Origin of the sequence: Nocardia cerradoensis NBRC 101014, from assembly GCF_000308535.1 — a bacterium.
In the GTDB taxonomy this organism is placed as follows: Bacteria; Actinomycetota; Actinomycetes; order Mycobacteriales; family Mycobacteriaceae; genus Nocardia; species Nocardia cerradoensis.
On the sequence record NZ_BAFW01000098.1, the window covers coordinates 1 to 48,039 of the forward strand.

Consider the following 48,039-nt stretch of genomic DNA (forward strand, 5'->3'; position numbering starts at 1 on the left):
CGCTCAGGCGATGAGTGAATTCGGTTTGGAGGCACGGCATCTGCGGGCGTTCAAGCTGGCAGCGGACCGGGAGGCGGCGATGATCGCTCAGATCGCCGCGCCGATAGCCAAGAGTCGCGACGCCGATGCCCGGGCCCGCGCGGAGGAGACGGTACGCGAGTTGGCGGCGTTGTCGCTGACGCTGCATACCAGCTTGGTGAAGACGTCGGTGCGGGCTTCCCTCGGCGGCTGAATTCTTCGCCTAGACTCGGTGATACGGCCTGCCCAGCTGGGCTCGTGCGGGCGGCCGGCGAGTATGGGAGGCCAGTGCGATGAGTGAAATGCGTGTGATCGGCATCCGGGTCGAGCAGCCCCAGAACCAGCCCGTGTTGCTGCTGCGTGAAGAGTCGGGCGACCGTTATCTGCCCATTTGGATCGGTCAGGCCGAGGCGACCGCCATCGTGCTCGAGCAGGAGGGGGTGACCCCGATCCGGCCCCTGACCCACGACCTGATCAAGATCTTGATCCACGACCTCGGCCACACCTTGAAAGAGGTGCGAATCGTGGATTTGCAGGAGGGAACCTTCTACGCCGACCTCGTCTTCGACAACGACGTGCGGATCTCCGCACGCCCGTCGGATTCGATAGCTATCGCCTTGCGGGTCGGTTGCCCGATCTACGCGGAGGAACCGGTCCTCGAGGAAGCCGGGCTGGTGATGCCCGACGAACGCGAGGACGAGGTGGAGAAGTTCAAGGAGTTCCTCGAGTCGGTGTCACCGGACGATTTCAAGGCCACCGACAGCTGAGCTGTTCGGACGTCTGGCTTGATCATCGGCCACCGCGCGCGCGGCGGTGAGATGATCTTGGACTGTGCTCTATACCTCACGTAGAGGGTGAGAAACACGCCGCACGCGGAGTTTGGCTCCATGCCCGTGCTGCCGAGACAATCGACAGAGTAGCCTCGACAGTTAGGCCGTTGTTCTTCTTCGGCGATGCAGTGAGGGAGTAGCAGTGGGAGACCGACCGCAGCAACCAGCACCCGACCCGCGGCCCACCGCGGTCGTGCAGCCAGGGCTGTTCCCTGACGACACGGTGCCCGACGAGCTGGTCGGTTACCGCGTTCCCAGCGCATGCCAGGTGGCCGGTATCACCTACCGGCAGCTCGACTACTGGGCCCGCACCGGGCTCGTCGTCCCCTCGATCCGCAGCGCCACCGGTTCCGGCAGCCAGCGTCTGTACTCCTTCAAGGACATCCTGGTCCTCAAGATCGTGAAGCGGCTGCTCGACGCCGGTATCTCACTGCAGAACATCCGCATCGCCGTCGATCATCTGCGCAGCCGCGGGGTCGAGGATCTGGCCGGGATCACGCTGTTCTCCGACGGCACCACCGTCTACGAATGTTCCTCGCCGGAAGAGGTCGTCGATTTACTGCAGGGCGGGCAGGGCGTGTTCGGCATCGCGGTCAGCGGAGCCATGCGCGAGCTGACCGGCGCGATCGCCAACTTCCCGGCCGAACGCGCCGAAACCCACGAGGCGAGTGACCGGCCCGAGGACGAACTGGCCTACCGCCGCAAGGCCCGCGAGAACCGCAAGACCGGATAATCGTCCCGCGCCGGATGTGACGGAGCCGACTGGGCGCTGAGCTGGGTCGGCAACATGGCGTTTACCGCGCACCGCTTAGACTGAGGGTGCGTCGCCGCCGTGCGGGAGAGTTCCGGGTTCGTCCCGGACGCCGAAGGAGCAGCACCTCCCCGTCAATCTCTCAGGCATCAGGGACCGTACGGAGTTCGACGCCTCTGGAAAGCGGCGGCCGCACACAATGCGGGCCGCCCGCCCATGGGGAAAGGGATCGCGCGCGACCCCGAATCTCTCAGGCGCCACGACAGAGGGGGAGGGCCGACGACCCGCCCGAGCCTTGGAGCTGCCGTGACCCGTAGTTTCGCCGACCGCCACATCGGACCCGACACCAACGAACTCGATCGGATCCTCGACACCGTCGGCGTCGGGTCGATGGACGAACTCGCCGCACGTGCCGTTCCCGCGAGCATTCTGGATGCCGTCGGCGAGACCGGGCTGGACGTCCTACCGCCCGCGGTCTCCGAACACGACGCTCTGACCGAGCTTGCGGCGCTGGCACATTCGAACACCGTCGCCACGTCGATGATCGGCCTCGGTTACTACGACACCCTGACCCCGCCGGTGCTGGTCCGCAACCTGCTGGAAAACCCTGCCTGGTACACCGCCTACACGCCGTATCAGCCCGAGATCAGCCAGGGCCGGCTCGAGGCACTGCTGAACTTCCAGACCATGGTCTCCGATCTGACCGGGATGGAGGTGGCCAACGCCTCCATGCTGGACGAGGCGACCGCCGCCGCCGAGGCGATGACGCTGCTGCAGCGCGCCAACCGCAAGAGCACCTCCCAGCGACTGCTCGTCGACACCGACCTGTTCCCGCAGACCCGCACCGTGCTGACCACCCGGGCCGAACCGCTCGGCATCACGCTGGTCGAGGCGGATCTGAGTTCCGGCGAGCTGCCCGAGGGCGACTTCTTCGGCGTCGTGCTGCAGACGCCGGGCGCCTCCGGGCGCATCGCGGACCCGGCCGCCGTGATCGCCGCGGCGCACGATCGGGGTGCGCTGGTCGCGGTCGGCGCCGATCTGCTGGCGCTGACGCTGATCACCCCGCCCGGGGACCTGGGCGCCGACGTCTGCTTCGGAACCACGCAGCGATTCGGTGTCCCACTCGGCTTCGGCGGTCCGCACGCCGGCTACCTCGCGGTGCGCACAGCGCATGCGCGGCAACTGCCCGGCCGCCTGGTCGGTGTCTCGGTGGACGCCGACGGCGACCGCGCCTACCGGCTGGCCCTGCAGACTCGCGAACAGCACATTCGCCGTGAGAAGGCGACCTCGAACATCTGCACCGCACAGGTGCTGCTGGCGATAGTGGCCGCGATGTACGCCTCCTATCACGGCGCCGACGGGCTGCGCGCGATCGCGCGGCGGGTGCACGGTCATGCCGAGCGGCTCGCCGGCGGACTCGGCGACGCAGTCGTGCACGAACGCTTCTTCGACACCGTGCTGGTGTCGGTGCCCGGCGGCGCCGAGGCCGTGGTCGCCAAGGCGAAGGGACGCGGAATCAATCTGCGCCTGGTCGACGCCGATCACGTCTCGGTGGCCTGCGACGAGGCGACCACCGAGGCCCAGGTGGCGATCGTGCTGGAGTGCTTCGGCGCCGACGGGATGCCGGAGACGGCCGCGCTGCCCTCGATCGAGACCCGGACCTCGGCCTATCTGACCCATCCGGCGTTCACCCGTTATCACACCGAAACCGCGATGTTGCGGTATCTGCGGCAGCTGTCGGACAAGGATATCGCCTTGGACCGCAGCATGATTCCGCTCGGTTCGTGCACCATGAAGCTCAACGCCACCGCGGAGATGGAGCCCATCACCTGGCCCGGTTTCGCGCGGCTGCATCCGTACGCGCCGGTGGAGGACACGCCCGGCATGCTGCGCGTGATCGAGGATCTGGAGCACTGGCTGGCCGCGGTGACCGGTTACGACCGGGTGAGTCTGCAGCCCAATGCCGGCAGCCAGGGTGAGTACGCGGGATTGCTCGCGATCCGCCGTTATCACCTCGACCGTGGCGACACCCACCGCGACACCTGCCTGATCCCCTCCAGCGCGCACGGCACCAACGCCGCCTCGGCGGCCATGGCCGGCCTGCGGGTGGAGGTCGTGAAATGCCGGGACAATGGTGATGTCGATCTGGACGATCTGCGAGCCAAGATCGCCGATCACGCCGACCGGCTGGCCTGCATCATGATCACCTATCCCTCCACCCACGGTGTCTACGAGCACGAGGTGGCCGAGTTGTGCGCGCTCGTGCACGATGCGGGCGGGCAGGTGTACGTCGATGGGGCGAATCTGAATGCCCTTGTGGGACTTGCCCGTCCGGGACGCTTCGGCGGTGACGTCTCGCACCTGAACCTGCACAAGACCTTCTGCATTCCGCACGGCGGCGGCGGTCCCGGTGTCGGTCCGGTCGCGGTGCGCGATCATCTGGCGCCGTACCTGCCGGGCGATCCGCTGCAGCCGGATTCGCACGCGGTGTCCGCGGCGCGGTACGGGTCGGCCTCGATCCTCCCGATCACGTGGGCCTACATTCGGATGATGGGCGCCGACGGCCTGCGCCGGGCCACCCTGACCGCGATCGCCTCGGCCAATTACCTTGCGCGACGGCTGGATCCGCACTTCCCGGTGCTCTACACCGGCGAGAACGGCATGGTCGCCCACGAGTGCATCCTGGATCTGCGCGAGATCACCAAGCGCACCGGCGTGACCGTCGACGATGTGGCGAAACGCTTGGCCGACTACGGATTCCACGCCCCGACCATGAGCTTCCCGGTCGCCGGCACGCTGATGGTCGAGCCCACCGAGAGCGAAAACCTCGAGGAGCTCGACGCTTTCGCCGACGCGATGATCGCGATCAAGGGCGAGATCGACGAGGTTGCCGCCGGAACCTGGCCGGTCGAGCAGAGCCCGCTGCGCGGCGCCCCGCACACCGCCGCCGCCCTCGTCGGCGACTGGAACTACCCGTACAGCCGGGAAACCGCCGTCTACCCGCTGGGTGTGCACTCCGGGCGGGCCAAGGTGTGGCCCGCGGTCCGGCGCATCGACGGAGCCTTCGGTGACCGCAATCTGGTGTGCTCGTGCCCGCCGCTCGAGGCGTACACCGACTGAGGACCGGCCGCGCGCGGGCGGTCACTCTCCGGCGGCGACCGCCTGCGCGTAGGCCTCGGCGAGGCGTTGGGTGGCGCTCGGCCGGCCGGTGTCCGGGCGTGCGATGCCGAGATGGCGTTCGCGCAGTTCGTCCATGAATTCCGCCCACAGCTGCGGGCCGCCCGCCTCGAGCAGTTCGGCGCGGACCCGCAATTCGTGGGTTGTCGGACGGTGTCGCAGCCCCCAGGAGCCCAGGGCGACCAGTACGGGAACGAGCTGGATGGCGGGTTCGGTGAGGCTGTAGGTGGCGCGCTGGCCGCGGCGGACCTCGTCGCGGGTCAGCAGTCCGGCGTCGACGAGGTTTTTGAGCCGGTCGGCGAGGATGTTGGAGGCGATGCCCTCTTCCGACTGTGCTTGCAGCTGCCGGAAATGGCGGCGGTCGCCGAACATGATGTCGCGCAGGACCAGCATCGTCCAGCGATCGCCGACCACCTCGATGGCGGCGTTGATCGGGCAACCCGACCGCTGTTCCGCCGGCAGCCGTTCCCCCGACCGCTGTTCCTCCGACACCGCACCTCCTTCGTCAACTGCTTGCATCCTACTAGCACTAGCGGCTGTCGCCCCACAGTGCTAGTGAATGGCAAGCACTCGAGGTGCTGGAGCGCTACGGCGTGGTCAGCGCGTGGTTGACGGCGGTGCCGAAGGTCATGTCGTCGGAGGTGCTGACCTTGGTGTAGGTGCCGCCGGTCTTCTGGGCCAGATTCTGCAGGGTCTGCGCGCCCTGGCCGCCGATGACGATCACATCCACCCGCACCGGATGCGCGGTGTCGGTGGCGGCGGTGATATCGGCGATCAGCTGATCCCCGGTCACCGAGGACTTGTCGTTGGGGCCGCCGGTGATGAGCAGAACCGAGTTCGTCTTACCCGAGGAGTAGTTCTTCACCGCGCTGCGATAGGCGGCCTCGAGCGAGGGGTAGGTGCGGTCGGTACTCGAACCGGCGAGCGTGACATTGCCCAGGGCCGTGGACAATTCGCTGCGATGCTGCGGGGTGAGAGCCTGGGTGGGCGCGACCATGCGATAGGGATTGCCGTCGGTCAATTGGTTGGCGTAGATCCAGGCGCCGGCGCCGAAATCCGGCGGCATGGTGTCCAGGGTCGACTGCACCGCGGCGAGCGCGTTGTTCAATCGCGACATCGAACCGTCGTTGGCGGCCATCGACGCCGAGGTGTCGATGAGAATCGTGGCCTGCACGCCCAGCACCGGATGGGCGAGGACCGACTGCACGCGGTCGAGAACCGATTTCGCCGGCACCGCGACGGGTGTGGCGGCCGCGGCGCCGAAACCGTTGTCGGTGAACAGCTTCTGTTGGTCGGGGGCGCGCAGGAAGTCGGCGAATACGCCGGCGACGAGGTTCTGGGTCTTGTCCACCCAGCTTCCGGTGAGCATCGCCGCGGGGTGATCGGCGACCGGCGCGGCGCCGGTCGGATGGAACAGTGCGACATTCGGCCGAGTCTTGGCTTGCTGCTCGGTAACTGCTACGGCGTGGATGGGGGAGTTGGGGCCCTGTGCGGAATCGGCGACCGCGGCCAGCGCGGAGGCGGTGTCGCCGGATTCCGGTGCGTCGGCGGCCAATCCGGAGATGGCGGCGACGACCTGACCCGACGCGGCGGCCTCATCGGTCAGCGGATCGGAGCCGGAGACGGCCGACCCGACCGCCACCGCGGCGGCCAGCGAATCGTCACCCGGGGGCATCGCCATCCGCAGCGGTCCCCAGCTGCCGAGGCCGATATCGCCGAGCGATCCGCGCTGCAGACGCGCCAGATCCGACCAGCTGAGGTTGGCCTTCTCCATCGCCTGGGCCAGCGGGCCGGGGGCGGCCACCGCGATCGGGCTGACGGCGATCGATGCCGGCGTGCCCTGGACCAGTCCCGGCACCCGCATCTGCTCGACCGCGCGCGAAGAACTCGGAATCCAGAGACCGGGTTGCGGGCCCAGCTTGGCGTCCCAGTTCGGTGCGGTGAGCCCGGTCACCATCGCGGCGCTGGTGCGTTCGGTGACCGAGACCTTCGCGCAGTGGTCGCGCACCTGGGGGTGCGTGGCGTTGTAGCGGTCGGCGGCGGCGCGCACCGGAGCGGCGATATCGGGATCGACGGTGACGGCGAGGGTGACCGGACCCTCGATGCACTGACCGGCGGCGCTGCGGTTCTCCGATGCCGAGCGATTGCTGAGCCAGAACCAACCGGCGACCGCCGCGATCAGCAGCAGGACCGCCACCACGGTGATAACCAAACCTTTGCTGACGCCCCGTGATCCGTCCGCGCTGCGATGTGTGCCCACGATTTTCCAGTGTATGGTCACGCGAAAACCGGCGCTCGACCAGGATCGGTCGGGCGCCGGCTCGCGGATCGGGCGAGTGGCGTGGGCCACTCGCGCGGTGTCGGTGTCAGTCGCGGATCAGCTTGCCGCGGTCGAATTCGTGACCGCCCCACACGCCGGACTGGCCGGTGGTGGCCGCGAATTCCGCGCACTGGCGGCGAATCGGGCAGCCGGCGCAGATTCCGCGCGCGTAGTCGAAGTCCTGCGACGGGTACGGGAACCACGCATCGTGGTTCGGGTCACCCTTGCAGGCTGCCTGCTCCCAGCTCTGCGTATCCGAGACCGGGAGCAGATCCACCAGTGTGAGTGCCGGAGTCGTAGTTGTCATATCGGATCCCTCCTTTCTCGGGATTCGGGGGTGTTCACTGTGCGGCTGTTCGCTGTGCGCCGGTGGCTGTTCGTTGTGCGCCGCCGGCGATGAGGTCCTTCCAGATCCGTCGCTGCCGGCGCTGCATGTCGGTGGGCGCCTTGGGTTCCCACAGCAACCGCATCCCGGCCTCGTCCGGGGTGCGATCGGCCTTGCGGGTGTTGCACGGTCCGCACGCCGCGATCAGGTTGTTCCACGTGTTGGGCCCGCCCCGGCTGCGCGGGCGGATGTGGTCGACGGTGCGTGCCCAGCCGGCGCAGTATCCGCACCGGTGGTCGTCGCGCCGCAGGACGCCCGCGAGGGTGGCGCGGCTCTCGTCGTGCTCGAGCACGCTGTGCTCGAGATAGACGTAGCGCAGCAGCCGAATCGTCTGCGGCAGAGCGATTTCCAGATGCTTGGAACGAATCGGGAAATGAGGTTGCCGCTCGGCCACGGTCTCGGCGGTCCCGCTGATCACCAGCACCACCGCGCGGTCGGCGCCGATGTCGGTCAGCGCCTCGTAGGATGCGTTGAGGACCAGCACCTGGGCGTGTATCCAATTGTCGGGAGTGAGGGGTCTTTCGGCGTGACGAGACAGCATGGGAGTCACCATGTTTCGTGAAAGGCGGAACGAGAAGGAAGGCGGGAGCCGGTCAGGCGTGCCGGAAGAGGGGGCCGGATTCCCGGTCGGCGCGCCGCAGCATGTGCTGCGACCGCTCGACGCCGGTCGAAAGTCGCTGCCCGGCAGGACTGTTCATCTCGTCGCGCGAACTCTTCGGATACATCGGCCGCCTCCTCCTTCCCGTTACTCGTCGAGTGGTCCCGCCGCGCCGGCGGGACCGGTTGATCATCGTTGTCATGGTGACACAGCGTTACCGCCGTTGTCGGGTCATTTTTTCGCCGCCGCCGCCGATCCGAGCGGCGCGTCAACCCCCTGGTGCGGTGATTACAGCACCGGCGGTATGCGAACTATTCCCGGCCGCGCGCACGGCGAGTGTGCGCTCAGCCACGTCGGCGACCGAATCAGCCGGCGCGATGCAGCCCGAACCCGGTCGTGTGGTGGCCCAGACCGTCACGCAGTCGCAGGCTGCGGTCGTAGTCGCCGCCGGCCTGGGTGCGGTAGGGAATCGGTTCGATCGTGTCGATCCGGCTCAGCCGTTCGCGCAGGTCGGCGGCGATATCCGCGAAGCGGTCGGAGTCGACCCGGATGCTGCCGTGGACCAGGAACGGCGGCAGCACATCCATGCCGGGGTAGTAGAGGATGCCGTGGTGGATGGGAAAGAGCAGGTCGTCGATGTGGCCGTTGATGCCGCGCTCGGAATAGGCCGGCTCGCGTCCGCCGATGGATACCACCAGCATGGCTCGACGCCCGCTCAACGCGCCCGCGCCGTATCGGGGCAGCGCCGTGCTGCCCGAACCGTAGGCGAAGCCGTTGGTGAACACCCGGTCCACCCAGCCCTTGAGGATGGCCGGCATCGAGTACCACCACAGCGGAAAGTGCATCAGCACCACCTCTGCCCAGCGCAGTTTGTCCTGCTCGGCCGTGATATCGGCGGTCAGCGTGCCGTTGCTGTACGCCTCGCCGGAGGCCTGCATGAAGGTGCCCGCACCTGTCTCGCCGAAATCGGCGGCGTCGGCCTGCGCCTTCCACCCCATCGCATACAGATCACTGACCACCACGTCGTGACCGCTCTCGCGGAGATGGTGCACCGCAACATCTTTGAGAGCTCCGGTGAGCGAATCGGGTTCGGGATGCGCGTACACGATCAGAATTCGCATATGTGCCGACAACGGCTCGATACAGCCACACATTCCCGAGCCGGAGCGCTCGGCGGCGAGGACCGGCCTCGACACGTCGCGATCCCGGAGACGGCGCAACCCCGGTCGCCGACGACGACCGGGGTTGCGATGCCGGGCGAGTTAGCCGCGACAGAGTCGCGGCGAGTCTCGGATCAGCCCTTCGCGGCGAGCGCCTTCGCCTCACGGCGGCGGCGGTGCAGGATCGGCTCGGTGTAGCCGTTGGGCTGGCGGGTGCCTTCGAGGATCAGTTCCTTGGCGGCCTGGAAGGCGATGCTGCCGGAGAAGTCGGGAGCCATCGGCTTGTAGGCCGGGTCGCCGGCGTTCTGCCGGTCGACGACGGGCGCCATCCGCTCCAGGCTCTCGACGATCTGCTGCTCGGTGACGATGCCGTGGCGCAGCCAGTTCGCCATCAGCTGGCTCGAAATACGCAGGGTCGCACGGTCTTCCATCAGCGCGACATCGTTGATGTCGGGCACCTTGGAGCAGCCGACGCCGTGGTCGATCCAGCGGACCACGTAGCCCAGGATGGACTGCGAGTTGTTGTCCAGCTCGTTGCGGATCTCCTCGGCCGACCAGTTGGTGTCGGTGGCGAGGGGGATCTCCAGGATCTGGTCGACGGTGGCGCGGGGGCCGCCCTTGGCGATCTCGGCCTGCCGCTTGAACACGTCCACCAGGTGGTAGTGGGTGGCGTGCAGGGTGGCGGCGGTCGGGGAGGGCACCCACGCGGTGGTGGCGCCGGCGCGCGGGTGGCCGATCTTCTGCTCGAGCATGTCGTGCATCAGATCCGGCATGGCCCACATGCCCTTACCGATCTGCGCCTTGTGCGGCAGTCCGTCGGCCAGGCCGTTGTCGACGTTCCAGTCCTCGTAGGCGAGGATCCACTGCTGCTTCTTCATCTCGGCCTTGCGGATCATCGCGCCGGCCTCCATGGAGGTGTGGATCTCGTCGCCGGTGCGGTCCAGGAAGCCGGTGTTGATGAAGACCACGCGGTCCTTCGCGGCCGCGATGCAGGCCGCGAGGTTGACCGTGGTGCGGCGCTCCTCGTCCATGATGCCGACCTTGAGGGTGTTGCGGGCCAGGCCCAGCACATCCTCGACACGGCTGAACAGCTCGTTGGCGAAGGCGACCTCGTCGGGGCCGTGCATCTTCGGCTTCACGATGTAGACCGAGCCGGTGCGCGAGTTGCTGACCCTGGCGTTGCCGTTGAGCGAGTGCACCGCGATCAGCGAGGTGATCAGGCCGTCGAGGATGCCCTCGGGCACCTCGTTGCCCTCGGCGTCGAGGATCGCGTCGGAGGTCATCAGGTGGCCCACGTTGCGCACGAACAGCAGCGAACGGCCGTGCAGCGTCACGTCGTTGCCGTCGAGGCCGGTGTAGACGCGGTCCGGGTTCATGGTGCGGGTGAAGGTCTTGCCGCCCTTGCTGACCTCTTCGGCCAGATCACCCTTCATCAGGCCCAGCCAGTTGTGGTAGCAGAGCACCTTGTCCTCGGCGTCGACCGCGGCGACCGAGTCCTCGAAGTCCATGATGGTGGTGACCGCGGACTCGAGGACGACGTCCTTGACGCCGGCGTCGTCGGTCTTGCCGATCGGCGATTCCGGGTCGATCTGGATGTCGATGTGCAAACCGTTGTGGCGCAGCAGGATCGAGCTCGGCGCGGACGGATCGCCCAGGTAGCCCACCAGAGCCGAGGAATCGGCCAAGCCGATGTCGGTGCCGTCCTCGAGGGTGACCTCGAGTTCACCGTCGACGATCTTGTAGGCCTTGGAGCCGACGTGCGAACCGGTGATCAGCGGGACGGCGTCATCGAGGAAGTTGCGCGCCCACTCGATGACCTTGTCACCGCGGACCTTGTTGTAGCCGGTGCCCTTCTCCGCGCCGTTGGCCTCGGAGATGGCGTCGGTGCCGTAGAGCGCGTCGTAGAGCGAGCCCCAGCGCGCGTTGGCGGCGTTGATGGCGAAACGCGCGTTGCTCACGGGCACGACCAGCTGCGGGCCGGCGGTGGTGGCGATCTCGTCGTCGACGTTCTGGGTGTCGATCGTGAAGGGGGCGGGCTGCTCGCGCAGGTAGCCGATCTCGGTGAGGAACCGCTTGTATGCGGCCTTGTCGTAGCCGGCGCCGGGGTTCTCGGCGTGCCAGGCGTCCAACTTGCCCTGGATCTCGTCGCGTTCGGCCAGCAGGGCGCGGTTGCGGGGAGCGAGATCGTTGATGACACTCTCCGCACCGGTCCAGAACGCGGCGGAATCTACGCCGGAGCCGGGGAGCGCCTCGTTCTCCACGAAGTCGTGAAGAACCTTGGCCACCTGGAGCCCGCCGACCTGAATCCGCTCTGTCATCTACTGCCTCATTTCGAGAAAGCCGGATGGAAAAAGTACGCCTGTCATGTTACCCATGGGTAGTTGCGCGGTCGCGGTCGGCATCGATTGAGCAGGGCCGATTGTATCGTGGGCCACAACTGCGGTCGGATGCCCCGGGTCGTCTCCGGCCCGGAAGTTCGGCAGTGCCGCGAGGCGTCGACGACCGGCGATCCGGGATGTCGGCAGCTGTGCAGCGGGTTCGTCACACTGCGGGGAGCGTCCAGACCAGCGCCATGCTGAACGGATGTCCGAGCAGATCCTTCCATTTCGGCTTGGCCGCGAGCCAGGCCTCCTCGACCAACGCCTCGGCGGCCTCCTCCAGCCGCCAGCCCGCGTCGTTCCCGGCGGTGACATGCTCGCTGAACATGTGCAGGTGGGTTTCGATCGCCAGCGGTTCACCCGACTCGCCGGTGTAGTGGGTGGGCATTCCGGTCACCATGAGGAACTGAGGGTGGTAGCTGACCAGGACGAAGGCGCCGCCGGGCGCTGCCAGCCGCCGGGCTTCGGCGTAGAGCGGGGTGAGGTCGGGGAGGTGCTCATCGATGAGGGAGCAGATCACCAGATCGTAAGTGCCGCCGGGCAATCCGCTGTCACGCACGTCGGCATGGGTGAGTGTGGTGTGTGCCCCGCGGTCGCGTGCCACGCTGAGCATCCCCTCGCTCAGATCCACCCCATCGATGTGCGCGACTCCCCGCCCACGCAACCAGTGGCCGGTGCGGCCGCTACCGCAGCCCAGGTCGGCCGCGCGGCGCACGCGCTCCCAGTTCGGTCGGCGCAGCCGGTTCAGCAGTGCCAGATCCATGTCGTCCATGACGGTCTGGTCATAGGTCGGGGCCCATCCGTCGTATCCGGTGGCGACGTCGACGGTGCGGTAGTGACGGCGATCGAAATCCGCGAAGGTCGGCATAACGCCAGTATTGTCCCTGCCGCAAACGCTTTTTCGGCCTGGTTCCCGCCCCGCCATTGGGCCTGACGCTGAGTTGGGCCGAGCGCTTGGAGAGAAGGTGTCTTGTGCCCTCTGACGTAGTGCGGCTGAGCGCGTCATGCTCTCGCCCGCGGGGGCCGGTGATCGCCCCGCTCCGGGCACGACTCGAGAAAGCCGCCGGACTTCCCAGGTCGGACGCCGGTCATCGAAGCCAGGTGACGTGCAACGTCCGGCTCGCGGTACCGACCGACGGCTCTGACATGCCGTCTGCTCACTGACAATTCCGTGCGGCCTCGCATTCCGGAGCAGTGCGCGAAGCGACGCACAAGAAACCGATGCCAACCGGCCGGTTCGCGAGTGCGGGGCGATCACGCCGTCGGGGCGAGCTGCGTGGGTGCGGCGTCGTGCGCCTGCTCGGGAAGGTGGCGGGTGCGCCGGGGCAGAGTCGCCAGCAATAGTCCACCCACAGTCCAGCAGCTCAGCACCGCAAGCGCAGCTGCCGAGCCGGAGCCGCCGAAATAGGCGGTCGAGCGTAGCGCGGTGGCCGCCGCACCGGGTGGGAGCAGGGTCCCGAGAGTGCCCCAGCCGGTCGGCAGCAGTTCCGGCGCGGACATGGCGCCGGAGAGTGGAATGCCCAGTGCGACAAAGGTTGCCGCACCCACCCCGATTCCGGCGAGGCCGATCGCGGCACGCAGGCCGAGTAGTGTCAGGGCGGTCGCGCCGATCGCCAGGGCCACCACTCCCGCGTTGGCGAGGTAGTTCCCGGTCAGCACGTCGAGCCAGGTTTGCAGGACGGCGGTGACCGCGAATCCGGCGATGAGTGCGACGGCGACGGCCGCGCCGATCCGGGTGGCGCGGCCCAATGTCAGCAGTGAAAGGGCGGCGCCGGTCAGCAGGCCGCCGATGACCATCGGAACCAGGGTGAGGCCGAAGACCGCGCCGTGTGGGTCGGCGGCCGGTGTTGGGACCACGTCGGTGATTACCGGCGTCGGCGAAAGCTGTTGCGGCGTAGGGGTGGTGGGGGCGGGTTGGCCCGCGGCAGGACTGCTGGACTGTGGTGACTGCCCGGAAATCGTCTGCGGCGCAGGAGGTTGCATCCGTTGGCTCATGCTCCGGGCCGCCTCGCTCAGAGCCTGCGCGACGGCCGGACCCGCCGCGGAGGCGGTCAGCACCTCCGGCCCGTTCGCACCGACCACGATGGCGCCGTAGATATCGCGATCCTCGATGGCCCGGACGGCGGCGGAGCGATCGGGATACGTCGTGGTGTCGATCGCGGACTCGCCGAGGGCGCCGAGCCCCTGGCGTACCTGTTCGACGGCAGGGGCCGGGCCGGCCACGCCGACCGGAAGGTGGCGTGGGGCGAGGTTGCTGGTCGGCCAGGCGAACGCCGTGACCAGCACGGTGATCAGGGCGGACAGGGCCAGAACCGGTCCGAGAACGGTGGCGGGCGACGGTCGCATCGCAACTCCAAAGAGAAGGAACGTTCTTTTTGTGGTTCGAGCATGCGCCCGCCGCGGCGAGATTGTCAAGAACGAACGTTCTTTTTATGATGCGGTGATGCCGCGACTGACCGAAGAGCGTCGTAACGCCCGGCGCGACCAGCTCATCGCCGCCGCCGTGCGGTGTGTGGCCCGAGAGGGATTCCACAAGACGACGATGTCCGCGGTCATCGCGGAATCGGGGATGTCGGCGGGGGCGGTCTACGGCTACTTCGCGTCCAAGAACGACATCATCCGCGCTATCGCCGATTCCGTGCTCGGCCGGATGACCGCCAATCTGGCGCGGCTCACCGAGGGGGAAGTGCCGGCGGCGCCGATCGACGCACTGGAGTCGGTTCTCGGGCAGATTGCGGATCTCGCCCGCGACGGCGATATTCCGCGCGTCGCGGTGCAGGCGTGGGCGGAGGCGGGGCGGGACGAGGCGGTCGCCGCAATCGTCCGCGAACGGCTGACGCAAGTCCGGGCCGCTTGGCGGGAGCTGCTGCTGCGCGCCCGCGAGGCCGGATTGCTCTCCGCGACAAGCGATATCGATGCGCTGGCCCAAGTCATGCTAGGCGCGATGATGGGGTTCCTGCAGCAGTACCTGCTCATGGGCGATGTCCGCCCGGATTCCTACGCTGCCGCCTACCGGAGTCTGGCAGGCGCTCGGGAGTAGGCGAACAATCGCGGGATTCGGCGCGGAAACGGCGCCGCGAGCTCGCGGCACGCCATCGACGAGATGTGGGATGCGCTGTGCCGCATCCTGACCGGGGTGCGAGAACCCTATCGCCGAGGCTCGATCCACAATGCTTCGGCCAGCACGCGCAGATCGCCCTTCGGCGTGGAAATGGCCACGCCGACAGTGTGTTTGCGCCCCGATGCGGCGATCGGCCAGGACCATACGAGGTACTTCTCCCCGGCACGGACCGGCCCGATGCGACGGGTGGTGAGGGCGGCCGTGAGGCCCCCGGGCGACATTCCGGACAGTTCGATGGCTGCCCAGCCGCCGGGGCAGTCCACGGCCGACCAGATGTTCTCGGTGGTGAGATGTCCGCCGGGCCCGGCCAATTCGGCATCGGGAACCCAGGCGGCCGCGACGAGGTCCTGGTCGCGCAGTCGCCACGGATACAGCCGCAAGCCCCGGCCCGGCGCATTCGTGGTGCCGCAGCCGTAGCAGTCGGGAATGGCACGGCCCGCGGCGAACGAATCCTGTGACGCGTCGACCGCTTCCTCCCATGTCGGTGGCGGCGTCACGGCCAATTCCACCGAACCCGGACTCGCCTCGGCGAGGACCGTGCTGTCGGAATCGGTGAGCACACTGCCCGATTCGGTATCGGTGATCTGCACCGGCGTCCGCACCGGAACACCGCGCCGGAAGTCGACGCGCACCTCACCGCCGACACGATCGGCGAGCATGCCCGCCACGTAGCCGCCGAACGCCAGATCCGGATAACCGTGGATATGCGTGGGAATGGTGATCGCCGTACCGACAGTCATTCGCGTCCGAACCTCTCGATTGTGTGCCGACCCACGGACCATAGCGGCACCCACCGACAGACATGTATCGGCCGGGTGATTCGCGCCGCCGGTGTGAATCGTGAGCCAGTCCGCACGGTCAGGCCCTCGAATTCGCGCCGACGTCGGACCGGGCCCACGCCGTCACGGACACCGGTTCCGTCCGTCCGGCAGCATCCTCCGACGAGCCGACCCACCCCGATCACGACGTGGGGCCGGAGAACTACTGCAGTGGTTGTGCCCCGCGCTGATTCAGCATCAGCGCGATCAATCCGGTCTCCTGACTCTGGGCGACGAGCATGGCCCGGGCCTGCTCCTTCACCGGACCGGAGGCGATCTGTTGATCGGCGGCGCGAGCCATCGCGATTCCGCCCTGGTGGTGGCGGTACATCAATTGCAGGAACAGGATTTCCGCATCGCGCCCGCGAGCGGCGGAGAGACGATCCAGTTCGGCCATGGTCGCCATTCCCGGCATGCCGGGCGAGGCGGCAGTAGGCGTCGTGCTCATCGAATGATGATGAGCCGCAGTGGTATCCGGAGTCATCCAGGCCATCGGCCGGTCCGAGGTCGGAGCGGCGTTCGCCAGGCGCAGCCACCCGAGCATCGTACCGATCTCCACCCGCTGTGACTGGTCGATCTGCTGCGCGAGCCGCGATACCTGCGGATCGACCCCGGGATCCAGACGCTGCACCATCTGGATCGCCTGCTGGTGATGAGCCGTCATATCCTGGGCGAAACCGATTTCGGTGGCGTCGAGAACCGGTGCGGCCGTGTGCTTCTCGGACAGGACGACCGGGCGCAGCGCGGCGCCGATCACCAGCAGGATCAACGCCGCCGCCGCATACGACCCCCAGCGTAGCCACCGCGACATCTAGGACCCCACGATCGACTGCTGGTCGACGGGTGGTGAATACACGTCGTTGTCCAGCTGCAACACCATGAACCCGTTGTCGTTGCAGGAGGTCCACAGCTGGCTGCCGTGCCATTCCGGGGGCGCGAAGCACCAGTCGGAGGACACGTCGCCGAAGGCCAGCATCCCGGTGCGCGGCGACAAGGCCTGGGCCGGATCGAATTTGCCGTCCAGGATGGCGCGCGCCACCGAAAAGCCTTCCAGCGCGGGCGGTCCGATCAGGGAACCCAGCGCGTGCGGGGAGTTCCACAATTGCAGATTCTGTCCGGTGCGGGCCGGGGGATTGAAGTAGGCGATCTCGTGCACCCGGAACGGATCGCGCACATCGAACACCCGGATGCCGGACGATTCCCATCCGCAGGCCAGCGCCGTCGGATTCTCCGGACGGTCGGCCGCGCAGTAGTGCGGATCGTAGGAGAACACCGACCCGCCCATCGCGGAGGCGAGCATGCTGTCCTGGTTCTCCGGCAGATCGATCCGCAACTTGATCTTCGCGGCGACCTTCGGGTTGTTCTCGTCGGAGACGTCGACCAGTTTCACCCCGCCGGCTCCCGCCTCGTCGACGGTGAACAGATACGGTGTGCCGTCGTAGCTGACCGGCACACTGTGCTGGGTCGCCCAGCCGTCGGTCCAGAACACCCGGCCGATGTGGTTGACCTGCGGATTCGGATCGCGACGCTGCACCGCGCTGATATCGAGCACGGTGAATCCGCCCAGTGCCGACAGATACATGCGGTTGCCGTCGGGGCTGATGCCGAAGCCGTGTGCCTCGATGCCGGTGAGTCCCTGCCAGATCACGTGGGGGTTCGCCGGATCGGTGAGGTCGACCGCGCTGACGAATCCGGGCGCGATGCCGGAGGCCCAGTAGGTGCGGCCGTCGGGGGAGAAGCCGCCCTCGTGGGTGGTGATGGGCAGGGGCATGGTCAGGTTGGTGCCGGGTCCAGGGTTGAGCAGGCGTGGATGCGCACAGTCGGAGATGTCGTAGACCGACAGGTAGCCCGTGCCCTCCAGGAACGGAACTCCGGTGCCCACCAGCAGTTTCCGTGCGGTGTTGACCTTCAGGCTTTCCCAGGTGCCGGCCATCATCGCCGGTTCGGTGAGGGTGGTGCTCAACACCGGGTGCGCCGGGTCGGAGGCATCGATCACCTGCACGCCCTGCGCGGGACCGAGCAGATCGCCGGGGAAGAACGAGCCGGTGTAGGAGCAGTGATCGTAGGTGGTCGAGGTGATACCGGCGCCGTGCCCGGCATATCCGCCGACGAACGACATATTGCAGCTATAGCCCTGCGTGCTGCGACCGGAAGCGCGGTCGGCGGCCGGAACATCGCCCTGCATACCGGTTTCCGGCCGCGACCCCGGACCGCAGTCGGCCGGGGGCACCGCGACCTTGCCGATATCGAGGAACTCCTGCACCTGGGTGGCGATATCGGATTGCAGATCCGCCGACGCGCCGCCGATCGGCAGGATCGCGGCCGCGAGTACGGCGGCGACCGCGGCGACGAGTGTTCTGGGCGTGCGTCTGCCAGAGCTCCGCGCCATTGCGGGACCCCCACTTTCCACAGTGAAACGGGCTGGGCGTCACCACCGCCGAGATAGTCGGTACCACCGGTTGCGGGCAACGCATCGAAACGGTAGCTCAGCCACCTTCTCATCGGGTCGGTTTTCGGAGAAAGCGGTCCGGCTGCTCCGAGCTGTTGCGCGGCAGCAACACGTGAGACAAACTCTGCGCATGGGAATGAAACACGTTGCAGTCATATCGGGTGCGGTGGCTGCCGCGTTGAACGCCGGAGTGGGAATGGCTGCGGCAGCACCGAATCCGGCCGATACGCCCCGGCAGGCCGTCGCCCGCGCCTATATCGACGCGCTGGTTTCACACGATGCGAGTGCCGTGCCGTTCGCGCCGGACGCCACCCGTGTCGAAGCCGGGCTGAAAACCGGCTATTCGGGGCCGCAGCTGACTCAGGAACTGAATCACGGCATTCAGTATTCGGTAATTCAGGATATTCGCGATCTGCGGATGACCGAATGCGGTGATGTGGTGACCGCACGGTATCTGCTCGACTCCGGTGTCGCCGGAGTGCGGCTGATGACCGTCGACATCACCGAAACCTTCGTCATTCCCGACGGCACCATCCACACCATCAACGCCACCATCGACCCGGTGGTGTGACCGCGCGCGGCGCGGGATCGGAAAGCACCGGAACACAACCGGAGAGCGAGGAAAAGGTATGTCCGACAACGATGAACCGCGGGCGGTAGTGCTGGGGCTGTGGGCGGCGCTGGCCCGGCGCGACTGGGACGCGGTGGCCGCATCGCTCACCGAGGACTGTATCTACCTCGACGTGCCGACCGGTCCCACGCTGGCGGCGAAGGGACCCGCCGACACGGTCAAGCGCCTGCGCATCGGGCTGGCGGGGCTGGCCGAATACACCAATCACGACGGTCTGCTGGTCGCCGAGGGGCCGGACGTGATCTACGAGCACTCCGAAACCTGGGTGTGGCCGACCGGCGAGCGCGCCGAACTGCCCTTCGTCTCGGTCCACCGCGTGCGCGACGGGCGCGTCTCGCTGTGGAAGGACTACTGGAACTTCGAGACGCTCACCTCGGCCGCGCCGTCGACCTGGCTGGCGGATTTCGCGGCGGCGGATATGTCGTGGATCTACGACGCCACGGCGGAATTGAGTATCCGGCGAGCGAGCTGAACCGCTGGGCGCGCGGTCAGGACGACGCGAGCAGTGCCCGGCAGCGGCCGAGCAGTTCGGTGCGCAGCGGCTCGGCCCGCCGGGCCAGCTCGGATTGCGCGCGGACGTATTCCGCACGGCCGCCGGGGGTTTCGATGGCGATCGGCCGATAGCCGTAGTCGGTGAGGTCGTAGGGGCTGGCGCGCATATCGATTTCGCGGGCGGCGCAGGCGAGGGCGAAACAGTCCAGCAGGAGATCCGAATCGATCAGCGGCACCAGTTTGAACGCCCACTTGTACAGATCCATGCCCGCGTGCAGGCAGCCGGGCTGTTCCCGGCGGACCTGGTCCTCGCGCGTGAGCTGTTCGGTATTGCGTGGCGCGGCCTCGGGGGTGAAGAAGCGGAAGGCGTCGAAGTGCGTGCAGCGCAACGACATCGAATCGACCACGGCGTCGGTTCCGGCACGTCCCAGGCGCAGCGGGACCTGCCGGTGGCGCACGTCGTCGCTGCGGTAGACCATCGCCCATTCGTGTAATCCGAAGCAGGACAGGTGCGCCGGCCGGTCCGCGGTCGCCGACAGCAGGGCCGCGACGAAGTCCACGGTGTCGCGGCGGCGGTCGAGGAAGGCCGGGTCGGCGGTATGGACCGGTCCGCCGGGCGTCTCGACCCGGTGGTAGCCGCGGCGCTGCGCGTACTCCTCGGCGTCGGCCAGCGCCACGCCGAAGCCCGGATGCCAGCGGCGCAGCTGGGCCGGTTTGTGGCCGTAGTAGGTGAACAGGAAATCGATCACCGGATGTTTACCGCCGTGGGCGCGTTGGCGCAGGTACGGGCCGACCATATCGTCGACCCGTTCCCGATGCGCCTGCGCGCGGGCCCGCCACTGGTCCGGCGGCAGGACCCGAAGTCCTTGCGCCGCAGCCGGTGTCGCGTCCACGGTCATTCCGCCACCCGGTGGGTGGCATCGCGCACGGTGCCCACGAACTCTTCCACCAGATCCTCGAGCGCGACGATGCCCACGGTATTGCCGCGGGTGTCGATGACCCGACCGAGATGGCTGTTGGTGCGGCGCAACCGGGCCAGCGCCTCGTAGAGGGTGGTGCCCATGCTCAGCGTCGGCAGCGGCCGGATATCGGTACGCGGGATCGGTGTCGAGGGTCCGGCCGAATCGTCGGCCACCTTGTCCAGCACGTCCTTGACATGCAGATAGCCCACCAGCGAGCCGTCGGTGGCGCGCACCGGATAGCGGGAGAAGCCGGTCTCGGCGACCGCGGATTCGATGTCGCCGAGGGTGGTGCCGTCACCGCGCAGCGGCACACACCGCGTCTTGGCCAGCGGGACCATCACATCGGCGACGATGCGGTCGGTGGTGCCCAGCGCCTGGGTGAGGCGGCGATGCTCCTCCTCGTCGATGAGACCTTCGGAGCGGGATTCGCCGATCATCTCCGCCAGCTCCACCGACGACACCGTCGCGTCGAGCTCGTCCTTCGGCTCGATGCGCAGCGCGCGCAGGGTGAGATTGGCGGCCAGGTTGTACAGGCCGATCAGCGGGCGGGCCAGGCGCAACCACCACAGCATGATCGGGACCAGCAGCAACGCCACCCGCTCCGGGCCGGCCAGGGCGATGTTCTTCGGGATCATCTCGCCCATCAACATGTGCAGGATCACCACGAGGCCCAGGGCCAATGCGAATCCCACCGGATGCAGCAGTTGATCCGGCACGCCGACCAGATCGAACGGGCGCTCGAGCAGATGCGCGATCGCCGGTTCGCCGATGCGGCCCAGCAGCAGCGAGCAGATGGTGATGCCCAGCTGGGCGGCGGCCAGCATCATCGACAGATGCTCGGCCGCGCCGATCACGGTGCCGGCACCCCGCTTGCCTTGGGCGGCAAGGGTTTCCAGCCGGTCGCGACGGGCGGAGATGAGCGCGAACTCGGCCCCGACGAAGAAGGCGTTGGCGCCGAGCAGGACGACGGTCAGCAACAGTCCGAACAGATCACCCATGGCTGAGCTCCCACGTCGTCACCGCATCGGCGTCCACCGGCTGCATCAGCACCCGGTCGATGCGTCGTCCGTCCATTCGTTCCACCCGGGCCAGCCAGCCGCCGTGAGTGTGCGGTTGCATCGCGTGCCCGTTGGTCGGGCTGGGGGTGGGCAGCAGCACCTCGTCGCCGGCCACCGGAATCCGGCCCAGGGTGGTCAGGACCAGTCCGCCGAGGGTGTCGTATTCACCCTCGGGCGCGTCGTAGCCGGTGGCCCGCGACACCTCGTCGATGCGCAACAGGCCGGAACAGTTCCAGCCCAGGGCGGTGCGGCGCACGTCGAGTTCCTCCTCGTCGTGCTCGTCGCGGACGTCGCCGAGGATCTCCTCGATGATGTCCTCCATGGTCACCAGGCCCGCGGTGCCGCCGTATTCGTCGACGACCAGGGCGAGCTGCATCCCGTCGGCGCGCACCCGTTCGAGCACGGTGTCACCGTCGAGGCTGGCGGGCACGATCGGCACCGGCCGCGCGATCGAGGACAGCGCGATCGTGCCGCGCTGCCCGCCCGGATACAGGAACGCCTGTTTGACGTGCACGATGCCGAGGGTGTTGTCCAGATCGCCGTCGATGACCGGAAAACGCGACAGTCCGGTGCGGCCGGCGGCGGCGATGAGCTCGGTGATGGTGTCGTTCTGATCCAGCGTTTCGATCTTCACCCGCGGCGTCATGAGGTCTTCGGCGCTGCGCTCACCGAACAGCAGTGAGCGGTCCACGACGAGGGCGGTGCGCTGATCGAGCGAGCCGCGCATGGCGGAGGTGCGCACCAGTGAACCCAATTCCTGTGGCGAGCGTGCCGACCGCAATTCCTCGGCCGGTTCGATGCCCAGCCGGCGGACCGCCCAGTTCGCGGCGCCGTTGAGCAGTTTGATCAGCCAGGAGAAGACCGTGGTGAACACGATCATCGGGCCGGCCGTCCACCGCGCGGTGGTCAGCGGTTTGGCGATCGCGATGTTCTTGGGGACGAGCTCGCCGTAGGTCATCGACAGCGAGGTCGCCAGTACCAGGGCGATCACCAGCGAAATGCCCTGTGCGGTGCCGGGGCCGGCGCCGAGTGCGGTGCAGATCGGCTCGATGAGCCGGGCCAGCACCGGTTCGGCGATATAACCGGTGACCAGGGTGGTGATGGTGATGCCGAGCTGCGAGCCCGACAGCTGGAACGACAAGGTGCGATGCGCGTGGCGAACCTGGCGGGCGCGACGGTCACCCTCGCGGGCGTGCGCCTCGACGGTGCTGCGCTCGAGTGCGGTGAGCGAGAATTCGGCAGCGACGAAGATCGCCGTGCCCGCGGTGAGCGCGATGAACCCCAGCAGGCTGACGATGGTGAGCACTACGGACACGATCGGCACCGCCCACCGGGTAACGGAGGATCTGCGGAGACGGAGGCGCCGGGTTGGTCACCCGGCTCGGTAGAGGAGCCCTCCTGTGTGGCGCCCTCGGACGCGGGTGACAACTGGTTCCTTTCGCAAGTGGACGAGCCGAACAACAACGCAATGCCGGTCGGCGGAGGTCCGCCGGTCGGCACAGCCTATGTTACCGGGATCCTCGCGGCGACCGAGCGGCACGGCGTGCCGCCGCCACGATCGCGCCGGGGCGCCTGCGGTGCGGCGGGTGAAATTTTCCGATGCCGCAGGTGGTGGAACAGTCCTGGACCGCTCGCGCCGGCCGAGCGTGTGCAGGGTCACCGATCCGGACGGCACGTGTTCACACCCCATGGGCGGGAGTCGCCGACCGGCGTCACCAACCTGAGGAAGGCGAAACCAGCCCGTGGGTAGGGATCACCAGCCCGAGGGCAGTGGCCGTCCTTCCGCGAAACCGGCGGCCGACTGCACGCCGAGCACGGCCTTCTCGTGCAGTTCGGCGAGCGTGCGGGCCCCGGCGTAGGTGCAGGCGCTGCGTACGCCCGAGCAGATGTGGTCGATGAGGTCCTCGACGCCGGGGCGTTCGGGATCCAGCCGCATCCGCGAGGAGGAGATGCCCTCTTCGAACAGCGCCTTGCGCGCGCGATCGAATCCGCTGTCGGCGGCGGTGCGGGCGGCCACGGCGCGCTTGGAGGCCATGCCGAAGCTCTCCTTGTAGGCGTTGCCGTCGCGGTCGACGCGCAGATCGCCGGGCGATTCGTAGGTTCCGGCGAACCAGGAGCCGATCATCACGTTCGACGCGCCCGCGGCCAGTGCCAGCGCCACGTCGCGGGGATGGCGGACCCCGCCGTCGGCCCAGATGTGCACGCCGAGATCCTTTGCCGCCGCGGCACATTCGGCGACCGCGGAGAACTGCGGGCGGCCGACGCCGGTCATCATGCGGGTGGTGCACATGGCGCCCGGGCCCACGCCGACCTTGACGATGTCGGCCCCCGCCTCGGCCAGGTCACGGGTTCCGGCGGCGGACACCACATTGCCGGCCACCAGCGGCACACCCAGTTTCAGATCGGCGACCGCGCGCAGCGCCTCGAGCATCTTCTCCTGATGTCCGTGGGCGGTGTCGATGACCAGGACGTCGGCGCCGGCGTCGACCAGAGCCTTCGCCTTCCCCGGAATATCGCCGTTCACCCCGACCGCGGCCGCGATCCGCAGTGTGCCGTGACGGTCCACGGCGGGGGTGTAGATCCCGTCGCGGACGGCGCCGGTGCGGGTCACGACACCGGCGAGGGTGCCGTCGTCGTGGACCAGCACCGCGAGACCGGCATGGGCGGCCTCGAGCCGGTCGAAGATCTCGCGCGGCGAGGCCGTGGCGGCCGCGCTGACGAAATCGGCGTCGGCGACGGTGCGCAGCCGCGCGAACCGGTCCACATCGGCGCAGGCCGCTTCGGTGACGACACCGACCGGCTTGTCGTTCTCGACGATCACCACGGCGCGGTGGGCGCGCTTGTGGATCAGCGCCAGCGCGTCCGAGACCGAATGATCCGGCCCGAGCGTGACGGGCGTGTCGGCGGTGAGCGAACGGCTCTTCACGAAGGAGATGGTGTCGGCGGCCGCGGTGATCGGCAGATCCTGCGGCAGCACCACGATGCCGCCGCGGCGCGCGACCGTTTCGGCCATGCGGCGCCCGGCGACCGCGGTCATGTTCGCGACCACGATCGGGATGGTGGTGCCGGTTCCGTCGCTGGTGGACAGGTCCACATCGAACCGCGACGACACATCGGTGCGATTGGGTACGAGAAACAGATCGTCGTAGGTGAGGTCGTACGGCGGCGTGTGTCCTGGGAGAAACTGCACTCCGGCCATTGTAGGGGAATCGATCATGGCAGGGTGGGTGCGAGAGGACCGTCGAGAAAGGATCGCCCATGCCACGGATCGCGACCGCCACCGAGGTCGACCGGACCGAACTGCTCGACTTCGCCCGCGCGCGCCATCGCGGCGTCCTGGTGACCACGCGCGCCGACGGCGCCCCGCAGATGTCACCGGTGACCTGCGGCGTCGACGACGCGGGCCGGATCGTGATCTCCACCTATCCCGGACGGGCCAAGACCCGCAACATCCGGCGCGACCCGCAGGTGTCGATCTGTGTGCTGTCCGACGACTGGGACGGTCCCTACGTCCAGATCGACGGGCGCGCCGAGGTGCTCGACATGCCCGAAGCGCTGGACGGACTGGTGGACTACTACCGCTGCATCGCGGGTGAGCATCCGGATTGGGACGACTATCGCGCGGCGATGGCGCGGCAGAACAAATCCTTGATCCGGATCGAGGTACAGCGGTGGGGGCCGGTCGCCACCGGCGGATTCCCGCCTTCGCAGGATCAGCCTTCGCAGGATTAGGCGGCGCCGGGGCGGTCGCGGCGGAGCAGTCGGCGCCACCACGGCGGGCGGCTGTCCCGAACCCGCGTGGAAGTGGTTGCGGGAGAGGGTTTTCCGCTCCCGGAGATCGGCCGTTGCCGGATGCGCCGGTCGGCGCGCCAGCGCGCGACGACCTCGTCGGCTCGCGCGGGGGCGAGGCGGACGTGCGGTCCGTGCGGCATCCGGATCCATTCCACGATGCGCATGTTGAGCTCGGAGACGTAGGCGCGGACCTCGGCCTCGGAGCCCATCTCCGCGACCCGCTCGGGTAACCGCTCCAGATCGCGGCGCAGCGTCAGCGAGGTCGGCAGCAGCGCCTCACCGCCGACCCCCTCCCGGCGCAGGTAGTTGTGCAGCCACCAGTTCTCGTCGTACGGCTCGCCCATGCCGGGCAGGGGTTTGCCGGTGCCGGCCAGATTGTCGAATTCGCCGCGCTCGGTCGCCTCGCGGATCTGCTTGTCGATCCAGGATTCGAATCCCATGCCCGCCGGTTTGCGTTCGGTCATGCGCGCCTCCCCGTGGTGTCGGAGTGCTTACCCGATCGTAACGTGTTGGGACATAACGGACATCGCAGGGTGCGGGCGCGGCGGTACGCTGGCAGCCACCACCGGCGGTGAGGGTGGACAGGACGCGCGTATCCGGAGGAGACCCGATGACGCGGTATCAGCAGACCCTCCACGGCCGGACCTACGCCTTCGACGGGCTGGTCGACCTGCTGGCGAAGGCGACACCGCTGCGCAGCGGCGACGAACTGGCCGGGTGCGCGGCGAGTTCGGACGCGGAGCGGGCCGCGGCGCAATGGGCGCTGGCCGAGGTGCCGCTGCGCGAATTCCTGAACGATCCGGTGGTGCCGTACGAGACCGACGAGATCACCCGGTTGATTCTCGACAACCATGATCGTGACGCCTTCGCGACGATCGCGCACCTGTCCGTCGGCGGGCTGCGGGACTGGCTGCTCGCGGTGGCCGCCGGATCGGAGCCGGAACCGCCGGCAGCGGTATTGCGTTCCGTGGCAGCGGGTTTGACACCGGAGATGGTGGCGGCGGTGAGCAAACTGATGCGCAATCAGGATCTGATCGCGGTCGCGCGGGCCGCCGAGGTGCGCTCCGGTTTCCGCACCACCATCGGACTGCCGGGGCGGCTGGCCACCCGGTTGCAGCCGAATCACCCCACCGACGATCCGCGCGGAATCGCCGCGGCGGTACTCGACGGATTGCTGCTCGGCTGTGGGGATGCGGTGATCGGCGTGAATCCGGCGACCGACTCGCCGCGAGCCGCCGCCGAGCTGCTGACGCTGCTCGACGACGTGCGGACCCGATTCGACATCCCGGTCCAGTCCTGCGTGCTCGCCCATGTGACCACCACACTGGGGCTGATCGAGGCCGGGGCGCCCGTGGATCTGGTCTTTCAGTCGGTCGCGGGGACCGAGGCGGCGAATGCGAGTTTCGGGGTGAATCTGTCGCTGCTGCGCGAGGCGAACGCCGCCGGACGGTCGCTGGGTCGCGGAACCGTCGGCGACAATGTGATGTATCTGGAAACCGGGCAGGGTTCGGCGCTGTCGGCGGGCGCGCATCTCGGTACCGGCGGCAGGCCCGTCGATCAGCAGACGCTCGAGGCGCGGGCATACGCGGTCGCGCGGGAACTGGAGCCGTTACTGGTCAACACGGTCGTCGGGTTCATCGGCCCGGAATATCTGTACGACGGCAAACAGATCGTGCGGGCCGGGCTCGAAGATCACTTCTGCGGCAAACTGCTCGGCCTGCCGATGGGCGTCGACGTCTGCTACACCAACCACGCCGAGGCCGACCAAGACGATATGGACACCCTGCTGACGCTGCTCGGCGCGGCCGGCGTCGCGTTCGTGATCGCCGTGCCCGGCGCCGACGACGTGATGCTCGGCTACCAGAGCCTGAGCTTCCACGACGCGCTGTACGTGCGCCGGCTGCTGGGACTCGCCCCCGCGCCCGAGTTCGAGCAGTGGCTGGCGGGGCTGGGCATGCTGGACGCGGCGGGCGGTATCGCCGCGGTGGAACCGCTGAGCTCGCCGCTGCGGGAACTGGCGGGTCCCCGATGAGCGCGGAGCATCGGGGTGGGGGCCGGGCACGTGCGGCGGGATCGATTGTGGGCGGGACGAGAGCGGCCGATGCCGGGGCGGCGACAGGGCGTGCGCATAGCGTCGGCGCCGACGGCGTGAGTGCGGCCGATGCGGAGAAGGGGGGCGCGGGGCGTGCGAGTGCGGGCCCGGCGAGTGCGGACCGGGCGAACGCCGAAAACGGGTATGCGCCCGGTGGATGTGTGGTGGGGGAGGGTGCCACAACAATGGAGGCGGGGGCGATGAGCGCCGGCGATGAGGGCCGCGCGGGAGCCGGGCGGGCGCGCGATGCCGGTCGAGCAAGTGCGGACAGCGAGCCGTTCTGGCGGGAATTGCGTGGGGTGACGCAGGCACGCATCGGACTGGGGCGGACCGGTGACGCGCTGCCCACCGCGCGGGTGCTGGAGTTCCGGGCGGCGCATTCGGTGGCGCGCGATGCCGTGCACATGTCCGTGGACGTGAACGCGTTGTGCGAACGTGTCACCGCGGTGGGCATCGGGATGCCGATCCGGGTGCGCAGCCGGGCGCGTGACCGCGCGGAATATCTACGCCGGCCCGATCTCGGGCGAGAACCCGAGGACTCCTCAGCGATACGAAACACCGTGTCGCCCAGCGCCTTCGACGTGGGATTCGTGCTGGCCGACGGTTTGTCGCCGCGTGCGCTCGCCACACACGGCCCGGATCTGCTCGCCGCCCTCGTCGACGAACTCGCTCCGCACTACGCGCTGGCCCCACCGGTGATCGCGACCCAGGCGCGGGTGGCGATCGGCGATCATCTCGGTGCCGCTCTCGGCGCGCGTACCGTGCTGGTGCTGATCGGCGAACGTCCCGGCCTGTCGGTGGCCGACAGTCTCGGCATCTACCTCACCCACCACCCCCGCCCGGGCCGCACCGATGCCGAACGCAACTGTGTGTCGAATATCCACCCGCCCGAGGGCCTGGGGTATCGGCAGGCCGCGGCGGTGGTCGCGGGTCTGGTCGCGGGTGCGCGTGCGCTGGGACGATCCGGCGTGGACCTGAAGGACGGGTCGGGCGCCGATGCGGTGAAATCCGCTGTGGTGGAAGGTATTTCGAAGGGCTGACGACGCAGTGACGCTGCACGGTCGAAAGCCGTTCTCTGCAAGTCGTAGTCGGAAACCGGGACCGACGTCGGTGGTTGGCACGCTGCCGCGTCGATAGGTGGGGTTGTCCCGGTAGGTGATTCAGTTGGCGCGGCGGTTGCGGGAGTGTGGCGGCCGGGTATTTCGCCGGGGCCTTGCGCGTGTGTCGGCTTCTTGCGTGTCGGCCGCCTGAGAGGGGGCGGCGGCCGGATCCGGGACGGGGCGTCCGGTCGGCGGGCGGGCCCCGGCCACGTCGGTGAGCCGGGAGTCGCCCGACCGCACGCGCAGCTCCTCGAATGGCACCGCGGCGTCGCGGAGCACGGTTTCGGTGCCCGCATCGGTGCTGATCGTGATGATTGTTCCGGTTGCGCCGGCGCGGCCCGTGCGGCCGGAGCGATGCAGATAGTCCTTGGCGTCGGCGGCGGGGTCGACATGGACCACCAGCGTGACGTCGTCGACGTGGATACCGCGCGCGGCCACATCGGTGGCGACCAGCACCGGTGCCGCTCCGGAGGAGAAGGCCGCCAGGGTGCGGGTGCGTTGCGCCTGACTCAGCCCGCCGTGCAGCGCGACGGCTCCGACGCCCACCTCCCGCAGCCGCCGCGCGAGTTTGTCCGCGCCGTACTTGGTGCGCACGAACAGCAGGGTGCGCCCGTCCCGTGCGGCGATCTCCGTGACCACGGCGCGCTTGTCGGATGCTCGCACCTGTACGAGGTAGTGGGCGACCTCGGCTGTGCCGGAAGGGGAGTACCCACCGAACTCGTTGCCGGTGCGCGGGCTACCGGCGCTGTCGGCCGGAGGGCGGTCGGCGGTCCACCTCGTCGGCAAGCTCGGCGATCCTGTCCGGTCTTTCCGGCCGGCGCCGACCGTGAGGTGCGGCGAATTCTCGTGTGGTTCAGGGGCTTCGCGGGCCGAGTACACCGTGTCCGCACCGGCAGTCGGAGCGTCGGCCGTCTCGGGCGCAGCCGCCGAATCGCTTGCCTCGGAGTGGAATTCGGGCCGAGATGCTCGTCCGCCTCGTCCTTGTGCCGATCCGGCCGGCCGCCCGGACGTCCCGGAATCCGTGCCGGTTTCGGGCGCGCCCGGCGCGAGCGCCGCGTCCCCGGTGGCGCGCCGTGCCGCGGTCGTCGTCACGTCGTGGCGGACGGGGTCGTTCAGATAAGTGTCGACCAGCGTGTCGACGGCGGCGTCCAGGGTTGCCGAGAAGAGCAGGTGCTGGGTGTCGGTGGACAGGCGGTCGAGGATCGCGCGGATCTGGTCGATGAAGCCCAGTTCGGCCATGTGGTCGGCCTCGTCGACCGCGACCACACGGACCGCGTCCAGGCCGACAGTGCCCTGGTCGATGAGGTCGGTGAGCCGGCCGGGGGTCGCGACCAGCAGGTCCACGCCGCGGGCGAGGCGATCGGCTTGCCGTTTGATCGGTACGCCACCGACGGCGGTCGCCACTCGCAGGCCCAGCGACAGCGCCGGCTCGTCGAGGGCTGCCTCGATCTGCGCGGCCAGCTCGCGGGTCGGCGCGAGTACGAGTGCCCGAGGACGACGTGGTGCCGACGCTCCGCGCCGCAGCCGGACCAGCATCGGCAGGCCGAAGGCCAGGGTCTTGCCGGAACCGGTGGCCGCGCGTCCCAGCACATCGCGACCGGCGAGCACATCCGGAATCGCCGCGGCCTGAATGGGAAAGGCGGTCTGGAGACGGCTGCGGCGCAATGCCTGGACCAGTTCGACCGGCAGGCCGAGTTCCGCGAATCCGGGACCTGCGAACTCGGCCGGACCGCGAGAAGCGTGGCTGCCGGGAGATGAGGTCGACAGTTCGGTATCGCGACCGTCCTTCGGCGCCCGGTCTCCGGTGCCCGGCGTGCGGTCCGATCGTTCCTTGCGCTCGCCGGTCGGACGACCGCCCGCGGTCCGCCCGGAACCGTCCGAGGATCGCGCGCCCCGAGGGCCGCCGCGTCCGAAGGGCTTGTCCCCGCGGTTGTTCGACTGCCGGCCGCGAGCTTCCGGTGAACGCCGTCGCTCAGGCACGCAGCAACCGGTTCAATTCGACCAGCCACGGAATCGCTACCGCGAGGGTCGGGACCACCAGGATCGCCGCGGCCGTCGCATAGGCCGCGGTCGCGATGCGCAGATCGCCGAGCGGACCGGTCAGGCGTTGGATCCGGATGAGCGTCGTCGGCCCGCCGGCGGCCATGGCTCCCTGCGGGGCGGTGGAATTCGAGCAGGTCACCAGGGCGCGAGCCAGCGGTGTCGGGCCGGTGACCTTGACGGCGGAATCGTCGGCGAGCAGTTCGATCAGCAGTTTGACCGAATCCAGCGCGGATTTGCTGCGCACCACCCGCGGGAACGCCTCGTGCGCGGCGGTGAACGCCTCCAGCACCAGGTCGTGGCGCGCCCGCAGATGCGAACGCTCATGGCTCACGATCGCGGTCAGCTCGGACTTCGACAGATTCGCGAACGTTCCCTGGCTCAGCACCACGCGCTGGCGTAGACCGGGCAGGCAGTAGGCGATGGGTTCGGCGGCGGCGAGGACACGGATATCCGCGGCCCGGGTACCGGCCAGCGGCGAGGTCGCGATCAGATCGCCGTGGTTCGGGTCGCCACCCTGGTCGAGCAGGTCGACCAGCATCCGGTGCCGGGCGCGGCGGCGGCGGGTGTGCACGCCGACCCGGATCGAGGCGTAGATCAGGCGCGCGCCGACCAGCAGGGTCAGCGCGAAGACGACGACGTAGATCAGCCAGAGCCCCAGACCGAGCGCGTCGATCTCCTTGGTCGGGGACGTGGTGGGGCGGCCGTCGGGTCCCGGGACGAGCAGCAGGCTGGCGATGGCCAGCCCGGATCCGAACGCCGACAGCACCGCCGCCAGCGCGACCGCCTGCCACAACACCAGCGCCGCGCGGGGTGTTCGGTACGGCCAGGTGGCTCGGCTGAGCAGAGCCGGGACCGGTCCCGCGAGAAGCAAGGCGAGACCGGCGAAGACCGGCGCGGTTGCGTTCATACTCAGCTCACTGCGTTGTGGGGCCAGGGGCCCGAGATCGCGGCGCCGGAGAGCACCACGCAGCTACTGCGGCGGGGCGACTCCGTTGTCGTCGGACGCGGTGTTCTCGTCCTCGGACGGGTTGCGCGCGGTCTCGGTTGCTTCGAGCTTAGCGAGTGCATCCCGGAGTGCGGCAGCCTCATCCTTTCCGACCTGTTCGACGAAGTGCACGAGCGCGGCGCGCCGGGAACCGACTTCGTCGGCCTGCTGCAGCGCGTCGACCATCAGACTGGCCACGAGTTCGTCGCGCGTGTGCACGGGCGCGTATCGATGTGCCCGGTCGTCGCGCTGCTGCACGACCAGATTCTTCTTCGCCAGCCGCTGTAGCACCGTCATCACCGTGGTGTACGCGAGCTCGCGGCGCGCGGCGAGGGCTTCGTGGACCTGCCGTACCGTCTGCGGTTCATCGGCCGACCACAACTGGTCCATGACCGCTTTCTCGAGTTCACCAAGACCTGCCATCCCTCCAGCTTACGGAGGCAACGACACAAATGCGTACTACAGTTCGTCGTAACCGGTCGGTAGCTGTGTGGGATTTTTCATAGGGGCGTCGGGGAACTCGGCTCGGAATCGGCCGGACGGGGTCCGCCAGCCGCGCCGATCACGTGTCGTGCGCCGATCGGCACGATCATCGGGCGCTCCGACACCGGATCGGTGTGCACCTCGGCACGCAGGCCGAAGACGGTGCGCAACAGTTCGGTGTCGATCACCGCACCCGGCGCGCCCTGGGCGACGATGCGGCCCTCGCGCATGACGATCAGCCGGTCGCTGTAGCGGATGGCCAGGTTCAGATCGTGCAACACCATGACCACGGTCCGGCCCAGATCATCGTGCAGCCGGTCGACGAGGTCGAGAACCTCCAGCGAGTGGGCCAGATCCAGATAGGTGGTGGGCTCGTCGAGCAGCAGGATATCGGTGCCCTGGGCCAGCGCCATGGAAATCCACGCCCGCTGGCGCTGCCCGCCCGACAGTTCGTCGAGGGTGCGGTCGGCCAGCTCCGCCACGCCGGTCTGAGCGAGGGCGTGCGCGACCTCGGCTTCGTCGTCGGCCGACCACTGGCGCAGCCAGGACTGATGCGGATGGCGGCCGCGCGCGACCAGATCGGCCACGGTCAGGCCTTCCGGCGCGACCGGGGTCTGCGGCAACATGCCGACGATGCGGGCGACGTCGCGGGTTTTCATGGTGGCGATCGCCTTGCCGTCCAACAGGACTCGGCCCGCGTTCGGTCGCAGCAGCCGGCCCAGCCCGCGCAGAAGCGTGGATTTGCCGCAGCCGTTCGGCCCGATCACCGTGGTGATGAGGCCGGGCTCGATATCGACGCTGAGGCCGTCGACGATGACGCGGCCGCCGTAGCCGAGGGTGACGTCCTCCGCGGTGAGGCGGTGCGCATCGTCGTGGCGGGTGCTCCGGTGCGGGGTTCGGGTGCTCACAATGTCGCCTTCCGGTTCACGCGTATCAGCAGCAACAGCAGGAACGGTCCGCCGAACGCGGCGGTGACCAGGCCGACCGGCAGATCGACCGGTACGACGGTGCGGGCCGCGACATCGGCGGCGACCACGATCAGCGCGCCGGTCAGGGCCGAACCGATCACGGGCTCGCCGGGAGTGCGCAGCAGCCGGCGCGCGATCTGCGGGGCGGCCAATCCGACGAAGCCCAGCGGGCCGACCGCCGCGGTGGCCAGCGCGGCCGCCGCCACGGCGGCGCCGATCAGCACCAACTGCTGGGTCTGCACACGCACACCGAGCGCACGGGTGGTGTCGGAACCGAAGCGCAACGCGGCGAGGGTGCGCGCCGAGCCCGCCGCGATGGCGACCACGACGACGAGTCCGGCCGCCGCGGCCGCGGTCCGATTCCAGTTCGCGCCGTTGAGCGAGCCGGTGAGCCACAGTTGCGCCCGGGTGGCGTCGTCGAGGCTCGCCCGGGTGACGAGCCAGTTGATACCGGCCAGCAGCAGCGCGTTGACCCCGATACCGATGAGGATGAATCGCATGCCGCTCAGCCCGCTGTCGCCGCCGCTGTTGCGCCCCAGCGCGAGAACACCGATGAGCGCGGCGGTGGCCAGCCCGCCCGCGAGCGCCGCGAGCGGAACACCCAGCGACGCCACGATTCCGGTGGCGGTACCGCCCACTCCGGCCAGGACCGCCACCGCGGCGAAGCTCGCTCCGGAGGTGATACCGAGGACGTCGGGACTCGCCAGCGGATTGTGCAGGATCGACTGGGTGATCGCGCCCGCGATGCCGAGCGCCGCCCCGGCCACCAGCGCGGTCACTGCTCGCGGCAATCGCGATTCCATGACGACATAGCGCTGCGAGCGGGTCCCGCCGCCGGTCAGCACGTCCAGCACCCGCCCGAGCGCGATGTGATAGTCGCCGACGGAGATGTCCACCACGAACAGCACCACGATCGCCGCGGCGAGAGCGAGCAGCGTCAGCAGCATCGAAAGACGAAGTACCGCAGACATTCCGGCGATTCGCACCGCCGGGCGGACCTGGGTCAGCTCTGCGCCGGATCGGCCCACGTTGGGAGCGCTCCTCGAATCGCCGACGGAGCCGGACGCCGTCTCGGTGTTCGATTCCGTGCCCGCGGCATCGGTGGTGCGGACATCGCTGCGCGCGTTCACAGTTCGGCCACCTTCCGCCGGCGCACCAGGGCGATGAAACAGGGGGCGCCGATCGCGGCCAGCACGATACCGGCCTGCAACTCCCCGGGCGGTGCGATCACCCGGCCGACGACATCGGCCAGCAGCAGCACGATCGCGCCGAGCAGTGCCGAATACGGAATCAGCCAGCGGTGATCCGGGCCGGTGATCATGCGGCCCAGATGCGGAACGACCAATCCGAGAAAAGCGATCGGTCCGACCGCGGCCGTCGCGGCACCGGTCAGCAGCACCACCGCGGTGAGCCCGATCGCCCGGTTGCGCGCGATGTTCACCCCGAGTCCGCGCGCCACGTCCTCGCCGAGTCCGATGGCGTTGAGTCCGGGCGCGGCCAGGATCGCCAGCACCGCTCCGGCGAGGATGAACGGCGCCACCTGGGCCGCCACCGCGGGTTCGTGTCCGGCCGGCGTGCCGACCACCCAGAAGCGGTAGGTGTCCAGCGCGGCCGGATCGAGCAGGATCACGGCGTTGGTCAGCGCCTGCAGCAGTGCGGTGACCGCCGCACCGGCCAGGACCAGCGTCAACGGGGTCGATCGGCTGCCGCCGGTCGCCGCCGCGCCGAATACGACCACACCGGCGGCCAGCGCCCCGGCGAAGGCGAACCAGATGTACTGGCTCGGCTGGGTGAGCGCGAACAGATGGATGCCGAGCGCTGCCAGGAACGCCGCGCCCGCGTTGAGTCCCAGCAATCCGGCATCGGCGAGCGGATTGCGGGTGTAGCCCTGGATCAACGCACCGGCGATTCCGAGCGCGGCGCCGGTGAGCAGCACGAGAACCGTTCGCGGCAAACGCAATTCGCGCACGATCCGATCGGCCTGCCCGTCCGCGGGGCAGGTGAACGGCACACCGTCCGGACACGAGACGGCATGCCAGATCTCGGCCGGGGACAGGGATTTCGCGCCGACGGCGAGTCCGGCGACGACGGCGAGCAGCAGCACCCCGGCCAGGAGTGCCAGGCCGGTCGCGCGGCGACGGGGGGTGATGACTGCGGCGGACACGGCGGCGAACGACTCCTGGGTGACGCGTTTCATGGCGATCGGGCACTTGCGCGGCGACCCGTCGCCGGACAAGTCTGGTAAGCCTAACCTATCTTCCGTTGTCGACCGTAATGCCGAACGTTGAGGGGGTTCGATGTCCGAACCAGTGACGATTTTCCCGGCTCGCCGTCTCGAGCCGGCGTTCGAACAGATCTGCGTCCGGCTGCGCGCGCTGCAGCCCGGTCATCCGCGGGTCTACGCCATGGCGGCCATGGCCGAACAGGGGCGCCGCCGCTGGTGGCGACTGGCCGACGGAGCGCGCGAAGGGCGCATCGAGCTGATGTATCGCCGGCACGCGGCGGAGATGGTCAGTCCCGGGATCGCCGCCGAGGTGGTCGCCACCGCGCTGATCCATGCCGTCGTCGGCCGGGTGGTCGCGCTGGCGGTCTGCGACAACCGGGCCTGGGATCCCGGGCTCGAGAATCTGTGGGTGCACACCGACAACGACGGCGGGCTGGACTGGGCGGGCCTGTCCGACACGACGATTCGCGTGGTGGCGGGTGATCCGCTGGCCGGACGCCCGGGGGTGGTGACGCTGCCGTGTGATCGGGCGCTGTCGGTGTGGCTGGCGCATCGCTGTGAGGCGGCGCTGACGCTGGTGTGCGAGAGCCTGTACCGCTGTGCCGGGCTGAGCCGGGCGCGATTCTGGAATCTGGTGGGCGAATCCATCGTCGGCGCGGCCACCTGCGTGCCGGAACTGGCGCGGACCGGCGCGGATGCCGGGACCGAGCGAGGGCAGGCGCTGCTGCTGGCGCTGGCCGATCGCGGGTTGCCGGTGCGTCGCTCTTGCTTGGTTAGGTAAGGCTGACCTACACTCACCTCGGCGTCCGGATCGAGCGAGAGTCCCGAGGGCTGCGGTCGACTCCCTGATCCACTGCCCGCGGCGGGCCCTTCGTCACGGAGGGGCCCGCCGCGTCGTTTCCGAACGTCCGCACACGAATCCCGATGCGCCGGTGCGTGTTTCGCGGACATGGCGATGCCCGGCCCGCCGCACGGTGGCGGCGAACCGGGCATCGGTGAGAACTAGTGCGTGGCGGCGAAACCGGTCCGCAGGTCGGCGAGGATGTCCTCGATCCCCTCGATGCCCACCGCGAGCCGGACCAGGCCCGGCGTCACACCCGCGGCCAGCTGCTCCTCGGGAGTCAACTGCGAATGCGTGGTCGAGGCCGGGTGGATGACCAGCGACCGCACATCGCCGATATTGGCGACATGGCTGTGCAGGGTCAGCGCGTCGACGAACTTCTTGCCCGCGTCCACACCGCCCGCCAGTTCGAAGCCGACGATCGCGCTGGTGCCCTTGGGCGCCAGTTCGCGGCCGCGCTCGTACCACGGCGACGAGGGCAGACCCGCGTAGAAGACGCTGGTGACTTCCGGCCGCTCGGTGAGGAATTCAGCGACCGCCTGCGCGTTGGAGACGTGCCGCTCCACCCGCAGGCTCAGCGTCTCGAGACCCTGGGCGATCAGGAACGCGTTGAACGGCGCCACCGCGGAACCCAGGTCGCGCAGCAACTGCACCCGCGCCTTCAGCGCGTAGGCCGGCGCACCCAGATCGGCGAAGACCGCGCCGTGGTAGCTGGGATCCGGGGTGGTGAAGCCGGGGAAGCGCGAGTTGCCCTGCTCGTCGGTCACCGTCCAGTCGAACGTGCCACCGTCGACGATCACGCCGGCGATCGCCGCACCGTGGCCGCCGAGGTACTTCGTCGCCGAGTGCACAACGATGTCGGCACCGTGCTTCAGCGGCTGGATCAGATACGGGGTCGGCACGGTGTTGTCCACGATGAACGGCACACCGGCGGCGTGCGCGACCTCGGCCAGGCCCGGCAGATCCAGGATGTGGTTCTGCGGGTTGGACACCGTCTCGCCGTAGATCGCCTTGGTGTTCGGGCGGATCGCGGCGCGCCACTGATCCAGATCGTCGGGATCTTCGACGAACGACACCTCGATGCCCAGCTTCGGCAGCGTGTAGTGGAACAGGTTGTAGGTGCCGCCGTAGAGGCGCGGACTCGACACGATGTGGTCACCGGCACCCGCGATGTTGAGGATCGCGAAGGTTTCGGCGGCCTGGCCCGAGGACAGCAGCAGCGCCGCCACGCCGCCCTCGAGGGCGGCGATGCGCTGCTCGACCGCGTCCTGGGTGGGGTTCATGATGCGGGTGTAGATGTTGCCGGGCTCGGCCAGACCGAACAGCGCCGCGGCGTGATCGGTGTCGCGGAAGGTGTAGGAGGTGGTCTGGTAGATGGGCAGCGCGCGAGCGTTGGTGGTGCCGTCGGGAATCTGGCCGACGTGAACCTGCTTGGTCTCGAAGCTCCAGTTCTGCGCCGGATCGTTCGGCTCGACGGAGTCGGTCATGGGTTTCAGCTCCAAAAGGTGTAGATGGGATGGGTCGTCGCGCATGAGGCGGCGGTGCGCCGCCCCTTAGGATGCCCGATTCGCGAAGAATCAGGCGGAAACTGTGGAGTTTTCCGACTCGGAAGTGATCAGTGTGGTCAGCACGGGCGTCGTCCCGGTGGAGATGTCGAGAACCGGGCAGTGGGCGTCCACGGCGGCCTGCAGTTCAGCGTAACGCTGCGCCGGCTCCGGGCCGTCGATATGCACCGTCACCCGGACCTGCTGGAAACCGGCGCGCACGGTGTCGTCGAGGCCGAAGAAGCCGCGCACGTCGAGATCGCCCTCGGCGTCGATGCGCAGATCGTCGACGACGATGCCCAGCCGCTGCGCCCAGAACCGGTAGGTCACCACCTGACAGGAGATCAGCGCCGCGAGATAGAACTCGACCGGGTTGGGTGCCGTACCCGCGCCGCCCAGCGCGGCCGGCTCGTCCACCCGGACCGTGTAGGTGCCGGCCGTGACGGCGCTGCCGACGGCGCCCTCCGCGATTCCGGCGGCGGAGAACAGGACCTGCGCCTTCGCCGGATCGCCGGCCACGGCCTGTGCGGTGGCGTCGACGATGTCGTTGAGCGGAGTGTCCGATGCGGCTGTCATGGCCGCCACGGTAGGGCCGCGCGGATGCGGGAGCGAGGGTTGCGTTCGCCGTGATCACAACCGTAGCCGGATCGCTGTGAGTGCGTATACCCCTGCGGTACAACGATTTTCACATGTTATCACCAGGTGTGCTGCCCGATTACCGGGCCCGTGCGCGCCCGGGCGTGCGGCACCGCCGTACCGGGCGGTACTCAGGTGGTGTAAGTGTTTTTCTATGACACAGCACGACCGATTCGAGGCTCGTTCCCTGGCGGATGTCACGCCCGAGCAGATGACCCGCTACAGCGAGGGGACCTTCACCGACCTCATCGGTCTGAAGTACACCGAGGTCGGGCCCGATCGCGTGGTCGGGGAGTGGGTGGTCTCGCCGCAGCTGCACCAGCCCGCAGGCATCGTCAACGGCGGGGTGTACTGCACGATCATCGAAACCCTGGCCAGTGTCGGCGGCGGCGTCTGGTTCGGCGACCGCGGGCATGTGGTCGGCGTCAACAACAACACCGACTTCCTGCGCGCGGTCCGCGAGGGCAGCCTGCGCGGTGTCGCCACCCCGATTCACCAGGGCCGATCGCAGCAGCTGTGGCAGGTGCAGATCACCGACGAGCAGGACCGGGTGGTCGCGCGCGGGCAGGTTCGGCTGCAGAACCTCACCGCGCAGGGTGCGGCCGAGAGCTAGCGCCGAAGCCGAGCGCCGACCCGACGACGAGCGCAGCCGGTACGGCCGTGCCAAGATATCGAGCACCGTACGCCCGAGCAGCGGAGGAGGCGATGTGCGTCTGTCACCGCACGAGCAGGAGCGGCTGATGCTCAGCTACGCGGCCGAACTGGCGCGGCGGCGGCAGGCGCGCGGGCTGAAACTCAACCATCCCGAAGCCGTGGCGATCATCACCGACCACGTCCTGGAGGGCGCCCGCGACGGCCGCACCGTCGCCGAGTTGATGTCCTCGGGCCGCGCCGTGCTCACCCGCGACGACGTGATGGCGGGTGTGCCGGAGATGATCCCCGACGTCCAGGTCGAGGCCACCTTTCCCGACGGCACGAAACTGGTGACCGTGCATCACCCGATCGGCTGAGGGGCACCGATGAGTGCGATATCCGCCGGGAGCGGCCACGGCCCGGTGCCGGGAGAGTATCTGCTCGCCGCCGGCCCCATCGAGATCAACGCCGGCGCCGACCGGATCGAACTCGAGGTGGTCAACACCGGCGACCGGCCGGTGCAGGTGGGCAGTCATGTGCACTTCCCGCAGGCCAACACCGCGCTCGACTTCGACCGGATCGCGGCACACGGCCGCCGCCTCGACATCCCGGCGGGGACGGCCGTGCGCTTCGAACCCGGTCTGGCGCAGCGTGTTTCGCTGGTGCCGCTGGGCGGCAGCCGCGAGGTGTACGGGATCGGCCCGGATGCGCCGGGCCCGCTCGGCCCGGTGACGAACCGGCCCGGCGAGACGGACGGAAGGCCGGTCGACTGATGGCGGAACTGTCCCGCGCTCATTACGCCACCCTCTTCGGCCCCACGGTCGGGGATCGAATTCGCCTGGCCGACACCGATCTTCTGATCGAGATCACCGAAGACCGCTGCGGCGGCCCCGGCCTGGCCGGTGACGAGGCCGTCTTCGGCGGCGGCAAGGTCTTGCGCGAATCGATGGGCCAAGCTCGCGCCACCCGCGCCGAGGGCACCCCGGACACCGTGATCACCGGGGCGGTGATCGTGGACTACTGGGGAATCATCAAGGCCGACATCGGTATTCGTGACGGCCGCATCTGCGCGATCGGCAAGGCCGGTAATCCGGAAACCATGGACGGCGTGCATCCGGATCTGGTGGTGGGCCCGTCGACGGAGATCATCGCCGGCAACGGCCGCATCCTCACCGCCGGCGCGATCGACTGCCACGTGCACTTCATCTGCCCGCAGTTGCTCGACGAGGCGCTCGGCGGCGGTATCACCACCCTGATCGGCGGCGGAACCGGGCCGGCCGAGGGCTCCAAGGCCACCACGGTCACTCCCGGTGCCTGGCATCTGGGCCGCATGCTGGAGGCCACCGACGGCTGGCCGGTCAACATCCTGCTGCTGGGCAAGGGTAATACCGTGCGTCCCGAGGCTATGTGGGAGCAATTGCGCGGCGGCGCGGGCGGATTCAAGCTGCACGAGGACTGGGGCACCACCCCGGCGGCGATCGATGCCTGCCTGCGGGTGGCCGATGCCGCCGGAGTCCAGGTCGCGCTGCATTCCGATACGCTCAACGAGGCCGGATTCGTGGAGGACACCCTCGCCGCGATCGCCGGGCGGGCCATCCACTCGTATCACACCGAGGGCGCCGGCGGCGGGCACGCGCCGGATATCATCACCGTCGCCTCGCACCCGAATGTGATGCCCAGCTCGACCAATCCGACTCGCCCGCATACGGTCAACACGCTCGACGAACATCTGGACATGTTGATGGTGTGTCACCATCTCAATCCGGCCGTGCCCGAGGATCTCGCCTTCGCCGAGAGCCGGATCCGGCCCTCCACCATCGCCGCCGAGGACCTGCTGCACGATCTGGGCGCGATCTCGATGATCGGCTCCGATTCCCAGGCGATGGGCCGCATCGGGGAAGTGGTCATGCGGACCTGGCAGACGGCGCACATGATGAAACGCCGCCGCGGCGCACTGCCCGGTGACGGGGCCGCCGACAACCATCGGGTGCGCCGCTATATCGCGAAATACACGATCTGCCCGGCGGTGACGCACGGCCTCGACCACGAGATCGGGTCGGTGGAAGTCGGCAAATTGGCCGATCTGGTGCTGTGGGAGCCGGCCTTCTTCGGCGTGCGCCCGCACGCGGTGCTCAAGGGCGGCGCGATCGCCTGGGCCGCGATGGGCGATGCCAACGCCTCGATCCCGACCCCGCAGCCGGTGCTGCCGCGGCCGATGTTCGGCGCCGCGCCGGTGGTGGCGGCGGGCACGTCGCTGCATTTCGTCTCCCCGCAGGCCGTCGAGGACGGACTCGCCGAGCGGCTGCAGGTTCGCCGCAGGCTCGTGCCGGTGGCCGATGTGCGCCGCCGGACCAAGAGCGATCTGCCGCTCAACGACGCGATGCCGCGCATCGAGGTGGAACCGGACACCTTCACCGTGCGCATCGACGGCGAGGTGTGGGATCAGCAGCCGGCCGCCGAGCTGCCGATGGCGCAGCGCTACTTCCTGTTCTGAACCTCGCCCTGCCGCCGGGCCCGTGGGCGGCGCTGCGCCGGTGCGGTCGCGGTGGCACACTGGCCGATATGACGAATGCCGAATGGGGCGCGGTCGATCGCTATGTCGTGGACACTCTGATCGGAGACGCCGATTCCGATGTGGCGCAGGCGAATTCCGAGGCGGGCCTGCCGCCCATCGACGTCTCGCCGGCGCAGGGCAAATTCCTGTATCTGCTCGCGCTGTCGGCCGGGGCGCGGCGTGTCCTCGAGATCGGCACGCTCGGCGGGTTCAGCACCCTGTGGCTGGCGCGCGCGGTGGGACCGCAGGGCAGCGTCGTGACGCTGGAATACGATCCGCACCACGCCGAGGTGGCCCGCGCCAACCTCGATCGCAAGGGTGTGGGGGAGCGGGTGGAGATCCGGGTCGGCGCGGCGCTGGACACCTTGCCGGGAGTCGCCGAGGATCACGGTGAGCCCTTCGACCTGGTCTTCATCGATGCCGACAAGGTCAACAACGCCAACTATGTGCGGTGGGCCCTACGGCTGACCCGGCCCGGTTCGGTGATCATCGTCGACAATGTCGTGCGCCGCGGCGCCCTGGCCGACGGCGATCCCGGCGACCCCGCGGTCCGCGGGGCCCGGGAAGCGCTGGGACTGCTCGCCGACGAGCCGCGGCTCGAGGCCACCGTGCTGCAGACGGTGGGCAGTAAGGGGTGGGACGGATTCGCCTACGCCGTGGTCACCGGCTGACCGGCGCCGAGTCGCCGGGCCCGACCCGGTCGGGGCGGTCGGCCAGTTCGGTCCAGAAATCCACGTACGCCTGTTCGTGGCCGATGCCGAGTTCCAGGATGCGGGAACGGGATTGGGCGCGCACGGTGTCGGCCGGGTCGATCTCGGCGTGCAGGGCGCGGTAGCGGTCGAGCCAGCGGCGGTGCTCGGCGGCCTGGCGGCGCGCGAGGGCGACCACATCCTCGGGTGCGCCGAGATCGGCGAAGAACAGTTTCACCTGTGCCGGATCACGCGTCTCCGGCGGCGGACACCCCGGATCGGCCAGCCAGGCGCGTAACGCCTCGCGTCCGGCGTCGGTGAGCTGGAATACCCGGCGTCGGCGGCCGGTCTCCTCGGCGTCCTCGTGCAGCAGCCCGCGCTCGGCCAGCCGGGCCGGAATGCGGTAGAGCTGCGCATGCGGGACCGGCCAGAAGTAGTCGACGCTCTCCTCCATGCGCGCTTTGAGTTCGTAGGGGGTGAGCGGGCCGTGCCGGGCGATGAGCCCGAGCACGATGTGGTCCTGCGCTCCCAGATCCGCCATGGTCGTCAGCTTTCGGTTCGGCACGTCTCGATTCGGAACGGCATTGACACGGTCTCACTGAGACTATAGCTTCATATCCGTAATACCGTATCAATGAGACTATTGGAGTGAATATGCGCGCATACGGAATCGAACTCTTCGACCGGTGGACGGCGATGTGGAACGGGGAACTCGAGCTCGCGAGCCGAATCATGGCCCCGCGCTTCACACTTCGCTATGCCCAGCCGGGCGCCGAGGCCTACGACGCCATCCACGATCCGGAGACCTTCGCGCGGCAGATCGCGGCCTTCCGCGCGGCCGCGCCCGGTCAGCGATTCGAAACCCAGGGCGAGGCGGTCGTCGAGATCGACGACCGCCGTACCGGGACCGTGGCGCGGCCCTACGGTTCGCGCCGACCGGTCGCGGACGGTGAGATCGCCGTGAGCGGCACCGATATCCTGCGCGTCGAGGACGGGCTGATCGTGGAGGTCTGGTCGGTCTCCGGGGGGATCCAGGGCCGGTCGTACTACTGAGCTCCGCGCCGGCCGTGGCGTGCGGCGAAACCGTCGCACATCGCCGCCAGGCCTGAATGCAATTGCCGCACCGGATCGAGTAGATCGCCGAGTCCGGTGCCTTCCAGGGGCGCCAGCGCGGGCGGGCTCGGCCAGCGCGGGGTGCCCTCGAGAAGTGCCGTCAGACCGGAGGATTCGTCGTGCTCGTCCTCGCGGGCGGCCAGGATGGTGGCGCTGACCTGCTGGAGAGCGATGCCGGCGATATAACTCCAGACCTCGAGGGCCATCGCGGTGGCTTCGCGGCGATCGTCGGTCAGTTCGAGCAGGCCTTCGGTCAGCCAGCCCAGGCACGCGAGGCTGTGCGGGCCGAAGTTGTAGCGCGGCACGGCGAAGGTGAACAGCACCCATGGATGTAGCCGGTAGAGCTGCCAGTCGATATCGGCGGCCGCGCGTACCCGGTCACGCCAGGTCCAGCCCGCTTCCGGCGCGGGGTAGGGGTAGCGGCGCGCGACCTCGTCGGTCATATCGGCCAGCAGTGCGTCCTTGTTCGGTACGTGCCGATACAGCGACATCGCGCCCACGCCCATTCGCTCGGCGATGCGGCGCATGGACAATCCGTCGATGCCGTCCGCATCCGCCAGTGCGATGGCGGTGTCGACGATCGCCGCCCGCGTCAGCCGCTCGGGCTGAGACGGGCCCGGGGAGCCCGAAGGCGCAGGTGAGGCTGGGTGGGAAGGTTTCGGCATCGAAACTCGCTTTCCTTTCTGCGGCTGGATGCGTACGCTGTACCCCGGTCGCGTACGACGTACGCACGAGATGAAGGATAGGTGATGGTCGGCATTGAGACCTCGGCGGCGGGCTACACCGCGCCGAGCGCAACCCCCCGGCGGGCGTGGCTGGGTCTGGCGGTGTTGATCCTGCCGGTGCTGCTGGTGTCGATGGACATGTCGGTGCTGTACCTGGCGATGCCGACGCTGACCGAGCATCTGGACCCCTCGGCCGAACAGCAGCTGTGGATTCTCGACATCTACGGATTCATGATCGCCGGGCTGCTGATCACCATGGGCAATCTCGGTGACCGCATCGGCCGGCGCAACATATTGCTCGCCGGCGCAACGGTTTTCGGCATCGCCTCGCTGCTGGCGGCCTTCGCGCCCAGCGCCGGCGTGCTGATCGCGGCGCGCGCGCTGATGGGTGTCGGCGGTGCGACGCTGCTGCCGTCGAGCCTGGCGTTGATCTCGAGCCTGTTCCCCGAGGCGCGGGCTCGCGGCACCGCGATCGGCATCTGGACGGCGTTCTTCGCCGGCGGTTCGGCGGTGGGGCCGGTGATCGGCGGCCTGCTGCTGCACAAGTTCTGGTGGGGTTCGATCTTCCTGATCAATACGCCGGTACTGCTGGTGCTGCTGGCGCTGGGACCGCTGCTGCTGCCCGAACACCGCTCCGCCGGCCGCGGACCGCTGGACCCGGTGAGCGTGATCATGTCCATCGGCGGCATCCTGCCGCTGGTGTACGCGGTGAAACGGGCCGCGGCCGAGGGTGTCGACGTGGTCTCGGTGGTGCTCGGACTCGCCGGTGTCGCGGTCTTGGTGGCATTCGTGCGACGCCAGCGCACGCTGGCCGAACCGCTGCTGGACCTGAGCCTGTTCCGGCGCGGCCTGTTCCGCGTGGCGATCGGGTCGTCCACGGTGGGCATGATGTCGCTGGCCGGCATGAGCTATCTGACCAGCATGTATCTGCAGTCGGTGGCCGGACGCGACGTCCTGGGTGCGGCGCTGCTGGGTATTCCGGCGGCGATCGCGGTGTTCGTATGCTCGATGGGCGGGGCGCGGGTGGCGCGCCGGCTCGGCACGCGCGGCTCGTTCGTGCTGGCGTTGAGTGCGGCCGCGGTCGGCAACCTGCTGTTGCTCGGTATCGGCGTCGACGGCGGAATCGGCTGGTACATCGCGGGATCCACCATCGCGGGCCTCGGCTACGGCATCGTGTTCACCCTGGTGTCGGAGGTCGCGGTGTCCTCGGTTCCGGCCGAGCGCGCGGGATCGGCGGTCGGCATCTCCGAAACCAGTTTCGAACTGGGGAACGCCCTGGGATTGTCGCTGCTGGGTTCGCTGGCGGCGCTGGTGTTCCGATCGGGTGGCGGCTTCGCCGACACACTCGGCGAGACGCTCGTGCGTCATCGCGGCGACCCCACGGTGATCCATGCCGCGCAGAGCTCGTTCGTCACCGGGATGCACACCGCGCTGGTGGTGGGTGCGGCACTGCTGATCATGATGGCGGTGACCGCCGCGGCGACCTCGGGCCGCCGGCGCCGGCGCGCGATCGCGGTGGATACCGCCTCCGCGGCGGCGGGAACGCGCTGACCGGTTGCCGGTCGCGGTGACGATTCCGGCCCGCCGGCGCAGGCGGCCCAATACAGTTTCGGCTGTGACAGATACCGCCTCACCGGGCCGTCCGCTGGCCGAGCGGGTCGCGACGCGGCTGTTGTATCCCACCTCGCGTCCCCGTGACGCCGCGCTGCGCGAGGCCGTCTCGGGCCGGGTCGTGCTGGTGACCGGCGCCTCGCACGGCATCGGGAAGGTCACCGCCGCCAAATTCGCCGCCGCCGGAGCCGTGGTGGTGATGGTGGCGCGCTCGGCGGCCGAGCTGGACGCCGCGGCCGACGAGATCACCGCGAGCGGCGGCATCGCGCACACCTACAGCGCCGACCTGACCGATATGGACGCGGTGGACGAGCTGGCCCGCGACATCCTCGCCACACACGGGCGGGTGGATGTCGTGATCAACAACGCGGGCCGTTCGATCCGGCGCTCGATCGACCAGTCCTACGATCGTTTCCACGATTTCACCCGGACCATCGATATCAACTATCTCGGCCCGGTGCGATTGCTGCTGGCCCTGCTGCCGGCGATGCGGGAGCGCGGCCGCGGACACATCGTCAACATCTCCACCTGGGGCCTGCGGATGCCGCCGGTGCCGCGGTGGGCCGCCTACGGTGCGTCGAAGGCGGCCTTCGACCAGTGGCTGCGCACGGTCGCGACCGAGGTGGCGGCCGACGGCGTCACCACCACCTCGATCTACATGCCGTTGGTGCATACGCGCATGAGCGCGCCGACCGATTTCGGTTCGATGCCGGGCCTGACCGCCGCCGAGGCCGCGGATCTGGTGTGTCACGCCGTCGTCGCGAAACCGGTGGAGATCTCACCGTGGTGGAGCGGTCCGCTGCAGGCATGGACGGATCTGACCCGCGGCCCGATGCAGCGACTGATGGCCCTCGGCTTCCGCGCGAGGTGATCTGCGGCGGCGCAGTCGCGGTCAGCTCTGCAGGAACGCCAGCAGGTCGGCGTTGAAACGGTCCTTGTCCCCGGGCACCAAGGCGATGCCGTGTGAACCGCCCTCGTAGACGGTGAGGGTGGCATCGGGGATGAGCTTCGCCGCCTTGCGTGCGGTGGCGTCGATGGGCACGATCTGATCGTCGTCGCCGTGCACGATCAGCGTGGGGACATCGAATTTCTGCAGGTCGTCGGTGAAATCGGTGTATGCGAAGGCATCGACACAGCGGACCCCTGCCTCGATCGACTCGTGCATCGCCATGAACCAGAACGCGTCGCGGTTGCCCTGGGTGGCCTTGGTGCCCGGCCGGTTGGCGCTGAAGAAGCCCTCGGAGGTGTCGCGCCAGAACTGCGAACGTTCGGTCAGGATGCCCTTCTTGATCTGATCGAACACCTCGTCGGGCACGCCTTCGGGGTTGCCCTCGGTGCGCGCCATCAGCGGCGGGATAGCCGACAGCAACACCGCCGAGCGCACCCGTCCGGTGCCGTGGCGGCCGATGTAGCGAGCCAGTTCGCCGCCGCCCATGGAGTGCGCCACGAGCGTGACATCGCGCAGGTCGAGCCGGCTGAGCAGATCGTTCAGGTCGTCGGCGAAGGTGTCGAAGTCGTATCCGCTCCACGGCTGTGCCGAACGCCCGTGTCCGCGGCGATCGTGCGCGATACCGCGAAAACCGTTGTCCGCCACGTATTTCAACTGATCGTCCCAGGCGTCGGCGTTGAGCGGCCAGCCGTGGATGAAGACCACCGGGCGGCCCGAACCCCAATCCTTGTAGTAGATCTCGACCTCGTCGCGCGTCGTACACACAGGCATGGACGAACCTCCTCTGCGTGCGCCCGCCGGCCTCGGTCGCGGGCCGTGAGAACGAGACGCGACCTCCAGCGTAGGGGCCGCGACCGAGGCGAAGGGCTACGAATCGGTTACGTCAGCAATCGGGCAGCTACCGACTGTTACGGCTCGAGGACGACCTTGCCGACGGTGGCGCGGTCCTCGAGGGCCCGGTGCGCGGCGGCGGCATCGGCGAGGGCGAACCGGTGCACCGCTGGGCGCAACCGCCCGGAGCCGGCCGCGGCCAGGGCCCGCGTCTCCAGCGCCGCGATTCCGCCGCCACGTTCGAGCATCTCCGGACCGAGCACCGACCGTGAGGTGATGCCGCGAGCCGCGAGCTCGTCGGGGGCGAATTCCACCGCGGCATCGCTCCAGCCGAAGACGAGATGGGCGCCGCCGGGCGCGAGCAGTTCGACCGCCGCGCGGCCGGCCGCGCCGCCGACTCCGTCGAAGACCCAGTGCGCGGGCCGGTCGCCGAAACGTGCCCGCACCGCATCCGGCCACGCCGGATCGGTGTAGTCGAGGGCCAGGTCGGCGCCGTTGGCCGCGACGGTGGCGACCTTGGCCGCGCTGCCGGCCAGGCCGACGACAGTCACCCCGGCGGCGCGCAGATACTGCACGAGCAGTGTGCCGACCCCACCTGCGGCGGCGGGCACCACCGCGAGCTGTCCCGGCTCGACCTCGGCGAATCCCAGGATGCCCAGGGTGGTGCGCCCCGTGCCGATCATCGCCACCGCCGCGGCCGCCTCCAGCGCGTCCGGAATGCGGTGCAGCCGTTGCGCATCCGCGACCGCCAGTGCGGCGTAGCCGCCCGGCGCCGCGCCCAGATGGGTCACGACCCGAGCGCCCAGCAGATCCGGGTCGGCGCCGGAACCGACCAGATCGACCACACCTGCGACTTCGCGACCGGGGATCGTCGGCAACTGCGGCAGCGGATAGGGCCCCGGCAGGCCTCGGCGCAAACGGGTGTCGACCAGGTGAATTCCCGCCGCGGCCACGGCGATCCGGACCTGTCCGGCTTCCGGCAGGGGATCGGCGACGGTCTCGTAGCGCAGGTTCTCGGCCGGACCGAATTCGTGCAGGCGTATCGCTTTCATGAGCTCAGCCTGCAACCTCGACCATT

At 69.0% G+C, this 48,039-nt stretch carries 47 protein-coding genes, 1 pseudogene and 1 riboswitch; of the genes and pseudogenes, 19 read left to right on the top strand and 29 right to left on the bottom strand.

The window, feature by feature from the left end; genetic code table 11:
- The 4 genes and pseudogenes from ON23_RS10810 to gcvP form a co-directional block, all read left to right on the top strand.
- Positions 1-232: pseudogene (locus ON23_RS10810) on the top strand (transcriptional regulator FtsR); the annotation flags it as partial.
- Positions 233-311: 79 nt separating this feature from the next.
- The gene (locus ON23_RS10815; protein ID WP_030517724.1) at positions 312-785 is read left to right on the top strand and encodes a bifunctional nuclease family protein; all 474 of its coding nucleotides are present in this window, start codon (positions 312-314) and stop codon (positions 783-785) included.
- A gap of 205 nt (positions 786-990) precedes the next feature.
- Positions 991-1,581, top strand: a complete 591-nt coding sequence (locus ON23_RS10820) for a MerR family transcriptional regulator (RefSeq protein WP_051024556.1) — start codon at positions 991-993, stop codon at positions 1,579-1,581.
- A gap of 92 nt (positions 1,582-1,673) precedes the next feature.
- A riboswitch (glycine riboswitch) is annotated at positions 1,674-1,768 on the top strand.
- A gap of 137 nt (positions 1,769-1,905) precedes the next feature.
- Positions 1,906-4,719 carry an aminomethyl-transferring glycine dehydrogenase gene (gcvP, locus tag ON23_RS10825; protein WP_039777949.1) on the top strand — a complete coding sequence of 938 codons (2,814 nt, stop codon included), beginning with the start codon at positions 1,906-1,908 and terminating at the stop codon, positions 4,717-4,719.
- Positions 4,720-4,740: 21 nt separating this feature from the next.
- On the opposite strand, the gene ON23_RS10830 is transcribed toward gcvP, so the two are convergent.
- The 9 genes from ON23_RS10830 to ON23_RS37840 all read right to left on the bottom strand — a co-directional run bounded on the left by ON23_RS10830 (position 4,741) and on the right by ON23_RS37840 (position 13,963).
- Positions 4,741-5,268 carry a winged helix-turn-helix transcriptional regulator gene (locus ON23_RS10830; protein ID WP_223273632.1) on the bottom strand — a complete coding sequence of 176 codons (528 nt, stop codon included), beginning with the start codon at positions 5,266-5,268 and terminating at the stop codon, positions 4,741-4,743.
- A gap of 94 nt (positions 5,269-5,362) precedes the next feature.
- Complete coding sequence (locus tag ON23_RS10835) at positions 5,363-7,036, bottom strand: VWA domain-containing protein (protein ID WP_039777982.1); 1,674 nt, start codon at positions 7,034-7,036, stop codon at positions 5,363-5,365.
- Positions 7,037-7,142: 106 nt separating this feature from the next.
- On the bottom strand, positions 7,143-7,403 hold the full coding sequence (locus ON23_RS10840; RefSeq protein WP_036500951.1) for a WhiB family transcriptional regulator: 261 nt from the start codon (positions 7,401-7,403) through the stop codon (positions 7,143-7,145).
- Positions 7,404-7,437: 34 nt separating this feature from the next.
- Complete coding sequence (locus ON23_RS10845) at positions 7,438-8,022, bottom strand: HNH endonuclease (protein ID WP_051042379.1); 585 nt, start codon at positions 8,020-8,022, stop codon at positions 7,438-7,440.
- A 52-nt stretch (positions 8,023-8,074) separates the two neighbouring features.
- On the bottom strand, positions 8,075-8,206 hold the full coding sequence (locus ON23_RS39575) for a hypothetical protein (RefSeq protein WP_262985066.1): 132 nt from the start codon (positions 8,204-8,206) through the stop codon (positions 8,075-8,077).
- A 238-nt stretch (positions 8,207-8,444) separates the two neighbouring features.
- The gene (locus ON23_RS10850) at positions 8,445-9,275 is read right to left on the bottom strand and encodes an NAD(P)H-dependent oxidoreductase (protein WP_420847566.1); all 831 of its coding nucleotides are present in this window, start codon (positions 9,273-9,275) and stop codon (positions 8,445-8,447) included.
- 98 nt (positions 9,276-9,373) lie between these two features.
- Entirely contained in the window at positions 9,374-11,557 is a 2,184-nt protein-coding gene (locus tag ON23_RS10855; RefSeq protein WP_039777951.1) for a malate synthase G, read from the bottom strand.
- Positions 11,558-11,780: 223 nt separating this feature from the next.
- Positions 11,781-12,485 (bottom strand): class I SAM-dependent DNA methyltransferase, encoded by a 705-nt coding sequence (locus ON23_RS10860; RefSeq protein WP_039777952.1) that lies wholly within the window; start codon positions 12,483-12,485, stop codon positions 11,781-11,783.
- 386 nt (positions 12,486-12,871) lie between these two features.
- Entirely contained in the window at positions 12,872-13,963 is a 1,092-nt protein-coding gene (locus tag ON23_RS37840; protein WP_039777953.1) for an ABC transporter permease, read from the bottom strand.
- A 97-nt stretch (positions 13,964-14,060) separates the two neighbouring features.
- Between ON23_RS37840 and ON23_RS37845 the strand changes: the two genes are divergently transcribed.
- Entirely contained in the window at positions 14,061-14,657 is a 597-nt protein-coding gene (locus tag ON23_RS37845; protein WP_039777954.1) for a TetR/AcrR family transcriptional regulator, read from the top strand.
- 107 nt (positions 14,658-14,764) lie between these two features.
- Here ON23_RS37845 and ON23_RS10875 read toward each other — a convergent pair whose 3' ends face one another.
- The 3 genes from ON23_RS10875 to ON23_RS10885 all read right to left on the bottom strand — a co-directional run bounded on the left by ON23_RS10875 (position 14,765) and on the right by ON23_RS10885 (position 17,945).
- Entirely contained in the window at positions 14,765-15,478 is a 714-nt protein-coding gene (locus ON23_RS10875; protein WP_039777955.1) for a hypothetical protein, read from the bottom strand.
- Between the two features lie 241 nt (positions 15,479-15,719).
- Complete coding sequence (locus ON23_RS10880; RefSeq protein ID WP_039777957.1) at positions 15,720-16,367, bottom strand: DUF305 domain-containing protein; 648 nt, start codon at positions 16,365-16,367, stop codon at positions 15,720-15,722.
- On the bottom strand, positions 16,368-17,945 hold the full coding sequence (locus ON23_RS10885) for an LVIVD repeat-containing protein (protein WP_039777958.1): 1,578 nt from the start codon (positions 17,943-17,945) through the stop codon (positions 16,368-16,370).
- 256 nt (positions 17,946-18,201) lie between these two features.
- Here ON23_RS10885 and ON23_RS10890 point away from each other — a divergent pair, with 256 nt between their 5' ends.
- Entirely contained in the window at positions 18,202-18,576 is a 375-nt protein-coding gene (locus tag ON23_RS10890) for a DUF8021 domain-containing protein (protein ID WP_244969576.1), read from the top strand.
- Between the two features lie 58 nt (positions 18,577-18,634).
- On the top strand, positions 18,635-19,108 hold the full coding sequence (locus ON23_RS10895) for a nuclear transport factor 2 family protein (RefSeq protein WP_039777960.1): 474 nt from the start codon (positions 18,635-18,637) through the stop codon (positions 19,106-19,108).
- A gap of 16 nt (positions 19,109-19,124) precedes the next feature.
- Here ON23_RS10895 and ON23_RS10900 read toward each other — a convergent pair whose 3' ends face one another.
- The 4 genes from ON23_RS10900 to ON23_RS10915 all read right to left on the bottom strand — a co-directional run bounded on the left by ON23_RS10900 (position 19,125) and on the right by ON23_RS10915 (position 24,338).
- Positions 19,125-20,027 carry a hypothetical protein gene (locus tag ON23_RS10900; RefSeq protein WP_051042381.1) on the bottom strand — a complete coding sequence of 301 codons (903 nt, stop codon included), beginning with the start codon at positions 20,025-20,027 and terminating at the stop codon, positions 19,125-19,127.
- Complete coding sequence (locus ON23_RS10905) at positions 20,024-21,088, bottom strand: hemolysin family protein (RefSeq protein WP_039777961.1); 1,065 nt, start codon at positions 21,086-21,088, stop codon at positions 20,024-20,026. The genes ON23_RS10900 and ON23_RS10905 overlap by 4 nt, the downstream gene beginning before the upstream one ends.
- On the bottom strand, positions 21,081-22,463 hold the full coding sequence (locus tag ON23_RS10910) for a hemolysin family protein (protein WP_039777985.1): 1,383 nt from the start codon (positions 22,461-22,463) through the stop codon (positions 21,081-21,083). Before ON23_RS10910 ends, ON23_RS10905 begins: the two co-directional genes overlap by 8 nt.
- A 438-nt stretch (positions 22,464-22,901) precedes the next feature.
- Complete coding sequence (locus ON23_RS10915) at positions 22,902-24,338, bottom strand: GuaB1 family IMP dehydrogenase-related protein (protein ID WP_039777986.1); 1,437 nt, start codon at positions 24,336-24,338, stop codon at positions 22,902-22,904.
- Positions 24,339-24,406: 68 nt separating this feature from the next.
- Between ON23_RS10915 and ON23_RS10920 the strand changes: the two genes are divergently transcribed.
- On the top strand, positions 24,407-24,880 hold the full coding sequence (locus ON23_RS10920) for a PPOX class F420-dependent oxidoreductase (RefSeq protein ID WP_039777963.1): 474 nt from the start codon (positions 24,407-24,409) through the stop codon (positions 24,878-24,880).
- Here ON23_RS10920 and ON23_RS10925 read toward each other — a convergent pair.
- Positions 24,877-25,404, bottom strand: a complete 528-nt coding sequence (locus tag ON23_RS10925; protein ID WP_039777964.1) for a DnaJ family domain-containing protein — start codon at positions 25,402-25,404, stop codon at positions 24,877-24,879. The genes ON23_RS10920 and ON23_RS10925 overlap by 4 nt on opposite strands.
- A 146-nt stretch (positions 25,405-25,550) precedes the next feature.
- Between ON23_RS10925 and ON23_RS10930 the strand changes: the two genes are divergently transcribed.
- Together ON23_RS10930 and eutC are read left to right on the top strand one after the other, a co-directional pair.
- On the top strand, positions 25,551-26,972 hold the full coding sequence (locus ON23_RS10930; protein ID WP_039777967.1) for an ethanolamine ammonia-lyase subunit EutB: 1,422 nt from the start codon (positions 25,551-25,553) through the stop codon (positions 26,970-26,972).
- A gap of 260 nt (positions 26,973-27,232) precedes the next feature.
- On the top strand, positions 27,233-28,072 hold the full coding sequence (gene eutC / locus ON23_RS10935) for an ethanolamine ammonia-lyase subunit EutC (protein WP_083903835.1): 840 nt from the start codon (positions 27,233-27,235) through the stop codon (positions 28,070-28,072).
- Between the two features lie 120 nt (positions 28,073-28,192).
- On the opposite strand, the gene ON23_RS39205 is transcribed toward eutC, so the two are convergent.
- The 6 genes from ON23_RS39205 to ON23_RS10970 all read right to left on the bottom strand — a co-directional run bounded on the left by ON23_RS39205 (position 28,193) and on the right by ON23_RS10970 (position 34,808).
- Complete coding sequence (locus tag ON23_RS39205) at positions 28,193-30,112, bottom strand: DEAD/DEAH box helicase (protein ID WP_373282183.1); 1,920 nt, start codon at positions 30,110-30,112, stop codon at positions 28,193-28,195.
- Positions 30,105-31,082 carry a M56 family metallopeptidase gene (locus ON23_RS10950; RefSeq protein ID WP_039777969.1) on the bottom strand — a complete coding sequence of 326 codons (978 nt, stop codon included), beginning with the start codon at positions 31,080-31,082 and terminating at the stop codon, positions 30,105-30,107. Before ON23_RS10950 ends, ON23_RS39205 begins: the two co-directional genes overlap by 8 nt.
- A gap of 63 nt (positions 31,083-31,145) precedes the next feature.
- Entirely contained in the window at positions 31,146-31,583 is a 438-nt protein-coding gene (locus ON23_RS10955; RefSeq protein ID WP_051024559.1) for a BlaI/MecI/CopY family transcriptional regulator, read from the bottom strand.
- Positions 31,584-31,660: 77 nt separating this feature from the next.
- The gene (locus tag ON23_RS10960) at positions 31,661-32,551 is read right to left on the bottom strand and encodes an ABC transporter ATP-binding protein (RefSeq protein ID WP_039777970.1); all 891 of its coding nucleotides are present in this window, start codon (positions 32,549-32,551) and stop codon (positions 31,661-31,663) included.
- Positions 32,548-33,582, bottom strand: a complete 1,035-nt coding sequence (locus tag ON23_RS10965; RefSeq protein ID WP_083903837.1) for a FecCD family ABC transporter permease — start codon at positions 33,580-33,582, stop codon at positions 32,548-32,550. The genes ON23_RS10960 and ON23_RS10965 overlap by 4 nt, the downstream gene beginning before the upstream one ends.
- Before the next feature lie 155 nt (positions 33,583-33,737).
- A complete protein-coding gene (locus ON23_RS10970) occupies positions 33,738-34,808 on the bottom strand; it encodes a FecCD family ABC transporter permease (RefSeq protein WP_051042388.1) in 1,071 nt (356 codons plus the stop codon).
- 100 nt (positions 34,809-34,908) lie between these two features.
- On the opposite strand from ON23_RS10970, the gene ON23_RS10975 reads away from it, so the two are divergent.
- On the top strand, positions 34,909-35,616 hold the full coding sequence (locus ON23_RS10975; RefSeq protein WP_039777971.1) for a hypothetical protein: 708 nt from the start codon (positions 34,909-34,911) through the stop codon (positions 35,614-35,616).
- Positions 35,617-35,837: 221 nt separating this feature from the next.
- Here the strand turns inward: ON23_RS10975 and ON23_RS10980 are convergent, their stop codons facing one another.
- Together ON23_RS10980 and ON23_RS10985 are read right to left on the bottom strand one after the other, a co-directional pair.
- Positions 35,838-37,163 carry a bifunctional o-acetylhomoserine/o-acetylserine sulfhydrylase gene (locus ON23_RS10980; protein ID WP_039777972.1) on the bottom strand — a complete coding sequence of 442 codons (1,326 nt, stop codon included), beginning with the start codon at positions 37,161-37,163 and terminating at the stop codon, positions 35,838-35,840.
- 90 nt (positions 37,164-37,253) lie between these two features.
- On the bottom strand, positions 37,254-37,796 hold the full coding sequence (locus ON23_RS10985) for an OsmC family protein (protein WP_039777973.1): 543 nt from the start codon (positions 37,794-37,796) through the stop codon (positions 37,254-37,256).
- Between the two features lie 214 nt (positions 37,797-38,010).
- Here ON23_RS10985 and ON23_RS10990 point away from each other — a divergent pair, with 214 nt between their 5' ends.
- From ON23_RS10990 to ON23_RS11010, 5 genes are all read left to right on the top strand, one after another.
- Complete coding sequence (locus tag ON23_RS10990) at positions 38,011-38,469, top strand: PaaI family thioesterase (protein ID WP_210743222.1); 459 nt, start codon at positions 38,011-38,013, stop codon at positions 38,467-38,469.
- A gap of 94 nt (positions 38,470-38,563) precedes the next feature.
- Positions 38,564-38,866: an urease subunit gamma gene (locus ON23_RS10995; RefSeq protein WP_039777974.1), complete on the top strand. Its 303-nt coding sequence runs from the start codon at positions 38,564-38,566 to the stop codon at positions 38,864-38,866.
- Between the two features lie 9 nt (positions 38,867-38,875).
- A complete protein-coding gene (locus tag ON23_RS11000) occupies positions 38,876-39,262 on the top strand; it encodes an urease subunit beta (RefSeq protein WP_051042383.1) in 387 nt (128 codons plus the stop codon).
- A complete protein-coding gene (locus tag ON23_RS11005) occupies positions 39,262-40,983 on the top strand; it encodes an urease subunit alpha (protein ID WP_039777975.1) in 1,722 nt (573 codons plus the stop codon). Before ON23_RS11000 ends, ON23_RS11005 begins: the two co-directional genes overlap by 1 nt.
- 68 nt (positions 40,984-41,051) lie before the next feature.
- Positions 41,052-41,714 (top strand): O-methyltransferase, encoded by a 663-nt coding sequence (locus tag ON23_RS11010; RefSeq protein ID WP_039777976.1) that lies wholly within the window; start codon positions 41,052-41,054, stop codon positions 41,712-41,714.
- Here ON23_RS11010 and ON23_RS11015 read toward each other — a convergent pair.
- Positions 41,704-42,273 (bottom strand): PadR family transcriptional regulator, encoded by a 570-nt coding sequence (locus tag ON23_RS11015; protein ID WP_039777977.1) that lies wholly within the window; start codon positions 42,271-42,273, stop codon positions 41,704-41,706. The genes ON23_RS11010 and ON23_RS11015 overlap by 11 nt on opposite strands.
- A 113-nt stretch (positions 42,274-42,386) precedes the next feature.
- Between ON23_RS11015 and ON23_RS11020 the strand changes: the two genes are divergently transcribed.
- Entirely contained in the window at positions 42,387-42,785 is a 399-nt protein-coding gene (locus tag ON23_RS11020) for a nuclear transport factor 2 family protein (protein ID WP_210743221.1), read from the top strand.
- On the opposite strand, the gene ON23_RS11025 is transcribed toward ON23_RS11020, so the two are convergent.
- Complete coding sequence (locus ON23_RS11025) at positions 42,779-43,510, bottom strand: TetR/AcrR family transcriptional regulator (protein WP_083903834.1); 732 nt, start codon at positions 43,508-43,510, stop codon at positions 42,779-42,781. The two genes, ON23_RS11020 and ON23_RS11025, sit on opposite strands and share 7 nt — an antisense overlap.
- Before the next feature lie 84 nt (positions 43,511-43,594).
- On the opposite strand from ON23_RS11025, the gene ON23_RS11030 reads away from it, so the two are divergent.
- Both ON23_RS11030 and ON23_RS11035 read left to right on the top strand, forming a co-directional pair.
- Positions 43,595-45,121, top strand: coding sequence for an MFS transporter (locus ON23_RS11030; protein WP_051042384.1), 1,527 nt, complete (start codon positions 43,595-43,597; stop codon positions 45,119-45,121).
- A 64-nt stretch (positions 45,122-45,185) separates the two neighbouring features.
- On the top strand, positions 45,186-46,052 hold the full coding sequence (locus tag ON23_RS11035; RefSeq protein ID WP_245555931.1) for an SDR family NAD(P)-dependent oxidoreductase: 867 nt from the start codon (positions 45,186-45,188) through the stop codon (positions 46,050-46,052).
- A gap of 21 nt (positions 46,053-46,073) precedes the next feature.
- On the opposite strand, the gene ON23_RS11040 is transcribed toward ON23_RS11035, so the two are convergent.
- Both ON23_RS11040 and ON23_RS11045 read right to left on the bottom strand, forming a co-directional pair.
- Entirely contained in the window at positions 46,074-46,901 is an 828-nt protein-coding gene (locus tag ON23_RS11040) for an alpha/beta fold hydrolase (RefSeq protein WP_039777979.1), read from the bottom strand.
- Between the two features lie 137 nt (positions 46,902-47,038).
- The coding region (locus ON23_RS11045) for a zinc-binding dehydrogenase (RefSeq protein ID WP_245555932.1) at positions 47,039-48,039 on the bottom strand (1,001 nt) is incomplete at its 5' end.

What these genes read in the sequence shown, in the direction of transcription:
- ON23_RS10925 (WP_039777964.1), bottom strand. Translation starts at nt 25,404, where the DNA reads ATGACCGAACGCAAACCGGCGGGCATGGGATTCGAATCCTGGATCGAC.
- ON23_RS10855 (WP_039777951.1), bottom strand. Translation starts at nt 11,557, where the DNA reads ATGACAGAGCGGATTCAGGTCGGCGGGCTCCAGGTGGCCAAGGTTCTT.
- ON23_RS11025 (WP_083903834.1), bottom strand. Translation starts at nt 43,510, where the DNA reads ATGCCGAAACCTTCCCACCCAGCCTCACCTGCGCCTTCGGGCTCCCCG.
- ON23_RS39575 (WP_262985066.1), bottom strand. Translation starts at nt 8,206, where the DNA reads ATGTATCCGAAGAGTTCGCGCGACGAGATGAACAGTCCTGCCGGGCAG.
- ON23_RS10885 (WP_039777958.1), bottom strand. Translation starts at nt 17,945, where the DNA reads ATGGCGCGGAGCTCTGGCAGACGCACGCCCAGAACACTCGTCGCCGCG.
- ON23_RS10875 (WP_039777955.1), bottom strand. Translation starts at nt 15,478, where the DNA reads ATGACTGTCGGTACGGCGATCACCATTCCCACGCATATCCACGGTTAT.
- ON23_RS10880 (WP_039777957.1), bottom strand. Translation starts at nt 16,367, where the DNA reads ATGTCGCGGTGGCTACGCTGGGGGTCGTATGCGGCGGCGGCGTTGATC.
- ON23_RS10815 (WP_030517724.1), top strand. Translation starts at nt 312, where the DNA reads ATGAGTGAAATGCGTGTGATCGGCATCCGGGTCGAGCAGCCCCAGAAC.
- ON23_RS10845 (WP_051042379.1), bottom strand. Translation starts at nt 8,022, where the DNA reads ATGCTGTCTCGTCACGCCGAAAGACCCCTCACTCCCGACAATTGGATA.
- ON23_RS11040 (WP_039777979.1), bottom strand. Translation starts at nt 46,901, where the DNA reads ATGCCTGTGTGTACGACGCGCGACGAGGTCGAGATCTACTACAAGGAT.
- ON23_RS37845 (WP_039777954.1), top strand. Translation starts at nt 14,061, where the DNA reads ATGCCGCGACTGACCGAAGAGCGTCGTAACGCCCGGCGCGACCAGCTC.
- ON23_RS10905 (WP_039777961.1), bottom strand. Translation starts at nt 21,088, where the DNA reads ATGGGTGATCTGTTCGGACTGTTGCTGACCGTCGTCCTGCTCGGCGCC.
- ON23_RS10980 (WP_039777972.1), bottom strand. Translation starts at nt 37,163, where the DNA reads ATGACCGACTCCGTCGAGCCGAACGATCCGGCGCAGAACTGGAGCTTC.
- ON23_RS11000 (WP_051042383.1), top strand. Translation starts at nt 38,876, where the DNA reads ATGAGTGCGATATCCGCCGGGAGCGGCCACGGCCCGGTGCCGGGAGAG.
- ON23_RS10990 (WP_210743222.1), top strand. Translation starts at nt 38,011, where the DNA reads ATGACACAGCACGACCGATTCGAGGCTCGTTCCCTGGCGGATGTCACG.
- ON23_RS11010 (WP_039777976.1), top strand. Translation starts at nt 41,052, where the DNA reads ATGACGAATGCCGAATGGGGCGCGGTCGATCGCTATGTCGTGGACACT.
- ON23_RS10985 (WP_039777973.1), bottom strand. Translation starts at nt 37,796, where the DNA reads ATGACAGCCGCATCGGACACTCCGCTCAACGACATCGTCGACGCCACC.
- ON23_RS10900 (WP_051042381.1), bottom strand. Translation starts at nt 20,027, where the DNA reads ATGACCGTGGACGCGACACCGGCTGCGGCGCAAGGACTTCGGGTCCTG.
- ON23_RS11030 (WP_051042384.1), top strand. Translation starts at nt 43,595, where the DNA reads ATGGTCGGCATTGAGACCTCGGCGGCGGGCTACACCGCGCCGAGCGCA.
- ON23_RS10860 (WP_039777952.1), bottom strand. Translation starts at nt 12,485, where the DNA reads ATGCCGACCTTCGCGGATTTCGATCGCCGTCACTACCGCACCGTCGAC.
- ON23_RS10895 (WP_039777960.1), top strand. Translation starts at nt 18,635, where the DNA reads ATGTCCGACAACGATGAACCGCGGGCGGTAGTGCTGGGGCTGTGGGCG.
- ON23_RS10950 (WP_039777969.1), bottom strand. Translation starts at nt 31,082, where the DNA reads ATGAACGCAACCGCGCCGGTCTTCGCCGGTCTCGCCTTGCTTCTCGCG.
- ON23_RS37840 (WP_039777953.1), bottom strand. Translation starts at nt 13,963, where the DNA reads ATGCGACCGTCGCCCGCCACCGTTCTCGGACCGGTTCTGGCCCTGTCC.
- ON23_RS10955 (WP_051024559.1), bottom strand. Translation starts at nt 31,583, where the DNA reads ATGGCAGGTCTTGGTGAACTCGAGAAAGCGGTCATGGACCAGTTGTGG.
- ON23_RS11015 (WP_039777977.1), bottom strand. Translation starts at nt 42,273, where the DNA reads ATGGCGGATCTGGGAGCGCAGGACCACATCGTGCTCGGGCTCATCGCC.
- ON23_RS10975 (WP_039777971.1), top strand. Translation starts at nt 34,909, where the DNA reads ATGTCCGAACCAGTGACGATTTTCCCGGCTCGCCGTCTCGAGCCGGCG.
- ON23_RS11020 (WP_210743221.1), top strand. Translation starts at nt 42,387, where the DNA reads ATGCGCGCATACGGAATCGAACTCTTCGACCGGTGGACGGCGATGTGG.
- ON23_RS10920 (WP_039777963.1), top strand. Translation starts at nt 24,407, where the DNA reads ATGCCACGGATCGCGACCGCCACCGAGGTCGACCGGACCGAACTGCTC.
- ON23_RS10970 (WP_051042388.1), bottom strand. Translation starts at nt 34,808, where the DNA reads ATGAAACGCGTCACCCAGGAGTCGTTCGCCGCCGTGTCCGCCGCAGTC.
- ON23_RS10965 (WP_083903837.1), bottom strand. Translation starts at nt 33,582, where the DNA reads ATGTCTGCGGTACTTCGTCTTTCGATGCTGCTGACGCTGCTCGCTCTC.
- eutC (WP_083903835.1), top strand. Translation starts at nt 27,233, where the DNA reads ATGAGCGCCGGCGATGAGGGCCGCGCGGGAGCCGGGCGGGCGCGCGAT.
- ON23_RS10840 (WP_036500951.1), bottom strand. Translation starts at nt 7,403, where the DNA reads ATGACAACTACGACTCCGGCACTCACACTGGTGGATCTGCTCCCGGTC.
- ON23_RS11005 (WP_039777975.1), top strand. Translation starts at nt 39,262, where the DNA reads ATGGCGGAACTGTCCCGCGCTCATTACGCCACCCTCTTCGGCCCCACG.
- ON23_RS10890 (WP_244969576.1), top strand. Translation starts at nt 18,202, where the DNA reads ATGGCTGCGGCAGCACCGAATCCGGCCGATACGCCCCGGCAGGCCGTC.
- ON23_RS10930 (WP_039777967.1), top strand. Translation starts at nt 25,551, where the DNA reads ATGACGCGGTATCAGCAGACCCTCCACGGCCGGACCTACGCCTTCGAC.